Below are 57,671 nucleotides of genomic sequence, written 5' to 3'. Positions count from 1 at the left end.
AGGAATTACCGATTACGGAGTTGAACCGTTTGGAGCGTTGGCATACAAATCTCATGAGGATTTGGCTGCGGAACTTCAATTCGTGCTTAATAAATATCGCAGTGTAGATTTAGAGGCATTTAAAAAACATGTTCCGGAGCTTTTGAGAAAAGAAGTGCTAAGCGATGATGCTGAATTTAAAGAGATTGTCGATTTAAAAGAATTATACAGACACATGAATTCTAAGGGAATTAAGATGGGCATTGCTACGGCAGATTCCATGCAGTCTGCTGAACATATGATTAATAAGCTTAACCTTGATGGTTGCTTTGATTTTGTCGGTGCATATGATGGCATAATGAAAAGAAAACCGCACAAGGATATGTGTGAGAGATTTTGCAAGATGTATGGCTTAGAACCAAGTGAAGTTGCGATAGTAGGTGATTCCTACAATGATATGTTATTCGCTAAAAATTCTGGTGCAATCGGAGTAGGGGTTCTTTCGGGAGTAAGTTGCAAGATCAATTTAAAGGATACGGCAAACATAATACTTCCATCAATAGAATGCCTGTTTGATGATGAAGTTTTAAACTCGCTGGATGAAAAAAACTATGAAGTCAGAGAATTATGGACGGCATAAGCCTATGAATTACAATTGTAATTCCCTGGCTTATTTTTTTTGCAAAAATAGTCATAAATTCGTTCGTATCGGCAATAATATAATATATAACAAAAGGGGAGTGTATTATGAACGAATTTGAAAAGATAAAAAAAATGTATGATGATGGTTTCAGATGCATAAGATATGATGACACAAAGGACGGAGAAATGTGCATTTATTTTAAAAATTTTGATAATGAAGATTCACAGGCTTTAAAAATTAAAGGATTCGATGAAAAAATGCAAATAAAGAATTTTATAAATCAAAATACTATGAGATAAAAGGGAATACAAAATTTATGTTCCCTATAACTATAATTATAACTTTTTTATTATATCCATGCTGTGAAAGATCATTAAGAATGCTCAAAGCTTCTTAATTAATCCTTGTAAACATCTTGCCTCTAATATATAATATAGTAAAATAACGGGAGGCGGAAATGAGCACAGCAGATAAAATATTTATAAATACTTGTAAGGACATACTTACTAACGGTGTGTGGGACAAGGACTACGATGTAAGACCCAGGTGGAAAGATGGAACACCTGCGCATACAATAAAAAAGTTTGGTGTTGTAAACAGATATAACCTGCAGGAATCTTTTCCGATTCTGACACTAAGAAAAACTAATTTTACAGCAGCCATAGATGAACTGCTTTGGATATGGCAAAAAAAATCAAATAATATAAATGATTTAAACAGTCATATTTGGGATTCGTGGGCAGATGAAACAGGTTCCATAGGCAAAGCTTACGGCTATCAGCTTGGCATCAAGCACAAATATAGTGAGGGAGAATTTGATCAGGTAGACAGAGTTATATATGATTTAAAAAATAATCCTGCCAGCAGGAGGATAATGACAAATATATATAATTTTCAGGACCTTCATGAGATGAATCTTTATCCTTGCGCATACAGCATGACATTTAATGTTTCAGGAAACAAGCTGAATGCAATATTAAATCAGCGTTCACAGGATGTTCTTGCGGCAAATAACTGGAATGTTGTTCAATATTCAATTCTTGTACATATGATGGCTCAAATAAGTGGTTTGGTTGCAGGGGAACTGGTCCATGTAATATCCGATGCTCATATTTATGACAGACACATCCCTATTATTGAGGAACTTATTGAGAAAGAAGAGCATGATTCACCGGAGCTGGTAATAGATAAATCTATAAACAGTTTTTATGATTTTACGGTTGACAGCTTTAAATTAAACGATTATAAATATAATCCGTTTAAGATAAAAGTTCCTATTGCAGTTTAAGGAGAAGTTATGAAGTTAATAGTTGCAGTTGCAAAAAATTGGGCAATAGGTTTTAATGGAGACTTGTTGTTTAATTTGCCTGATGATATGGCGTTTTTTAAAAAAACTACAGTAGACAAGGTTGTTGTTATGGGGAGAAATACTCTCCTGTCTTTTCCAGGAGCTAAGCCTCTTAAGAACAGGACAAATATTGTATTAACAACAAACAGGGAATTTGAAGCAGAAGGTTGTATAATATGCCACTCTTTAGATGAACTGTTTACAGAGCTTAAAAAGTATAACAGTGATGATATATTTGTTGTAGGCGGTGGAAAAATATATAATGAATTATATCCTTATTGCAGTGAGGCTTTGATAACTAAAGTTGATGCAATAGCCAACGCTGACACATTCCTTCATAATTTTGATGAGGATGAGAACTGGTACTTGTCATATGCATCAGAAGTTCATGAAGATAACGGGTTGAAATTTATGTTCAATACATATAAAAATAAAACAATTGAAAATTACGAATTTAAGTAATGAAAAATTAGACACATGCATGGTGTCTAATTTTTTATTAAAATTCTTTTATAGAAGAATATGGTATAATATCAGCTGATGCTTTTTCATCATTTATGAAATGTGCAACCAAAGTATTTAAAGAAACGTTGTACATAATAAAAAGCATATTGCTAATGGGTAAAATTTACAGTACAATGATAATAATTACTATTTATATTTTACGAAGGAAGTTATGAACATGAAAAAAATAAGATTATTATCCTTAGTGGCAGTTTTATTATTTACAGGATGTGTAAACAAGGAAAATTCATCTACAGCTATTATTGGTGGAGCTGATGGGCCTACAGCTATTTTTATTACAGAAAAATCAAATGGTTATTTAACAATTATTGTAACACTTATTATAGTATTGGTTATAGCTGCTATTATTTATTTTATAAAAAAGAAAAAATAAGATTATTTGGTTAATCTTATTGTGCGATGAACGTGATTTGTAGGAGGTTTTTCAACACTAACTGGACTACAAATCAGAATTTGGACAGGAGGGAGTACAATTGATTATATTGATTACAGGGGCTTCTCACACAGGTAAAACTTTGTTGGCACAGAAGCTTCTTAAAAAGTACCAATATCCATATCTATCTGTTGACCTTTTGAAAATGGGATTAATACGAAGTGGAAATACAAATCTAACTCCCGAAGATGACAGTGAACTGGAGGTCTATTTATGGCCGATTGTTCGGGAAATGATTAAGACTGCCATTGAAAATAAGCAAAATCTTGTGGTTGAAGGCTGTTATATTCCATTTAGTTGGAAAGAGGATTTTAGTGAGGTGTATCTGAATGAAATTCACTATCACTGTCTTGTGATGAGCGAAAACTATATTAAGCAACACTTTTCAGATATAAAAAAATATGCTAACGAAATAGAGAAACGTGTTGATGATACATGGTGTACCATGAATTCTGTACTTGAGGACAATGCGCATTATCTTGAGATGTGTAAAAAATATAACTGTAATTACATTTTGATTGATGAATGTTACGCGGTGAAAATCGACGAATAAATTACCGTTTATGGGTAGATTATGAGCATAACACCAAGTTAAAATATTATTACTAAAAAGGACACTGATTGTATAATACAGTGTCCTTTTATACATTTAGCTTAAAACCGCTTCATATAAGGGTTTATAGGGTATACACCTTATTTAGAGATAGGGCTATTTCCTTTCAATGCCGCCTGTGCTGCTGCCAGTCTTGCAACAGGAACTCTGAATGGTGAGCATGATACATAATCTAAACCGGTATTATGGAAAAACTCTATTGATGCAGGGTCACCGCCGTGCTCTCCGCATACACCTAGGTGCAGGTGGGATTGTGCTTCTTTTCCCAGTTCCACTGCCATTTCAACCATTTTGCCGACACCAGCCTGGTCTATACTCTGGAATGGATCTTGTTCAAGTATGCCAGCGTCTTTGTAATCTTCGAGGAATTTTCCTGCATCATCTCTTGAATAACCAAATGTCATCTGTGTCAGGTCATTTGTACCAAACGAGAAGAAGTCAGCACATTGCGCGATTTCATCTGCAGTTACACATGCCCTCGGAATTTCAATCATTGTTCCTATCAGGTAACTTAAATAGGAATTCATTTCTTTTTTAGTTTCTTCTGCAACTTCTATTATAAGCTTTCTCAGAATTTCAAGCTCTTCTTTTTTCCCTACCAACGGAACCATGATTTCGGGAACTATACTTATGTTTTCTTCTTCAGAAACTTCAATGGCAGCTTCTATTATAGCTCTTGTCTGCATTTTTGCCATTTCAGGGTATGAGATTGCTAGTCTGCATCCTCTGTGCCCCAACATTGGATTGAATTCTTGCAGGCTGTGAATTGTTTCCTTTAATTTTGAAACAGAAACATCCATGTCTTTTGCAAGTTCAACAATATCTTCTTCATCGGTAGGAATAAATTCGTGCAAAGGAGGATCCAATAATCTTATAGTTACAGGTCTGATGCCCATAACTTTAAATATACCTTTGAAGTCATTTTTCTGCATAGGAAGTATTTCCGCCAGAGCTTTTTCTCTTTGGCTGACAGTCTCTGAAATAATCATTTTTCGAACAGAGAATATACGACTTTCTTCGAAAAACATATGCTCTGTTCTGCAAAGGCCAATTCCTTCCGCACCAAATTTAACAGCTGTTTCTGAATCCTTTGGTGTGTCTGAATTTGTTCGGATTCCAAGCTTTCTAAATTCATCAGCCCACTTCATGAGAGCCTCAAAATTTCCAGATATGTTGGCTTCAACAGTCTTTACCTTACCTTTGTATATATTTCCTGTACTTCCGTCAAGAGAAATGAAATCTCCTTCTTGGTAGGTTTCGCCTTTAATTGTCATGATTTTCTTAGCTTCGTCTACATGAGCAGCTTCACAGCCGGCAACACAGCATTTTCCCATTCCTCTTGCAACAACAGCAGCATGGGAAGTCATGCCTCCTCTTGATGTCAATATACCTTTTGCTTTGTTCATGCCTTCTATATCTTCAGGTGATGTTTCTTTTCTGACAAGTATTGCATCTTCACCTTTATTTGCGGCAGCTACTGCATCATCAGCATTGAAGTATATTTTTCCTGTTGCAGCTCCTGGTGATGCAGGAAGCCCTTTTGCAACAGAAGTTAAGCTTTTTAATTCTTCAGGATCAAATTTAGGGTGAAGAAGCTGATCAAGGGATTTTGGATCCACTCGCATAACTGCATCTTTCTTAGTTATGAGGTTTTCTCCGACCATTTCAACTGCAGCTCTCAGAGCAGCATCCGCAGTTCTTTTCCCATTTCTTGTCTGAAGGAAGTAGAGCTTACCTTGTTCTATTGTAAATTCAATGTCCTGCATATCCTTGTAGTGATGTTCGAGGGTTTCTGCAGCATCCATAAATTGCTTAAATATATCAGGCATAACTTCGTTTAATTTATCAATAGACAGAGGAGTTCTTATACCTGCCACAACATCTTCTCCTTGGGCATTGATTAAGAATTCTCCAAACACCTTTTTTTCACCGGTCGAAGGGTTTCTTGTAAATGCAACCCCGGTTCCTGAAGTATCGCCCATATTTCCAAACACCATTGACTGCACATTTACTGCGGTTCCTATATTATGAGGTATATCATAAAGATTTCTGTATGTAATTGCTCTTGGGTTATTCCATGATCTAAACACTGCTTCAATAGCCATAAGAAGCTGTGTTTCGGGTTCTTGAGGAAATTCGGTGCTTTTTTCTTTTATATATACTTTTTTAAACTCTTCTACAATAGTTTTTAAATTTTCGGCAGTAAGTTCTGTATCATACTTGTAGTTGTTCTTTTCTTTGGTTCCATCAAGAATGTTATCAAATTTATGCTTCGATATACCCAATACAACATCACCGAACATTTGTATAAATCTTCTGTAGCTATCGTATGCAAAACGCATATTTCCTGTTTTTTCTGCTAATCCTTCCACCGTTTTATCATTAAGTCCAAGATTCAATATTGTATCCATCATACCAGGCATTGAAATTTTTGCACCGGAACGTACCGATACTAAAAGAGGATTTTCTGCATTTCCAAAACTTTTTTCTGTTTGTTCTTCTAAAGTCTTTAGATTAGATTTGATTTGGCTGACCATATCATCGGTAAGTTTTTTTCCCTGTACATAAAATTCGGTACAGGCTTCTGTTGTAACGGTCAATCCCGGAGGAACCGGCAGACCGATGTTTGTCATTTCACACAGGTTAGCTCCTTTTCCTCCTAATAAGTCTTTTTGTGAAGCACTTCCTTCTTTAAATAAATAAACCCATTTTTTGCTCATGTTTCCCTCCTGAAATTAAAATTCCTGATTTAACCTTTATTATACTTAATACTGCTTTTTTCTTTAAAGTTGCTACCGAATATTATGATATACTAAAAAGAAAAAAATATAATTTATGATATAACATTTTCACTGAAAAGTACAGTGTATTTTCAGCGAAAACAACAAATAATAAAATTTTGACATATTTAATATAACCATATATAATTATTAAATATTAAGAGGTGGAGCGAGGGATGTATATGAAGTATTTAGATAAGATAAATTCGCCGGATGATTTACGCCGGCTTAATATTAATGAATTGAAAATACTCAGCGATGAATTGAGAGAATATATAATAGAAAGCGTATCAAAAACAGGAGGCCATCTTGCATCAAATCTGGGTGTTATTGAATTGACAATTGCTCTTCACTATGCATTAAATACTCCTGATGATAAAATAATATGGGATGTGGGACACCAATCCTATGTACATAAAATACTTACAGGGCGAAAAGCCCAGATGAATACCCTCAGGCAGCTAAATGGCATGAGCGGATTCCCTAAACGTAGTGAAAGCGTATATGATGCATTTGACACAGGGCACAGTAGTACTTCAGTTTCTGCAGCTATAGGGATGGCTAGAGCAAGAGATTTAAAAAATGAGAATTATGAAGTAGTGGCGGTAATAGGAGACGGTGCTCTAACCGGAGGAATGGCTTTTGAAGCATTAAATGACGCTGGAAGAAGCAATACAAAACTTATGATCATATTAAATGATAATGAAATGTCTATTTCACAAAATGTCGGCGGGCTATCACGGTACCTGCAAAGATTAAGAACAGACGAAAGATACCTTTCAACAAAAAAAGATGTTGAAAAGTTGCTGAACGGGTTACCGCTTTGCGGAAAAAAACTTAAACAGTTTCTGAAAAGAGCTAAGGATGGAATTAAGAAGGTGGTTGTTCCGGGGATGCTGTTTGAAGAGTTGGGACTTACCTATATGGGTCCTATCGACGGACACAATATAGATGAGCTTCTTAAATCATTTAAGATTGCTAAAAATATTGAAGGACCTTTAATAATGCATGTTATAACCAAAAAGGGAAAAGGATATAAGTACGCAGAATTGAGGCCAAATGAATTCCACGGTGTTTCTCCGTTTGATGTAGTATCAGGAGATAAATTAAAAAAATCTGGTGTGCCGTCATATTCTAATGTTTTTGGAAACAAGCTTTGCGAAATAGCGCATAAAAATGACAAGGTAGTAGCAATAACAGCTGCTATGACTGACGGTACAGGTTTAACTGGATTTGCAAAAAAATATCCAGATCGCATTTTTGATGCTGGAATTGCTGAACAGCATGCGGTGACAATGGGAGCAGGCCTTTCAGTAAACGGAATAATACCTGTTGTTGCTCTTTATTCTTCGTTTTTGCAGCGAGCATATGATCAAGTGATTCACGATGTTGCATTGCAAAATCTTCATGTTGTTTTTGCTGTTGATAGAGCAGGCTTGGTTGGAAACGACGGAGAAACTCACCAAGGTGTATTTGATGAAGCATTTCTTTGTCAGATTCCTAATATGACGGTTATGGCTCCTGCAGATTACAGAGAGTTTGAAAATATGATTGACTTTGCGGTTAATGAATTTGACGGCCCTATTGTATTGAGGTACCCTCGAGGAAGTTCTAAGAAAAATATTAGTAACAGTGAAACTAAAATTGAAAAGGGTAAGGGAGTTATTGCAGCTTATGGAGAAAATGTTACAATTATTGCTTGTGGCAGAATGGTAGAAACGGCAATTGAAGCAAGAGAGATTTTAAAAGAAAACGAAATAGATGCTGAAGTGCTTAACTTGAGGTTTACAAAACCATTGGATCGCGAGCTGATTATTAACTCTGTAAATAAAACGGAACACGCTGTAATAATAAGTGAAGCTTCACTTTATGGAGCAGCCCTTTTAATCAAAGATATAATACCGAATACTGTAGATGTAAACATAATTGCACTGCCTGACAATTTTATAAAACATGGGTCAGTTGAAGAACTGTTGGCAGAAAATAAGCTTGACCCTCAAAGCATCGCAGATTTTGTTTCGGCACATTTGTCAAGGACTGTCGGAATAAAAAGATAACACTGCAAAAATTTAAAAATATTAAAAAAAGCTTATTTTCATTATCAAAAATAGTCAAAAAATATTATTAGCTATTGATATTTTAAGTTGTATACTTTAATATTATTATATAAACTTGAATAATTGTATGCACATTAAGAAGATTACTATATATAAAAATATTCAAATATCAAAAGAAGAATAAAGGGGATTTGATGATGAATAAAATAGAAATAATTGTTGGTGATAAAAAATATAATGTCAAAACCGATGAAAGTCCCGAATACGTAAAGCAGATAGAAACCGTTATAAATGATCAAATAAATCAGATAGCAAATTCAAATAGAAGATTTAATGAAATGGATAAACTGATATTATCCTCATTTGTTATAGTTGATAAATATATGAAACTTACAACTGAAGCTGAGTCTTACAAAAATGGGATAATTGAAGAAATAGCCATTTTGAAAGAGCAAAGAGAAACTGCTGTCAGAGAAAAAGAAGAAGCAGCAGAAAAATCATCTGAGGCAGTTATTGAAAAGGAAAGATACAAAGAAAAACTGCTGGCAAGAGACAATGATAGGGAGTATTTAAATTCTCAGATATCCAGACTTCAGGATAAAATTAGCGAGCAGGAACAGCAACTTTTAAAAAGTGAGGTTCTAATAAATGAATTAAAAAGCAAAAATGAAGAACTGGAAGAAAATTGCGAAGAGCTTAAGAATGAGCGTGAAAATTTCACAAAAGAGTTGAGCTTTATGAATAATACCAAGAGCAGCTTAAACGGAAGAATATCAAAGTTGCAACTTAAGCTTAACGAGAGAGAACAGGTAGTTTCTCAGCTTGAGAAAACCATCAGAGAATTAAAAAGCTCTAATGAGGATAAAACTCAAAAAATATACAATATTAACGACGAACACCAAAAATTAAGTTTAACTATTGATTCAAAACAAAAAGAAGTGGAGTCGTTAAATAATAAAATAGCTATGCTGCAAAATAAACTCAGTGAAAAAGATGACATAATAAGCGGTAAGGATAAAGTGATTGCAGAGTATAAAGCAAGTGCAGATCTTTTAAAGAATAATTATGACAGCATTAATGATGAAAAGGAAAAATATCTAGAAGAACTGTTGATGATAAATAATGATAAGGAAAATTTAATCAGCAATAATAATGAACTTCAGGAAAAATTAAACAGAAAAGAAACTGAAAATTTTCAGAATCAACTAGAAATTGAAAAGCTTAAAAAAGACAACAAGGAACTTATGGAGCTGCTTGAAGAGGAAACATCTGTTCAGTAGAGCTTTTCGCTAATTTAAAATAAAAAGAACGCTTCAGCGTTCTTTTTTGAAACAGGAGAAAAAATGAAACAAAAAGCAGAGCTTTTGGCACCGGCTGGGAGCATAGAATCCTTCTATGCTGCAGTAAACAGCGGAGCGGATTCAGTGTACCTAGGAGGTAAACTGTTTAACGCAAGATATAATTCGCAAAATTTTGATAATGATGAAATGCAACATATAATTTCATATGCACATAACAAGAACGTCAAGGTATATGTAACGCTGAATATAGTTTTAAAGGATACAGAAATTGGGGATGCGTTAAATTATGCTATGTTTTTGTATGAAAATGATGTAGATGCAGTAATTGTGCAGGATATTGGTCTATTATACCTCATAAGACGGTTCATTCCGGATATTCATGTCAATATCAGTACGCAGGCTGCTGTGTATGACGAATTTGGTATTAAGTTTTTTGAATATTACGATGTCAGCAAGGTTATTTTAGCAAGAGAAATGTCAATGGAACAGCTCAAAGAAGCTGCGTTGGATACTGATAGCGATTTAGAGGTGTTTATACACGGTGCACTTTGCATGTGTTATTCTGGACAATGCTACATGTCGAGCTTTCTTGGAGGAAGAAGCGGGAACAGAGGAAAGTGTGCGCAGCCATGCAGACTGAGCTATAAGTTTTATGATAAGCAAAGAAGTGAAATGATTGAGGATTTTGGAGAAATTCCTTTATTAAGCTTAAAAGATTTTATGGCCGGAGATAGTTTACCTGAGCTTATAGAATCAGGCATAAAAACATTTAAGATAGAAGGAAGAATGAAAGGACCTGAATATACTTCGGCAGTCGTTGAATATTACAGACAAATAATAGACGGTTATTATGAAGGTAGAAATATTGATATAAGCAAAAACAAACAAAGAGCAATTGCAACATTCAGCAGGGGATATACAAATTCATATCTCAAGCCTTCAGGTGATGATGTAATGTTTGCTAAAACAAGCTCCGGCGTAAAGGGAGATAACATTGATGAGATTCAGGAGGAGACGAGAGATAAGGCTCAGGAATTTTCATCATATAGAAGAACAAAGATTAATTTTGAAATATCTCTGAAAATAGGCAGCAAGGCGATATTAAAAGTTAGTGACGGCAAAAATGAGGCTATTTCAGAAAGCAACGAATTGTGCGAAACAAGTCTTAAAAATGCTGCAATTGAAGAAATTATAAGAGATCAGCTAGGTAAGCTGGGCAACTCTATTTACGAGCTTAACAGTGTGGCAATCGATGCTGATGAGAATGTATTTGTACGAAAGAGCACATTAAATCAGCTTAGAAGAGATGCTATTGAATTATTATATAGCAAAGGATCTATATACCATAACAGGATTGAATTGGAGCGCATACCATTAAACATACTATTTGATTATAAACATAAAAACAACGAAGTATTAACAAAACTGAGCCTGAAAATAAATAGTAACGAAGAGATGAAGCTTGTTGATAAAAACAAGGTATACAGAGTATATATCCCTTATGATTTAGATGTGAAGGCAGCGGAAAAAATAGATGTTAAAGAGAAATATTTATACTTACCAAATATTATAAGTAAGGATCAGTATGATATTCTTAGAAAGAATATACCGTTGTATGAAAGTATTTTTGACGGAGTATGCGTTAATAATGCGGGAAGTTTTTATTTTTTCAGTGAAAACAGCAACTTGAAAATACACTGTGGTCAGTTCTTTAATATTATTAATACATTTTCTGTAAAATTATTGGAGGAAAGGGAAGCTGAAGGTTATACATTTTCTGTGGAAGCAAACATTAAAGATATGGAAAGTGTTATAAGAAATAATACTATGAAATCAGAAGTTGCAGCTCATGAATATGTTCAACTTATGGTTATGAAAAATTGCCCTATGTCATTGATGAAGAACTGTAAAAACATGCATGACTGCAATGGTTGTTCCTATAGGAACAGATATGCTTTAAATGACAGGAAAAACGCATTTTTTAATATCGAAAGAAGCCACGGCCTGACATATATATATAATTCTGTTCAGCTATCTATACTAGGAAAGACTAAAGACTTTTTAAATGCAGGCGTTGAGTACTTCATGGTTGATACAAAGTGGCTTGATAAGCCTGAAGAAGTTATTGATGCGCTGTACTGTGAAATAAATAATGTGGATGGTATAAAAATATTAAAAGCAAACAACTTTACTCGCGGGCATTACCTAAAAAATATACTGTAGAAAGTTGTAAGCAATTTGGAACTTTATGAACATTACGAAAGGAATGTACAATGAAGGAAAAAACAAAATCGGTTTTGGAATTTAATAAAATAATTGAGAAGCTCACAGAGTTTGCGGAAACTGTAAATGGAAAAAAATATGTAAAAAAATTGGACGCTTCATCTGATATAGATAGCGTGAAATTTATGCAGAAGCAAACGGCAGAAGCACTTTCAATTATAATAGAAAAAGGGAATCCTCCCATGGGAGGAATTACTGATATAAAAGAATATGTAAAAAGAGGATCGGTTGGCGGAATAATTTCTCTGAGGGGTTTATTGAACTGTGCAGATACCCTTAGAGCAGGCAGATTAATAAAAAATTATGTTATCTTAAATAACAAAGATGACTCATATTATGAAACGCTTGAAAAACTATGTTCTGACATATACGTAAATAAGGAAACAGAGGAACGTATCTATAACGTAATAATAAGCGAAGAAGAAATAGCAGATGATGCCAGCCCTGAACTGAAACGAATAAGAAGAGAAATACAAGTTAAGCAGAATTCCATAAAAAATAAAATAAATCAAATCGTGGGATCATCTGCTATGCAGAAATATCTTCAAGAAACAATTGTTACAATGAGGAATGACAGATATGTAATTCCTGTCAGAAAAGAATATAGAGCTATGGTTAAAGGTATCGTACACGACCAGTCATCAACAGGCTCTACTATTTTTATAGAGCCAATGGCTATTGTAGAAATGACAAATGATATTACTGATTTAAAGGTTAATGAAAAAAAGGAAGTTGAAAGAATTTTACTTGAATTAAGCGGGATGATAGGAGATATTTCATCTGAAATGGTTTCAAACCAAGATATATTAACAGAGTTAGACTTTATATTTGCAAAGGGTAAGTTTGCCATAAGCATAAATGGAATAGAGCCTAAAATTAACGACAGAGGATATATTCGTATTAAAAAGGGAAGACATCCGTTGATTGATCCAAAGGTTGTTGTTCCCATAGATGCTTATTTGGGAGATGAATTCACCACACTTATAATTACAGGACCAAATACAGGTGGAAAAACCGTTTCACTTAAAACACTGGGGCTTTTTACTTTGATGGGAATGGCAGGGCTTCATCTTCCTGCAGAGTACGGCACGGAAATATCTGTTTTTAGCTCGGTGTTTGCAGATATAGGTGACGAGCAAAGCATTGAACAAAGCTTGAGTACATTTTCATCTCATATGACCAACATAGTTAAAATATTGCGCAAAGTGGATGAAAAATCATTCGTTTTGTTTGACGAGTTGGGAGCAGGAACTGACCCAACTGAGGGTGCTGCGCTAGCTACGTCTATTTTGGATACCCTCCTTGACAGAAAAATAGTGACTGCTGCTACGACACACTATAGTGAACTTAAGCTATATGCACTTACAAAAAAAGGTGTTATTAATGCAAGCGTGGAATTTAACGTTGAAACTCTAAGCCCTACATACAAGCTACTAATAGGCGTTCCTGGAAAATCCAATGCATTTGAAATATCTAAGAAGCTGGGATTAGGTAAGGAAATAATAGATAAGGCAAGGGAAACTATAGAAACTGATAAGGTTGAATTTGAAGACGCACTGAGGCAAATTGAGGAAAGACGCATATATATTGAAGAAAAAAAACATGAAATTGACAGGCTGAACGAAGAGAGCCAGAAAAAACATTCAAGCTTCATTTCTAAAGAGAGGAAATCTCTTGAGAAGAGCGAAAAAATGATAAACGATGCAAATTATGAAGCAAGAAGAATTGTTGAAAATGCTAAGAAAGAAGCATCAGAAATTATTAAAGAGCTCAGGAAAATGAATGTGGATATGGATAAGGACAAGGTACGGCGCATTAACGATCTGAGGCAGAGCCTGAATGAAAAGACAAAGGAACTAAATGAAAATCAATATACGGAACAAATTTTCAATGATGATAATTATGACGAAAATTCGGAACTATCAAATGGAGATGCTGTCCTGGTGAAAAATCTTAATCAGAAGGGACACATTATTTCAGATGTTGACAGTTCTCAAAATGTAATGGTTCAAGTTGGAATTATGAAAATGAAGGTTAAGAAAGCTGATTTAGTTAAAATTAAATCTGATGAAGAGGAGAAGCAGAAAACAAGAACATCAAGAATGATTAAGTTGAAAACATCTTCTATTAACCCCGTTGTTGACTTGAGGGGACTTAATCTTGAGGAAGCACTTCTCGAACTGGATAAATACTTGGATGATGCTTTCATGTCAAATTTAAACGAGGTTCAGGTTATTCACGGCAAAGGAATGGGAATATTGCGAGAAGGAGTAACACAATTTTTGAAAAAACACAAGCATGTTAAGTCATCCAGGCTGGGCACATTCAACGAGGGCGGAGACGGCGTAACAATTGTAACATTTAAATAGTAAATTAAACTCCTCATTTTGATGATTATTATTAAAATGAGGAGTTTAATGAGTGCCTGAAAGCAAAAATACGGAATTGTTGTATAAATTACATTTGTTACATTAGAAAAGAATTTAAAAATCAGGGTTTTAACAGTTTGTTGATTAATTTTAGCCTAATGTATAAGAAAGCTTGAAAGCGCAATGGATATTAACTTATCTTCAACCGAGTCAGACCGTGATGTCATAACTAAGGGGATTGTCGTACCAATTATCACTGAACCAACTCGCTTGTTAGCAAAATAAGTTATTGCTTTATGCAATACATTTCCCATTCGAATATCAGAAACTAAGAGTATATCTGCATTTCCTGCAACTTCACCTTTGATTCCTTTATGCATTGCTGATTCTAAAGAAATTGCATTATCAAGAGCAAAGGGACCGTCTACAATACAACCATTTATTTGGCCACGTTCATTCATCTTGCTTAGTATTGCTGCATCCATAGTTTCAGGCATTGCCGGATTGACAGTTTCTAAAGCCGTTAAAACTGCAACCTTTGGGCATTTTAATCCCATTTTCTTTGCCAAGTAGACTGCATTTTGAAGTATTTCTTTTTTAGCATTGAGGTCCGGTGAAATATTCATTGCACAATCGGTTATAAAATTCAGCCCGGTTCCATGAATATTATCTGTTACAGTTATTTGAGACACTAATTTATCTGAACGAAGTCCCTTTTCTTTGTCTAAAACAGCTTTCATAAAAGTTGATGTTGGCAACAATCCTTTCATAGGCATATCAGCCATACCTTTTTTAACTAATTCCACAGTCTTTGCAGCACATAGAGTATCATTATCGGCATCAATTATTTCTACATGTTTGAGATCGTATTTGCCTTCTTCGATCATATTTGTAATTGTTTCTTTATTTCCAATAAAAATGAAATTTGCTAAATTTTTTCTTATTGCAATATCAGTAACTTGCAGTATATCTTTGTCAGTTGCTTGTGCAACTGCTATAGTTTTTTTTGGACGATTGGAAACTACGTATAGTGCATCATCTAATGATTTAATCATATAAAATCTCCTCCAGTATCTTTTTGTTTTTATTCATAATGTTGAATTGACCATTTACCCTGAATTGCTAACATAGCACCTTCGGCAAGAGATTCAATTTCATTTTCTCCCGGGAATAAGTGTATGGGTGCAATAAAGCCACACCATTTAGAAATTTCATCTATTATATACTCTGAGTAAGCTAATCCTCCTGTAAAGGCAATGGCATCTACTTCACCTTTAAGTGTAATTGCAGCAGCCCCGATACTTTTTGCTATTTGATAAATCATAGCATCATATACTTCTTTTGTGCTTTCATCTCCATTAGCTATCAATTTTTCGATATCTCTACATTCCGTAGTTCCTAATAATTGATATAGTCCGCCTTTACCATTAACCATTTTGTACAACTGCTCATAAGTATATTTGCCTGAATACGCATATTTTAGGACCTCGCCGGCAGGCAATGTTCCTGCTCTTTCAGGAGCCATAGGGCCATCACCATCCAAGCCATTATTGACATCTTCAACCTTGCCCTTATGATGAGCAGCTATGGACATGCCTCCTCCCATATGCACTATAATTGCATTCAAGTCATTGTAGCTTTTATTAAGTTCATTTGCTACTTTTCTACCTACAGATTTTTGGTTCAAAGCTTGGTAGAAACTTTTGCGATAAACATCCTTCCATCCTGTATATCGAGATTGAGGTATGAATTCGTCAATACAAGGTGCATCGACGGTTAATGCGGATATATTTAATTTGTTAGCTAAATCTAAAGCAATTGCACAACCTACACCACAGGGATGGTTTCCATAAAGCCTGCTTTTTGCATCATTTACCATGGACTCGTTAATCTTGTAAGTGCCGCTGTTCATTGCTTTTACCGGTGCTCCTCTGGATACTATGTAGTCAAAGTCTGACAGATTGTAATTACACTTAAATACAAAGTCAGTGATAACCTTTTTCCTAAAATCATATTGGTCCCAAATATCGTTTATTGCACGAAATACAGCATCCTTATCATGACGTAAAGTATCTTGGTGAAGGCATTCCATATTTTTATAAATTGCAACTTTTGTTGATGTGCTGCCAAGATTCATAATCAATAACAAATTATTCATAGATATGTTTTAGCTCCCTTCAAAATCAATTTTAATCCATCTTCAAATAATTTATTATAGTATAAAAAACAAAACTGTGTTAATTAGCACAGTTTTATAAAAATAAATGTGTCATTATATAGATACGGTTTTTACTCATTCCAAGTTAGAAAGGAGTTCTTCTAAAAGTGATAGATTAGGACAACAGATTGTTCTTTTGTTTTTATATATTAATTTTTGATTTTTTAAATTATTTATGGCTTTGGTTATAGCTTCTCTCCTAGCACTAATCATGTCCCCTATTTCTTGATCGGTAATTGTTAAATCTAAGATATGGCCATTAGCGCATGAACCATTAAACTTGGAGGATTTTACTTTGCATATAGCATCACGAGAACATTTTGTGCCAACTGTTAAGAACAATGTTATTAATAATGACATTAACCTTTCTTCAATTTTCATGAAAGAAAGATATTTTACCTGATATGAAAGTAGCCGAATTTTTCTGCCCATAGAATTAAATATGTTGAAGGCAAGATTTGGGTCATCCTTCATCATCTTTGTAAATTGTTCTTTGTTTAAAACAACCAGGGTAGAATCTTTAAGAGCTTCAGCATAAGTAAAACTTGGGTCTTCATCAAAGAAAGCTGTTTCGCCAAAGAATGAACCGGGCTCATGAACGGCAAGGGTTTTTTCGGAGCCACTGGAATTTGAAATACTTACTCTGACTCTACCTTCGGTTAGAAAATATAGGCAATCTCTTATATCTTCTTGCTGAAAAATTAAGTTACCTTTGCGGAAATGGCGAATATTTTTAGAATACTTGATTATTTTTTCTTGAATATTTTTGTCTTCGATAACCCAAAGAGACTTATTGAGCATTGAAACACCTCCAATTTATATACAAGTTAATATTAATTATAGAAGATAGAGTATAAATTGTAAACATTACTTGTTAAAACGGAGTTTATCAAATTAGGTTTGAATGCGAAGATAGAATATTTACACTTTAAAAAAGTGGCTTATAAACCATTTTATAAATAAACAATAATTTATAGTATTACAAAGTTTATATTTAAGATTATTAAAAAAGTAAAGGAGAGTGATTTATAATGAAAGAAATTCGAATTCATGGAAGAGGAGGACAAGGGGCTGTTACTACATCTGAGATAATTGTATATGCTGCAGTTCAAGATGGTAAATTTGGCGCCTGTTTTCCTTATTTTGGGTTTGAAAAAAAAGGTGGCCCAGTTAGCGCCTTTGTAAGAATTGATGAAAAGAAAATAAGAGAAAAAAACCAAGTTTACAATCCAGACTGCATAATGGTAATTGACCCATCGCTGCTAAATAGTGTAGATGTTTTTGTTGGAGCAAAGGAAAACGCTATACTTATTATTAACTCTAAAACAATTGAAGAAATTAAAATCCCTAAAAATATAACTAAAGTGGCTTACATAGACGCAAATTCTGCTTCAATGAAGATATTTGGAAGATTATTGCCAAACACTATTGTGTTAGGTGCATTTGTCAAAGCAACAAACTGGGTAAGCTTTGATAAGGTTAGTGAGAAGACTCAGGAGATTTGGGGCTCTAAGAACCTTGATGCGTTGAAGTGCGGATATAATAATGTTGTTATAAAGGAAGTGAATGGAGGTATTATTCATGATTAAAACTGACTTTATATGTGCTGTAGGAAAGGAATTGAATATTATCAATACCGGCAGCTGGAAAGTTTATCCACCAGTTATACAGCACGATAAATGTAAAAAATGCGGAATGTGTTTATTGTATTGTCCAACCAATTCTGTTAAGTTAATTGATGGAAGTTATCATATTGATTTAGAATTTTGTAAAGGATGTGGTGTGTGTATTCATGAATGTCCTGCAAAAGCTATTGAATATATTAAGGAGGAGCAGGAGTAGAAATGAAAAATATTAAAGTTTTAGATGGAAACCATGCAGCAGCTATAGGTGCAATTCTTTCAAAACCGGATGTGGTAGCTGCATATCCGATAACACCTCAAACTCCATTAGTTCAACATTTTAGTCAATATGTTGCAGATGGTGTAATGGATTCTACAATCGTAGAGCCGGAATCAGAACATTCTGCTATGAGTGTATTAACCGGAGCTTCCCTTGCCGGAGCAAGGACATTCACAGCTACATCTTCACAGGGACTGGCGTTAATGTATGAACCATATTTTAGGGCATCTACAATGAGATTGCCAATAGTAATGAATATTGTAAACAGAGAAATGATATCACCTCAATCAGTTTGGGGAGGACCTCAAGATTCACTTACGGTTAGGGATGCCGGGTGGATACAGATTTATGTTGAAGATAACCAAGAAATTTTAGACATGACTATCCAGGCATTTAAGATTGCGGAAAATAATGACGTTTTATTACCAATAAATATATGCTATGACGGGTTTTATTTGTCACATATGACTGAAGGTGTAGAAGTTCCATTACAGGAAGAAGTTAATGCATTTTTACCTCCATACAAACCAACTCATGTGAAGCTTGATCCGGAAACTCCAATGGCTGTTGACCCGTTAACACCAGGAAACTATCTGCAATATTACAGAGAACTTCATATGGCGGCTATGGATAATGCAAAAAGAGTTATTAAGGAAGTTAATGATGAATTTGCTAAAAAATTTGGCAGGGATTATTTTGGGCTTGTAGAGCCATATAGAATGGAAGATGCCGAATATGTCCTGGTAACATTAGGCTCTTTGACCGGATCTGCAAGAATAGCTGTTGATTTGGCAAGGGAGAAAGGTGTTAAATGCGGACTTATAAAAATAAGATCACTAAGACCATTCCCGGTTGATGAGGTAAATGAATTCCTTAAAAATGCTAAAGCAATTGGAGTAATAGATCGTAACGTAAGCTTTGGCTGGCACACAGGTATTGTTTATCAAGAAATAAAATCCGCTATAAGCAGCTTAGATCCTATTCCGACAGTACCATTCATAGGTGGTTTAGGCGGAGAAGACTTGACAACTAATCTAATGGTTGAAGCTTTGGATAGTGTTATCAAAGCAGGAGAAAATAAACAACTTGAAAATAGAGCCCACTGGCTAATTAACAGAAAGGGGAGATAAATATGTCTATAGCAGAAAAAATGGCGTCATATGAAGATATGGTGGGTCCTGGCATTACTGCCTGTTTAGGATGCAATGTTGAGCTTTCCATGAGAACAGCATTACAAATATTAGGACCTAATACAATAGTAGCAGTTCCTCCAGGATGCATGGGAGGAGTACAGAGTGTAGGTTGGGCAGATAAGACCGGTATGAAAATTCCTGTGTTCTTTCCACTACTTGACAATACTGCCTCTATGCTTACAGGAATAAAGAAATATTATGAACGCATAGGCAGAGATGTGAATGCAGTTGCATTTGCAGGGGACGGTGCATCTTTAGATGCCGGCTTCCAAGCATTATCAGGAGCTGCGGAAAGAGGAGACAATATAATATACATTTGTTATGATAATGAAGGTTATATGAATACCGGATTCCAAAGAAGCAGTTCGACATCTTTAGGATCATGGACATCGACTACTCCGGTAGGAACAAAAAGTCACGGCAAAACATCTCATAAGAAAGATATGCCTTTGATAATGGCGGCACACGGAATTCCTTATATGGCAACAGCGTCACCGGCATATATGCCTGACTTAATTAAGAAAATTGAAAAAGCAAAAAATGTGAAGAATGGACTAGCTTATATTCACATATACAATAGTTGTGCAACAGGTTGGGGATATGAATCCGAAAAAAGTATCGATATTGTTAGAAAAGGAGTTCAGTCAAGATTTATGCCAATTTACGAATTTGAAAACGGTAAATATAAGTTGAATATTGACGTTAAGAACCCCATTTCGTTAAAAGATTATTTGTATTCAATGAAAAAATACAAGCACGTTAGTGAGGAGCAAATAGCCCAACTACAGGAATACGTTGATGAGAAATGGGATAATCTCAAAAAACTTTGTGATACGTCTGAATAAAGATTGAATGGGTGATGAAAATATGAAAACAATTAATCGAGTAATTGATATTTGCATATCAGTTCTATCAGGAATTGCAGCATTAGCTTTGGCTTTCCTGCTGATTGGTATATGTTATTCGACTTTTTCAAGAGTGGTTTTTAATAAGCCACTTTCGAACTTAGTTGAGTATTCAACATACAGTTTATTATACGTTACATTCTTAGGGTCACCTCAGATATTGAAAAATAAAGGGCATATAAATCTCGACATATTAATAAATGCCTTACCGACAAAAGTAAACAATATCTTGTCAATGGTTGTTAATTTTGTTGGTGCTATTATATCTGCATGTATTTTTTGCTTTGGATATTTAGTAGTATCAGATAACTATAATTTCAAAATTAAGGTAATGGATTCTATGGGGACACCACAGTGGTTACTCACAATTGTTATCCCGTTAGGTATGTTCTTTATCACTATTCAATTCATTAGAAATTTCGTTAGTGATTATGAAGAGTTCAAGAAATACAAAAAAGTAGTTTAAAAAGAGGTGATTTATTTGGAGTGGTATTTAGTATTAGTTCTAATTTTCTTTGTTCTTGTAGCCGTAATGCTGACTGGGTTACCTATTGCATTTAGTTTTATTCTTGTATCTTCTGCTATTATGTTTAAGATGCAGGGTGCATTCGGAATTCGTCAGCTTGTATTAGGAATGTATGATCAAGTAGCTCAGTTTTCACTGACCCCAATACCGTTTTTTATGATAATGGGTGAAGTTTTTTATCAATCCGGATTAGTGTCAAGAACTCTGGATTCGCTGGCCAAGTTCGTTAAAAAGGTTCCGGGAAGATTAAGTATCATTACTTTACTTGGAGGCGGCGTATTTGCTGCACTATCCGGTTCAGTTGTTGCGAACACGGCAATGTTTGGCTCCCTGATGCTTCCTGAAATGATGAACAGGGGATATTCAAAGAAATTAATAACTGGTTCAATAATGGCTTCCGGAGCTCTGGCCATGGTAATTCCACCAAGTGCATTAGCAGTTTTGCTAGGAAGCATTTCAGGAATTTCAGTAGGTAAGATATTAATAGGTGCAATACTTCCTGGAGTATTATTGATGGCTATGTATATTGGATATGTTATGGTGGTATGCATTATTAATCCTGAAATGGCACCGGCATACAATGTAGAAGATTCTACTTTAAAGGAAATGCTATTAGGAGCGTTGAAGGATATTGTACCCTTAATCTTTATATTCCTTGTTGTAATGGGAATTATATTTACTGGAATAGGTACGCCAACAGAAGCAGCAGCAATTGGTGCTTTAAGTTCTTACATTTTAACAATTATGTATAGAAAATTTTCTTGGAAATTAGTGTACAAAACTCTGGTTGATTCCTTAAAAGTAACTGCAATGGTATTGATTATAATTGCAGGTTCAGCAGGGTTTAGTCAAATATTAGCTATGACAGGTGCAAGTAGAGAAGCTGTTGTAGCTATAATGGGAATGTCAACGTCTCCATTTATAATTATTTCTACAATGCTTTTGATTATTGTTGCCCTAGGTTTCTTTATGGAACAAACAGCAATCATGATGATAACGTTACCTATTATGATGCCAGTAATTATAAGTTTAGGAGTAAATACAATTTGGTTTGCAGTTCTTTACCTAATATGTTTACAGATAGGTCAACTTACTCCACCAGTTGGACTAGCACTGTTTACTATGAAGGGAGTATCACCTCCAGAAGTAACAATGCGCGATATATATGACGGAGCCATACCGTTTGTTACAATGGACGTATTGGCGTTGCTCTTAATGGCGGTAATACCACCAATTGTTACTTGGTTGCCAAGTCTATATTAAGTAAATTAATTGAAAAATAAGGAGGAAAGAAAATGTTTAAGAAAGGCTTGCTATTTTTATTGATTATCACGTTGCTAATTGGGATAATTGGATGCGGAAAAAACGATAAACCTGCACAATCTTTAGGTGAACAAGTTTCTCCTGAGGGAAATGCTGATGAAAAGATAACACTTGCAGTTACATCCGCATGGGCTGAAGGTAATACACTTTTATTCAACATGGATGATTTTGCACAAAAAGTGTCAGAAAAAACAAATGGTACAGTTGAAGTTGTATGGGGCGGAGGCCCGGAGACAATACCAAGCTATCAACTCGTTGAAGCTCTAAAAAATGGGATAATAGATATAGCGTGGACAGCTCATACTTATAATGTTTCTCATGTTCCTGTCATGGAAGCAATGAAATTAACTGATGCAGAAAAACTGAGAGAAACAGGAGGATTTGATTTTGTTAAAGACTTATATAAAGATAAACTTAATGCTCATTATATAGCTGCAACTACAAACGGATTAACATATAATTTGTATACAAAAAATGAAATTACTAAACTTGAAGATTTCCAAGGTTTGACTATTAGGGCAACTCCTGCATACCAAGCCTTCGTAGACGGATTAGGCGCCGGTGTTGTAAATACTGCTCCTGGAGAGGCATATCAAGCATTGGAGCGTAATGTTATCCAAGGTTATGGATGGCCGAGCGTAGGTGTAAAAGATTTTGGATGGCAGGAAGTGTCTAAATATATAATCCAACCAGCTTTCTACAATGTAGATGTATGTATTATGATGAGTGACAAAGCTTGGAATAAACTAAGCAAAAACCAGCAAAATGCAATAGTAGAAGCAGGCAAAGAAATTGAAGCCGCTTCGAATGAATACTACGTAAAAGCAATTGCTGATGAAAATGATATATTAACAGCAGAGGGTATGGTGGAGCTTACTTTACCATCAGATGTTGCAGATGCTTATTATAAGTTAGCTTATGAAAAGGGATGGGAAAGTGCTCTTAGAGTAGATCCTGAAAATGGTATGAAATTAAAGGAACTTTCCGAATAATGTGATTTAGAATCAAATATAAAATCAAACCACCAGTTGTGTAGTGAACTGGTGGTTTGCATATCATTTTTTATTTTGTCATAAAAAGCTATATCTTAACATCTGATTTACAAACTATTTTTGAAGATTGAGTTTATAACTACTTATTGCTATATAAGTAAAGCACGGCCTTTGTTGCGGAAATATCCTTTTCAATTATACTGAAGCTTTTCAGTTGTTTCTTAAGCTCATTTATATACGATTGTCTTATTACTATGCTGTTGTGAAACACGCCGCCTTTTATTCCTATAGTAATATGCCCTTTAAATCCCTTTTTCTTATAAGCTGTGGAGGTAAGTTCTGCAAGGTTTTTTCCTGCTGTATTCAGCAACGTTTCAGCATGATTATCTCCGTTTTCTCCACAGTGTGCAATTATTGGGAACAGTGCAGCTATGGTGTCCTTTTCATTATTATAAATGAAATTCATTATTTCGGATCGGGAGGAGCCGCCTATTTCTCTAAGGGCTTGCACGCTTAAATTATCTAATTCAATATTTTTGTCAATGTTATAAATTATCTCCTTGAACAGTTCTATTACTATATGATATCCGCTTCCTTCATCACCCAAAATATGCCCCCAGCCTCCAACCATTTCGCCATGTCCATTTTTTTGAACGTAGCATGAAGAGCCGGTACCCGCAATTGCCAATATTCCGTCATTCTCTTGGAAATATGCTTTACAAGCCATTTCTCCATCATTAAAAACCAAAGTTTCAATTTTACATGTATCTTCCACATGTTTTTTTATTAATTCGACATAATTCCCAGTTTCTACTGATGCCATCCCAATTGAAATAAGCATGCATTCTTTTCCAAGTTCGGCTGCACATTTATTTATGAGAGATATAATATTATTCATCGTACTTTCTAGATTTATAGCAGGATTTCCTGCCCCTCCTGCTATTTCTGACAGTATGTTTCCGCTTAAATCATATGCCGTAAGCTCAGATTTACTGCCACCTGCATCTATACCTATTAAGTATTTCATTATATCACCGCCTGTTCTTAATCTTCGACCGTTTAAATTAATAACAGTTATAAGAAAATAGTGTATTATCATTTTAATAATACACTATAACTAAGAAAAAATAAATGAATAAGTGAAAAGAATATAAAGAGCAAGTTTTAAGGTCGATCAATATTTAAAGTTCTACTATTTTAGTTGATATAGTTTCATTGAAAGAATAATCGTGTTCTACAAAAATCATTGTCGGCTCGAAATTTTCTATAAGCTCTTGTATTTGAATCCTAGAATATACATCGATAAAGTTCAGCGGTTCATCCCAAACATATATATGAGCACTTTCTGACAGACTCTTGGCAATTAATACCTTCTTTTTCTGACCTTCGCTTAACTCCTCTAAATTTTTGGAGAAATCATCCGAATACATATCAAATTTTGACATTAACATTCTGAAGACACTTTCATTTATATTTTCGTCATTTATGAAATTTTGAAAGCTACCTTTCAAAAAAGACGTGTCTTGCGGAACATATGATATAATCAAGTTGCTACCTATATTGACGGTTCCGCCATAGCAATCATTCTTACCAAGCAATACTTTTAATATGCTTGATTTTCCTGAACCGTTCTTGCCCCTTAAAGCAATTCTATCACCTTGACTTACTGAAAATCCTACATTCTCAATTACTTTTCTGCCGTTAAAACTTATACTTAGATTATCAATATATATAAGAGTGTCCTTATGATAAGACTTGGGAATTACTTTAAGGGAATCAAATTGTTCAATATTATTGAGAAGCTTTTTCTTTTCATCAAGAGATTTAAGCTTTCGCCGTTCAATGGACTTTGCCCTTTTCATCATTTTTGCTGCTTTGTGTCCTATGGCTCCTCTGTCATAGGCGTGTTCTCCTATTTTAGATGCTTCTACCTTATCACTCCATCCGGATGTTCTCCTGAATGACTCCTCGAGATTAAAAATTTCACGTTTAAGCTTTTCATTTTTATTTATTTCATAAGCATCCTGCCTATTTTTATTTTCCTGCCAACTAGAAAAATTTCCTTTCTGAATTTCGATGCTGCATTTGTTTATTGACAGTATGTGATCAACCGAGGAGTCAAGGAAATGTCTGTCGTGCGAAACCAATATAAATCCTCTTTTCTGACTCAGATATTCGGAAACGCAATTTCTTCCTTCTAAATCCAGATGATTTGTAGGTTCATCAATAAGTAGAAAATTGTTTTTCTTCAGAAACAGTGCGGCAATCAGGACTTTTGTTTTTTCACCGCTGCTGAGGGTATCGAATTTACGTGAGAGGATTTCCGCATCAACATAAAGCTTCCTTATTTCCTTTTCAATTAATTCATTGATAATGTATCCGTCGTTATGGGCATATAAATCCAACAGTTCTCCGTATCTTTTAATTGAACTGTCAGATTTTTCGCGAATACATCGGTCCATTTCTTTTTCCCAGTAAGTGAAAGGAGCTACTATATTTCTTACGGTTTCAAGAGTATTTTGTTCAACGTCAGCTTCAAAAGGAAAGTAATCAAACTTTACAGAAGCCTCTATATTACCGCTGTACTTATACATACCCATAAGCAATTTTAGCAACGTAGTTTTTCCCCTGCCGTTTCTTCCTATGAATCCGAGTTTCCAGTCAGTATCAATTTCAAAAGTTGTATTTTCAAATATATTTTTATAGTTTGTTTCATATCTGAATGTCAAATTGTTTACTTGTATTAAAGACATAAAAAAATCCCTCCTTAAGAGAGAAAATTAACACCAAACAAAAAATAAACAACGAAAAATATGCATTGTATAAAAAAGTGTGGAAATTAATTTACTCTCAATATAATGTGTCAATAATTAACCATTTCAGGTTTATTTATTATTTACATAATCAAAAGCAAATTATCTAATCATTCCACCTATTACCTTTCTTTTATCAGATTTGCCTATATTATAATATGAATAATTTTATTTGTCAAATCTGAAAAATTATGTTTGTTTTCAATTTTATTAAATTACTTTTGCATTTTAATACTATAAACATTATAATAAAATATAAATTACATAAAATAGAAGATAAACCAGGTATTAATCATCGGGAGGTTGTATGGAAAGAGAAATAGTAAGATTAGATATGGACAGAGATTTTGAAGCATTTGAAGAGTTATCGGTGATATCCTTTGGAGAAAATACAAACAGTAAAAAAGAGATGTATGAATGGCTTTTTGAAAAAAATCCTTATAATAAGTCGGGAAACATGATGTATTTGCTAAAAGAAGGAGATAAGGTAATTGGCTGCGACGGGCTTCTTCCGAACGAGCTGTACGTAAACGGAAAAGTTCTTTTAACAGCCCACTCAGTTAAATCAATGACCCATCCTGACTACAAAAGGCAGGGAATATTCAGGAAAATGACGCAGAATTCATGTGAAAGAGGACTTCAAGATGGAGTAGATGTTGTTATAGGCCTTGCTAATGATCAGTCATATCCGGCTTATCAGAGATTCGGCTGGCCTACATTGTTTGAAAAGGAAGTGTATGTAAAACCTATATTAATAACAAATATATTAAAAAGAAGAATAAAGATCGGACCTCTTGCAGCGATAGGCAATTCGATTTATTCTACATTTATGAAGAGCAGACTGACAAGAGTAATGGATAAAGATATTAAATTTGAAATTCTTGACAAAGTTCCTCAAAGCATCCAGCAATGTTGGGATAGATATAAATCAAAATATAATGTATGCCTGGTAAGAGATTATAAGTACCTGAACTATAGATATAATGAAAGACCCGACGTAGATTATGTAACTATACTTGCAAAATATAATGGGGAAATAGTAGGATTTGCTATTTTACACAATTCATTTGCCAATGGTTCTAAGATGACATCTGCGGTGGAGTTCTTTACAGACCCAACAAGCGAGAGATTCATAAAGGCCTTGGCTAACGGAGTCTCAAAATACTGCTATGACAATGGAATTGAATATGTTGTGGTAGGAACGGGACTTTATGGTGAATATAAAAAAGTTTTGCTGGGACATGGGTTTATGCTTACAAGGAAGCCTCCAAAAAATAATATGATGATTGCCAATATACTGTCAGATAAAGTAACTTTAGATGAAATAACCGCCCACGACAAATGGCATATAACTCAGGGAGACGGGGAGACAGAGCTGGATTTGTAAATTGACATATAAATTTTACCGTGTTATTATATAACAATAAAATTCTATACATACAGATACTTTACAGCTTTTTAGCGTAACAAATGATTGCAGTATTAAATAAATTATTACATAATAGGTAGAACCTATGGAGGATAGATATGGATTTTAAAGTTAGAGCAGCTGAATTGTTTACATCTATAGAAAATGAACTGTCTGTGGACGAAGCTCTTGCAATGATTGAGATACCGCCAAGCCAGGATATGGGAGACTATGCTGTGCCATGTTTTAAATTTGCAAAGAAATACAGAAAATCTCCTGCAATTATTGCTTCTGAAATCGCAGGCAAAATAAATTCAACAGAAGAGTTTGAAAAAATTGAAAGCGCTGGTCCCTACGTTAATTTTTTCGTAGATAAAAAACATTTTGCCGAAAAAATATTAAAGCTTGTGTATGAGGAAAAAGAAAATTACGGAAGTACAAACGTAGGAGAAGGGAAAAATGTCATTGTTGAATTTTCTTCTCCAAATATAGCCAAACCGTTTCACATCGGCCATATAAGGACTACAATAATAGGAAACTCTATTTATAAGGTTTATAAATATTTAGGATACAATACAATTACAATTAACCATTTAGGAGACTATGGCACTCAATTCGGAATGCTGATATCAGCATATAAAAAATGGGGAACTCCTGAAGTGGTAGAAGCAATTGAGAATGACCCGATAAAAGAGCTTTTAAAGCTTTATGTAAGATACAATCAGGAAATAGAGGCACATCCTGAATATAGAGATGAAGCAAGGTATTGGTTTAAAGAGCTGGAGAACGGAAACGAGGAGGCGAAAAAACTCTGGACATGGTTCAGAGAGGTTAGCCTTAAGGAGTTCAACAGAGTTTATAACATGCTGAATATCAAGTTTGATTCATATGCAGGTGAAAGTTTCTATTCGGATAAGATGCAGGCAGTATTGGATGAGCTTGAAGAAAAAGGGCTTTTAAAAGATTCAGAAGGAGCTAAAATAGTAGAGCTTCAGCAATATGGATTGACTGATGCAGTAATACAAAAAAGTGATGGATCAACCCTTTATGTTACAAGGGATATTGCAGCTGCAATGTACAGAAAGAAGACTTACGATTTTTATAAAAATATATATGTAGTTGGAGCACCTCAAAAGCTGCACTTCGAACAATGGAAAAAAATTATTGAAATAATGGGATACGACTGGCCAGAAGATTGTGTGCATGTAATGTTCGGCACAGTAAGCCTAGAGGATGGTGCGCTTGCAACTCGTAAGGGACGCGTGGTTTTCCTGGAAGATGTATTAAATAAGGCAATTGAAAAAACAATGGACATAATAAATGAAAGAAATTCAGATCTGGAAAACAAGGAAGAGGTTGCAAAGCAGGTTGGAATTGGAGCGGTAATATTCCAAGAGTTATTTAATAACAGAATAAAGGATTATACGTTCTCATGGGAAAAAACACTGAGCTTTGAGGGAGAAACAGGACCATATGTACAGTACACATATGCGAGAACATGCAGTGTTCTTCGCAAGAGTGAAACACAAATTAATGATGATGTGGATTACTCTATTTTAACCGACAAGGAAGCCTTCAATGTAATCAGAAAGCTTGAAGGATTTAAAGCTGCAGTACTAAGCTCTCACGATAAGTATGAGCCGTTCTTCATTACGAGGTACATTGTAGGCCTTGCTCAAGAGTTTAACCGCTTCTATCATGACAATCCTATAATAACTGATGATATTGAAGTGAAAAAAGCAAGGCTGTTATTGACTAAGTCTGTTAATACGGTGCTTAAAAAAGGTATGGAACTTTTAGGCATGGAAACACCTGAGAGAATGTAATATAGTGAGCAATATTCAAGAACAACCTAAGTGTTGTTCTTTTTTTAAACTGATTTCTTATAAATCGCCCTTGTATTGTCATAATGCTCCACATTTCAACAATACATGTCATCTTTTTTCGTTGACCTAAGTAAAAAGTAAAAATATAATTAGTTAACAAACATGAAAGGGTGATAAAATGAAGCGCGAAAAGTATTTTGCGGTACTTCTTGTTATATGCATACTATCATATTTTATGATGGTGAATTTAAGCATGATTGCTGTTGCTGAGGATATGTCAGATCATCAATTTGACATAGTTAGAAGACATGCTATGATATATGATTTAAAAAATTCATTCTTGATGCAAAAAGAATTAATCGAATATATTTGCAGCTTAACAAACTTTGAGTATGATGACTCTGAATTTCTTGTTAATGAGTGTAAAAATAAAAATATAGATCCTTTTATAGTGCTTGGGGTTATTAAAAGAGAAAGCGACTTTAATCCAGTTGCACAGGGTGCGGCAGGGGAAAGAGGACTTGGACAACTTATGGAAAATACAGCTAAACCGGTTGCAGAGAATTTGGGATATGTTTACGATCCTGACAAGCTGTTTGAAACAAGATATAATTTAAAACTTACAATTACACAGATTGCATATCTGGTTGAATTATATAATAATGATATGCATAAGGCATTGACTGCTTATAACAGAGGACAAATAGGACTAATTGAATATATGGAAAATAACAATAATGAAAACTCTGCTGTCAGTGATTATTCGAACATGGTTTTAAAATTCGCATATGAATACGAAAAAAATTATGTGCAGGAATCTACAGAAAAGAAATCATAGAAATAAAAAGGTACTTTATTATTTTTAGTTAAGAATGTATAATAGAACCACGGATTACGTGGATTCTATTTTTTTTAAGGAGCAAGAATGCTGTCAAAAATATATGGTTTGCTTAAATTTTGCTACGAAGATAATTCAGGTGACAAACTTCCAGATATTAAATTACAGTTATTTATATTAGGAGTAAAGTCGCTTATGCCATTTGAAGACAATATTGGCTGTATGTTTGATAAAGAAAGATATGAAAAAGAAATTGAACTATTCTCATGCTATAAAAACGGGAATGATGATAATTTAGAGTACTATTATAAACATAAAAAGCCTTCAGAATGCGATGATTTACTGTTGGAATATAAAATTATGCCCATAATTATAGCCAACACACAATGGGATGTATTATTAAATGAAGCACTTAGGGCGACGCTTTTTTATTCTTCAAGCAAAAAAGCTATATTAAATACAATTATTCTCTCATCTGCAATTTTCGAATATTTAAGCAAAGATGATTATATAGAAAATATGACTGAACTGTGCAGGGAGAGATTGATCAATTTTTCTTTTAAAGATTTTTTAAAGTATAATAATATGAAAGTAAATAAAATCAGTTTGATAGAATTTGAAAAAGAAAGAATTAAAATGCTTTCAGAAAACAAGTTAATGGCGGATGAACTGATGGATAAATTTAAATCTCTTCAATATCTATTCAATGTAGAAGAAAAAATAAAAACTGAAACAAGTGAAGAAACCGTATTATCGAGTTTTTCTTCATATTTATATAAACTGAGAAAGGGAATAATAAATCCTGAAAAGCTTAAAGTATCACATTGCAACATACCTGATGTTAAAGAATTATTGAAATATTCGTCCTTCACTCATCCGTTTTTGGGAAAGTGCTTGGTCATAAAAAGAGGGAAAAATGAAGTAATACTGAGAAATAAGTCAGGGCTTATGAAGGTGAACATATGAAAATTTTGCTTATAACTCTTGATTCAAAATTTATACATGCTAATCTTGCAGTTAGATACTTGAAGAAATTTTGTCAGAACGATAAAATTGAAATGGAAATAAAAGAGTTTACTATTAACCAAAAGCAAGAATACATACTGGATGAGTTGTTTTCTGCAAATGCGGATTTAATATGTTTTTCAACATATGTATGGAATATAGAATACATAAAAGAATTGGCATACATAATAAAAGAAGCAAAAACAGGCGTTGAAATTTTGTGCGGAGGGCCAGAAGTTTCATTTGAAATTAATAAATTTATGGATAATGAGCCGCATGTGGATTATGTTATTTTTGGAGAAGGTGAGTTAACATTCAGAGAGTTTTTGCTTGAATATAAAAAAGAAAATTCCTGTTTTAGAAATATAGATGGGCTTGCTTATAGAGAAAATGGAAATGTAGTAATAAACAAACAAAGAGATCCAATTATGAATTTGGATATAATTAATTATCCATATGAAGAAAGAGAAAGTTTTAAAGATAAAATTATATATTATGAATCATCTAGAGGGTGCCCCTTTAGATGTAGCTTTTGCATGTCTTCAATAGATAAAAGAATAAGAAATTTTTCTCTTGCAAGAGTAAAAAAAGATTTAAAGATACTTTTAGATACAAAGGCAAGGCAAATAAAATTTGTAGACAGGACGTTTAATGCCGACTATAAAAGAGCAATGGAAATTATGGAATTTATCATTGAAAACAATAATAATAACATGACAATTCATTTTGAAATAACGGCAGATATCATCAATGACGAATTTTTACATTACATTAATACTGTACCAGTCAATATGTTTCAGTTTGAAATAGGTGTTCAGTCTTTGAATAGTGAGACACTTGCTGAAATAAACAGGCATATGGATGTAGAAAAGCTGAGACGAGTGATTAACAGCATAAGAAATGGTGAAAACATACATGTTCATCTCGATTTAATAGCAGGGCTTCCGTATGAAAACTATGAAACATTTAAGAAGTCATTTGACGGAATACATAGAATGAGGGCTGAAAAAATACAGCTAGGATTTTTAAAAGTGTTAAAAGGAACAAAGATATATTCAGATGTTGAAAAACATGGGATAAGATACAGAAGAACATCTCCGTATGAAGTCATATGCACGAAGTATATTTCTGCTATAGATCTCTTGAAACTAAAAAACATTGAGGAACTAGTTGATAAATATTACAATGAAAAGTATTTTGAAAAATCGCTTAATTATATACTGAAAAATAATTTTGCTAAATCAGCATTTGAATTTTATGAAAATTTTAGCCTTTACTGGAAACATCAGAGTTTATATAAAATGGCGCACAGCAGAAAAAAGCTTTATAAAATATTGTATGAATATATGGACTATAATAGATACTTGACGGATGAATTCACAGAATGCTTAAAATATGATTATGTGCTTAATAATCATTATGAAGATATACCAGACTATCTAAATAGAAATTCGGAAGACAAATACAAAATTATAAAAAAGCAGCTGGCATATGACAATAAATTTAAAGAAAAGTATTTTGGAGAAGAGGCAAAGGAAAAAATAGCAAATGAATTTAGATTAGTAGATATAGGTAATAAGGCCACATTATTTGTATATAAAGAAAAGGATAATATTTTTAACAGATGCGATACGTATATAATAAATGAACTATTGGAGGAAATGAACTATGAACAAAAAAGATAAATTTTTTCAAGAGTTTTATGAAAAAATAAGAAATGATATTTCTTTTATTACTATAAAAAAAGGCGCATCAATAACATTTAAAAATAATATATATAGCCCAGACAAAGAACTGCCTGTTCCTGTAAGGGTACAAAATCTTTTGGCAGATATTAAGAAACAGGATGAAGTAGACGGCATTACACTAAGTAACATCATAGACGGTATTATATATATTGCCGGCTCAGATATTAATTTTGAGCTTATGGATGAGTACATTAAAATGCTGGAAAAATTTAATTTTGATTTGAAACCATATATTATTTATTGTATAAATAAATTTGATGAAGAAGAATCTGAAAGAGGAGTTGTCTATGGCAAAGCATTGGTGAATTTAGAAGAAAATGAAAAAAGTTGTTTTGTCTATGCATCTGCCCTAGAAAAAATGGGCTTGAAATATAACGAAGAAAATAAAGCGAAGAAAGGCCAAATTTTTTTAGAAGAAGCAAATAAATACTTTGAAAAATGCCTCGACTATGATGAAAAATTTACACTATCACTTTATAAACTCGGGTTTTACTATAAAAGAAGTCAGCAATATGTTAAAGCAGAACTTATTTGGAATAAGCACCAGGAAACCGAGGATGACCCTTTGAGAATAGATGAAATAAGAAATGAATTAATACAGCTAAAGCCGTATGTTGATTATGAAAAAGGGTATAATCTTGTATTAAAAGAAAAACCGGAAGAGGGATTGGAGCTTCTGCTTCCTTTAGTCAAACAACTTGGAACATGGTGGAATCTGTTGTTTTTTATAGGCCTTGCATATAGAGCGCTGGGACAATACGATATAGCTGAGACATACTTTGAAAATGTGCTTAAATTAGAGCATGAACAGAAGGATGCATTGAATGAGCTTGGATTGTGCAAGCTTTGCAGGAAAAAATATGTGGAAGCAGCCGAGATTTTTACAGATTTATTAAATATTGATCCTGGAAATTGTGAAGTGTTTTGCAATAGAGCGGTTGCATTAATGTATAATAATCAATTGGACAGAGCTAAGGAAGACATTCAAACAGCATTGAAAATTAACCCTTATGATTCAGTTGCATTAAGTATCAAGGAAGAATTGTACAGAAAGTAAGTATAAGATAATAATCAGACGCACCTGTAAATGCTAATATAAAATTGCATTTCAGGTGTACTTTTTATGAAAAATGTAATAATAAAAAGTAGTATAAAAGAAAAATAAGGGATTGACATGAATAAGTTGTTGAGCTAAAATATAAAAGTGCTTCAGCCGTTTGAAACAAAATGAAAAGACAGGTTAAAACAGATAAAAATTTTATTGACAATGAAACAGTATTGTGATAAACTAACAAAGCTGTCGAAGCATGAAGAAATTAAGAAAAATGTTGGGAAAAAAACTCTTGACAAAATCAAATTGAACTGATAAGCTATTAAAGCTGTCTCAAGAAAAACGAGTTGTGTATACATATGAAATTAAAATATGATAGTACATATTCGATAAAAAAGCAGATGGCAAACTGAACTTAACAATAAGACGCAGTAAGAAATTACCAGTTGACAGCATCGACAAGATGTGATAAGATATTCAAGCTGTCGCAAAAAAACAGCGAAGAACCTAGACAATAAAACAGCATAAGAAACCTTTGAGAGTTCAAAGAAAAAAGAACTAAAGAACCAAAGTAAAGAAAGACAAAGATAAGCTAAGCGCTATCTTGAGCAAGAATATAAAACGAGAGTTTGATCCTGGCTCAGGACGAACGCTGGCGGCGTGCCTAACACATGCAAGTCGAACGAGATTTACTTTTTCACTGAGAGCTCGAACATCTACAACAAGCACAAAAGTGCACAATATAATAAGATGTAGAAAAACAGTGAGTTGCACATTTGTGCTTCACGCTAAACCCAAGTGACAACACACTTGAAATTCGAGAGCTAAGTGAAAAGGTAAATCTAGTGGCGGACGGGTGAGTAACGCGTGAACAATCTGCCCTGTACAAAGGAATAGCCTCGGGAAACCGGGATTAAAACCATATAACACTTGATGACCGCATGGTCGATGAGTCAAATCGTTAGAGGTATAGGATGAGTTCGCGTCTGATTAGCTAGTTGGTGGGGTAAAGGCCTACCAAGGCGACGATCAGTAGCCGGCCTGAGAGGGTGAACGGCCACACTGGAACTGAGACACGGTCCAGACTCCTACGGGAGGCAGCAGTGGGGAATATTGCACAATGGGGGAAACCCTGATGCAGCGACGCCGCGTGAGTGAAGAAGGTTTTCGGATCGTAAAACTCTGTCCTTGGTGAAGAAAAAAATGACAGTAGCCAAGGAGGAAGCCCCGGCTAACTACGTGCCAGCAGCCGCGGTAATACGTAGGGGGCGAGCGTTGTCCGGATTTACTGGGCGTAAAGGGTGAGTAGGCGGTAGTATGTGTCAGATGTAAAAGGCTAAGGCTTAACCATAGTTAGCATTTGAAACTGTATTACTTGAGTGCAGGAGAGGTAAGCGGAATTCCTAGTGTAGCGGTGAAATGCGTAGATATTAGGAGGAACACCAGTGGCGAAGGCGGCTTACTGGACTGTAACTGACGCTGAGTCACGAAAGCGTGGGTAGCAAACAGGATTAGATACCCTGGTAGTCCACGCTGTAAACGATGAGTGCTAGGTGTTGGCCAGCGATGGTCAGTGCCGAAGTAAACACAATAAGCACTCCGCCTGGGGAGTACGGTCGCAAGACTGAAACTCAAAGGAATTGACGGGGACCCGCACAAGCAGCGGAGCATGTGGTTTAATTCGAAGCAACGCGAAGAACCTTACCAAGGCTTGACATCCCCTTGACCAGTGCAGAGATGTACTCTCTTCTTCGGAAGCAAGGGAGACAGGTGGTGCATGGTTGTCGTCAGCTCGTGTCGTGAGATGTTGGGTTAAGTCCCGCAACGAGCGCAACCCTTATCCTTAGTTGCCAGCAGGTAAAGCTGGGCACTCTAAAGAGACTGCCGATGATAAATCGGAGGAAGGTGGGGATGACGTCAAATCATCATGCCCCTTATGTCTTGGGCTACACACGTGCTACAATGGTCGGTACAAAGGGAAGCGAAAGAGCAATCCGGAGCAAATCCCAATAAACCGATCCCAGTTCGGATTGTAGGCTGCAACTCGCCTACATGAAGTCGGAGTTGCTAGTAATCGCGAATCAGAATGTCGCGGTGAATGCGTTCCCGGGTCTTGTACACACCGCCCGTCACACCATGGAAGTTGGTAATACCCGAAGTCGCTGAGCTAACCGCAAGGAGGCAGGCGCCGAAGGTAGGATCAATGACTGGGGTGAAGTCGTAACAAGGTAGCCGTATCGGAAGGTGCGGCTGGATCACCTCCTTTCTAAGGAGAACTAAAGGACTTATGCTGTTTTATTGCTTATTTAAAAACAATAAAAATTATGTATTTTAAATAAGACTGTTGAGCTAACAGTATAAAGTGGCTCTTTTTAAAACCAAATAATGTGGGGGTATAGCTCAGCTGGGAGAGCACCTGCCTTGCAAGCAGGGGGTCAGGAGTTCGAATCTCCTTATCTCCACCACTTTAACGACAAAGTTAAAGCGATACAGAACTTTGAAAATTGCATAGGAAAATGAAAAGAGAAGACATTAGTTAAATTCAAATTTTAAATAATAAATACAATTTAACCAAAAAAAAATGTTATGAAGACATAACAATGACAAACAGGTCAAGATAGAAAGGGCTAAGGGCGAATGCCTTGGCACTGGGAGCCGAAGAAGGACGTGGCAAACTACGAAATGCTGCGGGGAGGCGTAAGCAGCCGATAATCCGCAGATATCCGAATGAGGAAACTCACATAAGGTAAACCTTATGTATCATACAGTGAATAAATAGCTGTATGAGGGGAACGAGGGGAACTGAAACATCTAAGTACCCTTAGGAAGAGAAAATAAAAAATGATTCCGTAAGTAGCGGCGAGCGAAAGCGGAAGAGCCCAAACCAAGTAGAAATACTTGGGGTTGAGGACATATCAAAGAGACAGAAAACTGTAGCCGAAGAGAGCTGGAAAGCTCCTCCAAAGAATGTGATAGACACGTAAGCAAAACAGTTTGAAGCGAGGATATGATCCAGAGTACCACGGGACACGAGGAATCTTGTGGGAAGCAGGGAGGACCACCTCCCAAGGCTAAATACTACCCAGTGACCGATAGAGAATAGTACCGTGAGGGAAAGGTGAAAAGAACCCCGGGAGGGGAGTGAAAAAGAACCTGAAACCCTGAGCCTAAAAACAGTGGAAGCACAAAAGTGTGACCGCGTACTTTTTGTAGAACGGGCCAACGAGTTACAATATGCAGCAAGGTTAATAACCAAAGGTTAGGAGCCGAAGAGAAATCGAGTCTGAAAAGGGCGAAAGTTGTATGTTGTAGACCCGAAACCGGGTGACCTATCCATGTGCAGGTTGAAGCTAGAGTAAAATCTGGTGGAGGACCGAACCCATTAGCGTTTAAAAGCTACGGGATGACGTGTGGATAGCGGTGAAATTCCAATCGAACCCGGAGATAGCTGGTTCTCCTCGAAATAGCTTTAGGGCTAGCCTCAAGTAAGTATAGTGGGGGTAGAGCACTGAATGGTCTAGGGGCGTTATACGTTACCAAAACCTATCAAACTCCGAATACCATATATATGTTGCTAGGGAGTCAGACTATGTGAGATAAGTTTCATAGTCAAAAGGGAAACAGCCCAGATCACCAACTAAGGTCCCAAAATATAGATTAAGTGGAAAAGGATGTAAAACTACACAGACAACCAGGATGTTGGCTTAGAAGCAGCCATTCATTAAAAGAGTGCGTAATAGCTCACTGGTCGAGTGGTTTTGCGCCGAAGATGTCCGGGGCTAAAATCTATTACCGAAGTTGTGGGATGTCGTAAAGCTCTTCATCTGTTCAATGAAACGATAACTGAGGACATCTCAGTTCAAAATCCTTCATTAATTAAAATAGATAAAAAGGAAGGATTTTTGAAAAGCTCTAACGGGGCTAAAATCAAAATTGAGCGAATGAAGAGATTTACGACATCGGTAGAGGAGCATTGTGTACGGATAGAAGCACTACCGAAAGGAGTCGTGGACTGTACAGAAGAGAGAATGTTGGCATGAGTAGCGAAAGGTGAGTGAGAATCTCACCCATCGAAAGCCTAAGGATTCCTGAGGAAGGCTCGTCCACTCAGGGTAAGTCGGGACCTAAGCCGAGGCCAAAAGGCGTAGGCGATGGACAACTGGTTGAAATTCCAGTACCACCTTTAAGCGTTTGAGAAATGGGGTGACACAGGAGGGTAAGCTGGCGCACAGCTGGAAAAGTGCGTCTAAGTAAGTAGGGAGACGATACAGGCAAATCCGTAACGTCAATCCTGAGATACGAATGGGAGCGAAAATAAGTAGTGAAGCAGCTGAGCCCACACTGTCAAGAAAAGCCTCTATCGAGCAAGAAGGTGCCCGTACCGTAAACCGACACAGGTAGGCAAGGAGAGAATCCAAAGATGAGCGGAAGAACTATTGTTAAGGAACTAGGCAAAATGACCCCGTAACTTCGGGAGAAGGGGTGCCCTTCAGAGTGAAGACAGAACTGTTGGAGCTTAGAAGGGCCACAGAAAACAGGCCCAAGCGACTGTTTACCAAAAACACAGGTATCTGCTAAATCGAAAGATGAAGTATAGGTGCTGACACCTGCCCGGTGCTGGAAGGTTAAGGGGAGAAGTCATCGAAAGAGAAGCTTTGAACTTAAGCCCCAGTAAACGGCGGCCGTAACTATAACGGTCCTAAGGTAGCGAAATTCCTTGTCGGGTAAGTTCCGACCCGCACGAAAGGTGTAACGATTTGGGCACTGTCTCAACAATAGATCCGGTGAAATTGTAGTACTCGTGAAGATGCGAGTTACCCGCGGCAGGACGGAAAGACCCCATGGAGCTTTACTGCAGGCTGACATTGGAATTCGGTAGCAATTGTACAGAATAGGTGGGAGGCAGAGAAATCGGTACGCCAGTATCGGTGGAGCCAACGTTGGGATACCACTCTATTGTTACTGAATTTCTAACATGATACCGTGAACCGGTATATGGACACTGTCAGTTGGGCAGTTTGACTGGGGCGGTCGCCTCCGAAAGAGTAACGGAGGCGCTCAAAGGTTCCCTCAGCACGGTCGGAAATCGTGCGAAGAGTGTAAAGGCAGAAGGGAGCTTGACTGCGAGAGAGACATCTCGAGCAGGAACGAAAGTTGGACTTAGTGATCCGGTGGCACCGAGTGGAAAGGCCATCGCTTAACGGATAAAAGCTACCCTGGGGATAACAGGCTTATCTCCCCAAGAGTCCACATCGACGGGGAGGTTTGGCACCTCGATGTCGGCTCGTCTCATCCTGGGGCTGAAGCAGGTCCCAAGGGTTGGGCTGTTCGCCCATTAAAGAGGCACGCGAGCTGGGTTCAGAACGTCGTGAGACAGTTCGGTCCCTATCCGCCGTGGGCGCAGGAAATTTGAAGGGAGCTGTTCCTAGTACGAGAGGACCGGAATGGACAGACCGCCGGTGCATCAGTTGTCACGCCAGTGGCATAGCTGAGTAGCTGAGTCTGGATTAGATAAGCGCTGAAAGCATCTAAGCGCGAAACTAGCCCTAAGATAAGATTTCCCATCACGCAAGTGAGTAAGACCCCCGATATGTTAACGGGTTGATAGGTTGCATGTGTAAGTGCAGCAATGCATTCAGCTGAGCAATACTAATAGGTCGAGGTCTTGACCTCAAAGATGCCCTAACCCAATTTTTTCGACTAAAAGGAGAAAAAAATTGAAGGTAGGTCATTCGCAACGAATTCCCAATTTATGCGACGCAAGGAGCAAGTAAATTGGTAAATGAGACTGCGCAAAAATGTCTAATCTAAAAATTCCTATGCGATTTTGAAAGTTCTGAAAGAACTTTTATATATCTGGTGACAATAGCGAAGAGGACACACCCGTACCCATCTCGAACACGGAAGTTAAGCTCTTCAGCGCTGATGATACTTGGCGGGCAACTGCCTGGGAAAGTAAGACGTCGCCGGGTTATTCCGAGGTAGCTCAATGGTGGAGCAACCGGCTGTTAACCGGTAGGTCGTGGGTTCGAGCCCCACCCTCGGAGCCAACAAAGATACAAAGCCGAAGTGGCGGAATTGGCAGACGCACAGGACTTAAAATCCTGCGAACCTCAAATTCGTACCGGTTCGAGTCCGGTCTTCGGCATCAATGAATTTTCGCGGGATAGAGCAGTTGGAAGCTCGTCGGGCTCATAACCCGGAGGCCGTTGGTTCGAATCCAGCTCCCGCTACCAAAAGTAATTAAGCTCAAGACTAAGCGTTTCTGAGCATTCAAATAACACTTTAAAGTACACTTGTGTTATTGAAATATGGCGGCGTAGCTCAGTTGGCTAGAGCATGCGGTTCATACCCGCAGTGTCAGCGGTTCAAATCCGTTCGCCGCTATCAAGATGCCCTAACCCATTTTTTCAATTAATATTGGGAAAAAGATGATGGTAGGTCATTGGCAGCAAGTTCAAAATTTTTGAACGAGAATGTACAATAAGGCCCTATGGTCAAGCGGTTAAGACACCGCCCTTTCACGGCGATAACCCGGGTTCGAGTCCCGGTAGGGTCATGATGCCCTAACCCCATTTTTCAGAGTTTCTTTCTGAAAAATGGATGGTAGGTCATATGTAACGAATTCCCAATTTTTGTGACGTAAGGAGCAGAAAAATTGGTGAATGAGACTGCAAAATATGGAAGCTTAGCTCAGTTGGGAGAGCATCTGCCTTACAAGCAGGGGGTCATAGGTTCGAGCCCTATAGTTTCCACTTAAGTCCTAACTTCATTAATCAGATTTTTCTGAAAAGTGTTGGTAGGTCAAATGCAGTGATTAACTGCAAAAGCGGCCTGGTAGTTCAGTTGGTTAGAATGCCAGCCTGTCACGCTGGAGGTCGAGGGTTCGAGCCCCTTCCAGGTCGCCATTAAAAAAAAGAAGTATAGTCGAAGAAGTAATTTATTGGCGTAAAACAATTATATATGCTGGTGTAGCTCAATTGGTAGAGCAACTGACTTGTAATCAGTAGGTTAGGGGTTCAAGTCCTCCCACCAGCTCCATAATATTTAAAAGAAAATTTTGAGGATTTAACACAATAAAAATACTGAGCACCCATAGCTCAGTAGGATAGAGCAACGGACTTCTAATCCGTGTGCCGGGGGTTCGAATCCTCCTGGGTGCACCATTTAAATTTTAATATGACTCATTAGCTCAGCTGGTAGAGCACCTGACTCTTAATCAGGGTGTCCAGGGTTCGAGTCCCTGATGGGTCACTCAGCAAAATTAATACGATCCATTAGCTCAGCAGGCAGAGCACTTGACTTTTAATCAAGGTGTCCGGCGTTCGAATCGCCGATGGATCATTATTGGAGAGGTATCGAAGTGGTCATAACGAGGCGGTCTTGAAAACCGTTTGGGTGTAAGCCCGCGTGGGTTCGAATCCCACCCTCTCCGCCATTAACGGGGCGTAGCGCAGTTTGGTAGCGCATCTGGTTTGGGACCAGAGGGCCGCGGGTTCAAATCCTGCCGCCCCGATACTTAAAGCGGGCTTATAGCTCAGGTGGTTAGAGCGCACGCCTGATAAGCGTGAGGTCGATGGTTCGAGTCCATCTAAGCCCACCATACCAAAACAATTTGTTTTGGGCCTTTAGCTCAGTTGGTTAGAGCGCCCGGCTCATAACCGGTAGGTCCAAGGTTCGAGTCCTTGAAGGCCCATTGTGCCCAGATAGCTCAGTCGGTAGAGCAGGAGACTGAAAATCTCCGTGTCCGTGGTTCGATTCCGCGTTTGGGCACCATTTTTTAATAATTTATATAAAAACAAAAATTTATAAGATATTTTAAAATGTAATTGACATTCAGAAATGATTATGGTAAACTAACAAAGCTATTCAGAAATGAAGCAAAAAAAATAGTTGACAACATTGACAAGATGTGATAAGCTATTCAAGCTGTCGCAAAAAACAGCGAAGAACCTAGACAATAAAACAGCATAAGAAACCTTTGAGAGTTCAAAGAAAAAAAGAACTAAAGAACCAAAGTAAAGAAAGACAAAGATAAGCTAAGCGCTATCTTGAGCAAGAATATAAAACGAGAGTTTGATCCTGGCTCAGGACGAACGCTGGCGGCGTGCCTAACACATGCAAGTCGAACGAAGTATGTTTTTCGGAATATACTTAGTGGCGGACGGGTGAGTAACGCGTGAACAATCTGCCCTGTACAAAGGAATAGCCTCGGGAAACCGGGATTAAAACCATATAACACTTGATGACCGCATGGTTGATGAGTCAAATCGTTAGAGGTATAGGATGAGTTCGCGTCTGATTAGCTAGTTGGTGGGGTAAAGGCCTACCAAGGCGACGATCAGTAGCCGGCCTGAGAGGGTGAACGGCCACACTGGAACTGAGACACGGTCCAGACTCCTACGGGAGGCAGCAGTGGGGAATATTGCACAATGGGGGAAACCCTGATGCAGCGACGCCGCGTGAGTGAAGAAGGTTTTCGGATCGTAAAACTCTGTCCTTGGTGAAGAAAAAAATGACAGTAGCCAAGGAGGAAGCCCCGGCTAACTACGTGCCAGCAGCCGCGGTAATACGTAGGGGGCGAGCGTTGTCCGGATTTACTGGGCGTAAAGGGTGAGTAGGCGGTAGTATGTGTCAGATGTAAAAGGCTAAGGCTTAACCATAGTTAGCATTTGAAACTGTATTACTTGAGTGCAGGAGAGGTAAGCGGAATTCCTAGTGTAGCGGTGAAATGCGTAGATATTAGGAGGAACACCAGTGGCGAAGGCGGCTTACTGGACTGTAACTGACGCTGAGTCACGAAAGCGTGGGTAGCAAACAGGATTAGATACCCTGGTAGTCCACGCTGTAAACGATGAGTGCTAGGTGTTGGCCAGCGATGGTCAGTGCCGAAGTAAACACAATAAGCACTCCGCCTGGGGAGTACGGTCGCAAGACTGAAACTCAAAGGAATTGACGGGGACCCGCACAAGCAGCGGAGCATGTGGTTTAATTCGAAGCAACGCGAAGAACCTTACCAAGGCTTGACATCCCCTTGACCAGTGCAGAGATGTACTCTCTTCTTCGGAAGCAAGGGAGACAGGTGGTGCATGGTTGTCGTCAGCTCGTGTCGTGAGATGTTGGGTTAAGTCCCGCAACGAGCGCAACCCTTATCCTTAGTTGCCAGCAGGTAAAGCTGGGCACTCTAAAGAGACTGCCGATGATAAATCGGAGGAAGGTGGGGATGACGTCAAATCATCATGCCCCTTATGTCTTGGGCTACACACGTGCTACAATGGTCGGTACAAAGGGAAGCGAAAGAGCAATCCGGAGCAAATCCCAATAAACCGATCCCAGTTCGGATTGTAGGCTGCAACTCGCCTACATGAAGTCGGAGTTGCTAGTAATCGCGAATCAGAATGTCGCGGTGAATGCGTTCCCGGGTCTTGTACACACCGCCCGTCACACCATGGAAGTTGGTAATACCCGAAGTCGCTGAGCTAACCGCAAGGAGGCAGGCGCCGAAGGTAGGATCAATGACTGGGGTGAAGTCGTAACAAGGTAGCCGTATCGGAAGGTGCGGCTGGATCACCTCCTTTCTAAGGAGAACTAAAGGACTTATGCTGTTTTATTGCTTGCTTTAAACAAAAGTAAAGCAAGACTGAAGGATACAGTATAAAACCACAGAACTTTGAAAATTGCATAGGAAAAAAAGAGAAGATGCCTTACCCAATTTTTTCGACCGTAGGAAGAAAAAAATTGATGGTAAGACATTCGCAATGAATTCCCAATTTATGCGACCATAAGGAGCAAAAAAATTGGAGAATGAAACTGCGAGACATTGAGAAAAGTTAAATTCAAATTTTAAAAAACAAATACAATTTAACCAAAAAAAATGTTATGAAGACATAACAATGACAAACAGGTCAAGATAGAAAGGGCTAAGGGCGAATGCCTTGGCACTGGGAGCCGAAGAAGGACGTGGCAAACTACGAAATGCTGCGGGGAGGCGTAAGCAGCCGATAATCCGCAGATATCCGAATGAGGAAACTCACATAAGGTAAACCTTATGTATCATACAGTGAATAAATAGCTGTATGAGGGGAACGAGGGGAACTGAAACATCTAAGTACCCTTAGGAAGAGAAAATAAAAAATGATTCCGTAAGTAGCGGCGAGCGAAAGCGGAAGAGCCCAAACCAAGTAGAAATACTTGGGGTTGAGGACATATCAAAGAGACAGAAAACTGTAGCCGAAGAGAGCTGGAAAGCTCCTCCAAAGAATGTGATAGACACGTAAGCAAAACAGTTTGAAGCGAGGATATGATCCAGAGTACCACGGGACACGAGGAATCTTGTGGGAAGCAGGGAGGACCACCTCCCAAGGCTAAATACTACCCAGTGACCGATAGAGAATAGTACCGTGAGGGAAAGGTGAAAAGAACCCCGGGAGGGGAGTGAAAAAGAACCTGAAACCCTGAGCCTAAAAACAGTGGAAGCACAAAAGTGTGACCGCGTACTTTTTGTAGAACGGGCCAACGAGTTACAATATGCAGCAAGGTTAATAACCAAAGGTTAGGAGCCGAAGAGAAATCGAGTCTGAAAAGGGCGAAAGTTGTATGTTGTAGACCCGAAACCGGGTGACCTATCCATGTGCAGGTTGAAGCTAGAGTAAAATCTGGTGGAGGACCGAACCCATTAGCGTTTAAAAGCTACGGGATGACGTGTGGATAGCGGTGAAATTCCAATCGAACCCGGAGATAGCTGGTTCTCCTCGAAATAGCTTTAGGACTAGCCTCAAGTAAGTATAGTGGGGGTAGAGCACTGAATGGTCTAGGGGCGTTATACGTTACCAAAACCTATCAAACTCCGAATACCATATATATGTTGCTAGGGAGTCAGACTATGTGAGATAAGTTTCATAGTCAAAAGGGAAACAGCCCAGATCACCAACTAAGGTCCCAAAATATAGATTAAGTGGAAAAGGATGTAAAACTACACAGACAACCAGGATGTTGGCTTAGAAGCAGCCATTCATTAAAAGAGTGCGTAATAGCTCACTGGTCGAGTGGTTTTGCGCCGAAGATGTCCGGGGCTAAAATCTATTACCGAAGTTGTGGGATGTCGTAAAGCTCTTCATCTGTTCAATGAAACGATAACTGAGGACATCTCAGTTCAAAATCCTTCATTAATTAAAATAGATAAAAAGGAAGGATTTTGAAAAGCTCTAACGGGGCTAAAATCAAAATTGAGCGAATGAAGAGATTTACGACATCGGTAGAGGAGCATTGTGTACGGATAGAAGCACTACCGAAAGGAGTCGTGGACTGTACAGAAGAGAGAATGTTGGCATGAGTAGCGAAAGGTGAGTGAGAATCTCACCCATCGAAAGCCTAAGGATTCCTGAGGAAGGCTCGTCCACTCAGGGTAAGTCGGGACCTAAGCCGAGGCCAAAAGGCGTAGGCGATGGACAACTGGTTGAAATTCCAGTACCACCTTTAAGCGTTTGAGAAATGGGGTGACACAGGAGGGTAAGCTGGCGCACAGCTGGAAAAGTGCGTCTAAGTAAGTAGGGAGACGATACAGGCAAATCCGTAACGTCAATCCTGAGATACGAATGGGAGCGAAAATAAGTAGTGAAGCAGCTGAGCCCACACTGTCAAGAAAAGCCTCTATCGAGCAAGAAGGTGCCCGTACCGTAAACCGACACAGGTAGGCAAGGAGAGAATCCAAAGATGAGCGGAAGAACTATTGTTAAGGAACTAGGCAAAATGACCCCGTAACTTCGGGAGAAGGGGTGCCCTTCAGAGTGAAGACAGAACTGTTGGAGCTTAGAAGGGCCACAGAAAACAGGCCCAAGCGACTGTTTACCAAAAACACAGGTATCTGCTAAATCGAAAGATGAAGTATAGGTGCTGACACCTGCCCGGTGCTGGAAGGTTAAGGGGAGAAGTCATCGAAAGAGAAGCTTTGAACTTAAGCCCCAGTAAACGGCGGCCGTAACTATAACGGTCCTAAGGTAGCGAAATTCCTTGTCGGGTAAGTTCCGACCCGCACGAAAGGTGTAACGATTTGGGCACTGTCTCAACAATAGATCCGGTGAAATTGTAGTACTCGTGAAGATGCGAGTTACCCGCGGCAGGACGGAAAGACCCCATGGAGCTTTACTGCAGGCTGACATTGGAATTCGGTAGCAATTGTACAGAATAGGTGGGAGGCAGAGAAATCGGTACGCCAGTATCGGTGGAGCCAACGTTGGGATACCACTCTATTGTTACTGAATTTCTAACATGATACCGTGAACCGGTATATGGACACTGTCAGTTGGGCAGTTTGACTGGGGCGGTCGCCTCCGAAAGAGTAACGGAGGCGCTCAAAGGTTCCCTCAGCACGGTCGGAAATCGTGCGAAGAGTGTAAAGGCAGAAGGGAGCTTGACTGCGAGAGAGACATCTCGAGCAGGAACGAAAGTTGGACTTAGTGATCCGGTGGCACCGAGTGGAAAGGCCATCGCTTAACGGATAAAAGCTACCCTGGGGATAACAGGCTTATCTCCCCAAGAGTCCACATCGACGGGGAGGTTTGGCACCTCGATGTCGGCTCGTCTCATCCTGGGGCTGAAGCAGGTCCCAAGGGTTGGGCTGTTCGCCCATTAAAGAGGCACGCGAGCTGGGTTCAGAACGTCGTGAGACAGTTCGGTCCCTATCCGCCGTGGGCGCAGGAAATTTGAAGGGAGCTGTTCCTAGTACGAGAGGACCGGAATGGACAGACCGCCGGTGCATCAGTTGTCACGCCAGTGGCATAGCTGAGTAGCTGAGTCTGGATTAGATAAGCGCTGAAAGCATCTAAGCGCGAAACTAGCCCTAAGATAAGATTTCCCATCACGCAAGTGAGTAAGACCCCGATATGTTAACGGGTTGATAGGTTGCATGTGTAAGTGCAGCAATGCATTCAGCTGAGCAATACTAATAGGTCGAGGTCTTGACCTCAAAGATGCCCTAACCCAATTTTTTCGACTAAAAGGAGAAAAAAATTGAAGGTAGGTCATTCGCAACGAATTCCCAATTTATGCGACGCAAGGAGCAAGTAAATTGGTAAATGAGACTGCGCAAAAATGTCTAATCTAAAAATTCCTATGCGATTTTGAAAGTTCTGAAAGAACTTTTATATATCTGGTGACAATAGCGAAGAGGACACACCCGTACCCATCTCGAACACGGAAGTTAAGCTCTTCAGCGCTGATGATACTTGGCGGGCAACTGCCTGGGAAAGTAAGACGTCGCCGGGTTATTCCGAGGTAGCTCAATGGTGGAGCAACCGGCTGTTAACCGGTAGGTCGTGGGTTCGAGCCCCACCCTCGGAGCCAACAAAGATACAAAGCCGAAGTGGCGGAATTGGCAGACGCACAGGACTTAAAATCCTGCGAACCTCAAATTCGTACCGGTTCGAGTCCGGTCTTCGGCATCAATGAATTTTCGCGGGATAGAGCAGTTGGAAGCTCGTCGGGCTCATAACCCGGAGGCCGTTGGTTCGAATCCAGCTCCCGCTACCAAAAGTAATTAAGCTCAAGACTAAGCGTTTCTGAGCATTCAAATAACACTTTAAAGTACACTTGTGTTATTGAAATATGGCGGCGTAGCTCAGTTGGCTAGAGCATGCGGTTCATACCCGCAGTGTCAGCGGTTCAAATCCGTTCGCCGCTATCAAGATGCCCTAACCCATTTTTTCAATTAATATTGGGAAAAAGATGATGGTAGGTCATTGGCAGCAAGTTCAAAATTTTTGAACGAGAATGTACAATAAGGCCCTATGGTCAAGCGGTTAAGACACCGCCCTTTCACGGCGATAACCCGGGTTCGAGTCCCGGTAGGGTCATGATGCCCTAACCCCATTTTTCAGAGTTTCTTTCTGAAAAATGGATGGTAGGTCATATGTAACGAATTCCCAATTTTTGTGACGTAAGGAGCAGAAAAATTGGTGAATGAGACTGCAAAATATGGAAGCTTAGCTCAGTTGGGAGAGCATCTGCCTTACAAGCAGGGGGTCATAGGTTCGAGCCCTATAGTTTCCACTTAAGTCCTAACTTCATTAATCAGATTTTTCTGAAAAGTGTTGGTAGGTCAAATGCAGTGATTAACTGCAAAAGCGGCCTGGTAGTTCAGTTGGTTAGAATGCCAGCCTGTCACGCTGGAGGTCGAGGGTTCGAGCCCCTTCCAGGTCGCCATTAAAAAAAAGAAGTATAGTCGAAGAAGTAATTTATTGGCGTAAAACAATTATATATGCTGGTGTAGCTCAATTGGTAGAGCAACTGACTTGTAATCAGTAGGTTAGGGGTTCAAGTCCTCCCACCAGCTTTGTAACATTAAAAAAATAAGGAAGAGTTCCCGAGTGGCTAAAGGGGACGGACTGTAAATCCGTTGGCACCGCCTTCATTGGTTCGAATCCAATCTCTTCCACCATTGCGGAAGTGGCTCAGTGGTAGAGCATCGCCTTGCCAAGGCGAGGGTCGCGAGTTCGAATCTCGTCTTCCGCTCCAACATAAATTTATTTTGCGGGTGTAGCTCAATGGTAGAGCCCCAGCCTTCCAAGCTGGTCGCGAGGGTCCGATTCCCTTCACCCGCTCCAATATAACCTATTCAAATTCTTAAGAAATTTTTTAAAAATTTGGTAGTTTTTAGAAATTACTGAGCACCCATAGCTCAGTAGGATAGAGCAACGGACTTCTAATCCGTGTGCCGGGGGTTCGAATCCTCCTGGGTGCATTTTAGTGGGGTATCGCCAAGCGGTAAGGCACCAGACTCTGACTCTGGCATTCGTGGGTTCAAATCCTACTACCCCAGCCAAAGAATAAAGAATTGGGATGTCGCCAAGCGGTAAGGCACTAGACTTTGACTCTAGTATGCGTAGGTTCGAATCCTGCCATCCCAGCCATTTAATTTATTATGATCCATTAGCTCAGCAGGCAGAGCACTTGACTTTTAATCAAGGTGTCCGGCGTTCGAATCGCCGATGGATCACCATTGGAGAGGTATCGAAGTGGTCATAACGAGGCGGTCTTGAAAACCGTTTGGGTGTAAGCCCGCGTGGGTTCGAATCCCACCCTCTCCGCCAAATTAAACTATGCATAATGGAGAAGTACTCAAGTGGCCGAAGAGGCTCCCCTGCTAAGGGAGTAGATCTGACAAGGATGCGAGGGTTCAAATCCCTCCTTCTCCGTAAGTTACATAGTAGGAGTGTAGTTCAGTCGGTAGAACATTGGTCTCCAAAACCAAGTGTCGTGGGTTCGAGTCCTGCCACTCCTGTTTAAAATAGTTTTTATGCAACGGGGCGTAGCGCAGTTTGGTAGCGCATCTGGTTTGGGACCAGAGGGCCGCGGGTTCAAATCCTGCCGCCCCGATACTTAAAATGGGCTTATAGCTCAGGTGGTTAGAGCGCACGCCTGATAAGCGTGAGGTCGATGGTTCGAGTCCATCTAAGCCCACTGTACCAAAACATATTGTTTTGGGCCTTTAGCTCAGTTGGTTAGAGCGCCCGGCTCATAACCGGTAGGTCCAAGGTTCGAGTCCTTGAAGGCCCACTCATAAAACATTTAATTTGTTTATAATGAATTTGCCCAGATAGCTCAGTCGGTAGAGCAGGAGACTGAAAATCTCCGTGTCCGTGGTTCGATTCCGCGTTTGGGCACCAAATAAAAAGGCTTACAATAAGAAGTAAGCCTTTTTTGTTATTTAATAATATTATTTAAAAATAGAGTCTAAAACAGTTTTTATTAGATTTGATATGTTTGTGTAAAAGATTTTATCGTTAAATTTTATAGGAAGAAGGTTTCTTTTTATGCCTTCAATTGCTGTGTATTTTGGTACCTTATAATTTACATTATCAATAAAGAAAAACTCCATAATCTTGTCATCTTTAAAAAAATCTAATGGGATATGTAATTCCATTGTTTGAGAGGCTAAATCGGTCTTTAAGCTAAAGTTAATGTTTGTGTTTACATAATTAGTTTTTAACGCGCTTATTATGTTGCATTTACAAATTAAAGTATTCTTTTTTATTTTTGTGGACTCGCTGTTTATACTAACCATAAGGTTGTCATAATGAAGAATATTATCATACATATCAAGTATGCAGCTGAATAGTGTAGGAAGATTAAAAACATCCTCATAATTATGCTGTAATATCAATTCCGCAAATTCCTTTCTCGGTTCTATTCTGTACGCTTTGTATAATGTTATGATATCCTCTCCGCCTAGAGTGTCATTTCTATTAATATTAAAATATTTCTCAGCAGTTTTTAATTTCAAATTTTGAACTTCAATTTTATTTTTAATGTTTTTCATCCAATAGTATAAATCAACTTTAGTAAAGGTACTCAAATCAATATTAAGATTGTATTTTTGCATCTTTCGCATTAAAAATGGAATGTCAAAACTGTTTCCATTGTAGGTGATTATATACTCCTTTTTACTAATCAATTCGTAAAAGTATTTTAATGCTTCAGGTTCATCAATTGAATATTCACAGAATATCTGGGTAATTTTATAGCCATTGTTTTCATAAAGAAGAACAGTTATTGAAATTATATCAGAATATTCTCTGGACAGACCGGTTGTTTCTATATCAATAAAGAAGGATTTTTTTAATAAGTTATGTATATTTTCTTTAATGTTAATTAAATTTACTTCTCCGCTGTTAATGATCATTAATTCTCCTATCCTGCTTGTACAAAATTAGTTTTGATTTACGTCCCAAAATTTGGTAAAATATGTTGAGGTGTAATTATGCATGTATTAATTTATATTTTTGCTTTTTATGCAATTGGAATATTATCGTATGAGTGTGGATGTTTTGAATACTATTTAGCAGTTTCTGCGTTCATACTTGTTTATAATGCGTTTACCACTAAAAGATTCTTATACAGTCTTTCAATTGCAGCATTTGTTTTTTTATCATTTATTAATAGTTATTATAATTCAATTTTTGTATTAAAACAATACATTAATGAAGAGATAGACTTGGTTGTAGAAATTAGCCATAAAAATAAGCAGAGCTCTGAGTCTGAATATGTTAGCTATAATGCGCGAGTTTTAAGCATAAATAATTACAAATTAAGAGAAGAAGAAAATACGATAATTTATGTAAAAGAAGAGAACGAGGTTAAAGAAAACAGTGTTGCTCAATTTACCGGTAGAATAGCAGATAATAGGTTCAGTAAAAATAGAATGATGTTTAACTATGAAAATTATCTGAAATCGAAAAAAATAGGAGCAGTTGTTTTTTTGAAAGGAGATGTCAAAACTCTAAAAGAGAATGTTTCGTGGTTTAGAAGTCTATCAGTTGATTTTAAAAATTATACAGAAAACACATTCTATGATAAACTGGATAAAGAAAATGCAGACATAATTTTATCTATAATACTTGGAGATTCAGACTACTTGGATGAAAGTACGTATGACGGGATAAAGGGAATGGGACTAGCTCATATATTTGCTGTTTCAGGAACTCATATAGCACTTATGTATGTATTTTTGATTACATTATTTAGGCTTTTTTTAAATTATAGATTAAGCTGGGGATTAACATGGGTGTTGATTTGGGTATATGGTTTCCTTATAGGGTTTCCTGTTACAGTATTGAGAGCACTTGTAATGTTTACTGTGTTGTTCGGTGCCGAGATGTTTTACAGAAAATATAATTCTCTTAACTCTATAGGACTGGCTGCTCTTATTTTGACCTTATATAATCCTTTTTGGATTACGGATGCTGGATTTTTACTATCATTTACGGCTGCTTTGAGCCTGATTTTTTACAATCGCTATATTCTAAAATATGTATTATACAAAAATATAATAATAAAATCTATTTCTCTTTATTTATTTTTACAGCTATTTACATTACCTGTTGTAGCATATTACTTTAACTATCTGCCACTAATGGGTATATTTTATAATCTTATCCTTATACAAATTTTTTTGGTCATAATTATTTATGGCTTTATCTTATTGCTTACAAGCGGGTTTCTATTGGAATTTTTAGTGATTCCTTTTAAAATATTTGATTACATACTTTATTGTCTCAAATATATCATAAGCTTAGCAAATAATGTTGCATATAACGGAGTTATCATTCCAACAATGTCTGGATGTGAAATTATATTTTTTTACATTGTTCTTGCTGCAATGCTTTATTTTCTTTCATGCAATAGTTTTCGAATAAAAAAGTGTGTTATCACTATCTTATTAAGTTTTTGCATATTTGATTTTATAATCATTCCTTCTATGGATAGTAAGGTGTATTTTAATGTTGTAGACGCAAACCAAGGACTCTTCACAACAGTTAAATATAAAAATATAAATTTGATTTTTGATTGTGGAAGCAATAAAAACGGCTTTGGGGAGTATACAGCGGTTCCTTATCTTACAAAGCATGGAATAAGAACAATAGAAGGGGTTTTTATAAGCCATTGGGATGAAGACCATTATTCAGGGTTAAAAGAAATAATAAATAACAATATAAAAATCAAAAAAATTTTTTCTTCTTTTGATAGCGATGAATATAAAGTTAACATATTGAAAAAAGGAAACTTTTCTAATATAGATGAACGATTAAAAATAGAAACCTTATGGCCGGATAAAAATTATATAGCAAAAAGCACCAACAATGGATCGATGGTAATACTTATGAGTTTTGATAATATAAAAATATTTATGGCGGGAGATATTGAAATGGAAGCAGAAGATATGCTTCTAGGCATGGAGCATGCTGATATTCTTATAGTTCCGCATCATGGAAGCAAGACTTCGTCCACAGATAGTTTTGTAAATATGTTGAAGCCGGATTTAGCTGTAATAAGCTACGGTAATAATAATTACGGTATGCCATCGGAGGAGGTTATATCCAGATATGAAAGAAATAAGAGCACAATATTAACTACATATAATGAAGGAGAAATAAATTTTATTTTAAATGACGGCGAAATATATTATAATACATATACAGGACAGAAATCAGATAATTTTTATAAACTATATTTTACGGGATTAATACCGAATTTAATTAATTTTTGCCTGTTGCTTTATTGTATACTATACAAGGGAGAAAGGTATGAGCTATAAAATAATAATTGATTTGATTAAGAAAGATAAAGTTCCGGAATTTTTAATTTTATATGGGAATGAGGAATATTACATAGATAATGCAGTAAAACTCATTAAAAATAAATATGTCAGCGACGAATATGAAAGCATGAATTATGCAGAGTTTGAAAAAGTTGAAAATAACTTTAGTAATTTTTATGAGTTTATAACAACTTTTTCGTTTATGTCAAATAAAAAGGTGTGCACTGTAAAAGATTCAACATTTTTAACTTCATCTGGGAGCTTGAACAAAACTGAAGATAATAAGCTAATTGATTTGTTAGGCAAAAATGATAGCTGCGTTACTTTATTTTTGATTAAGGGAGGAAAACCGGATTCTAGAAAGAAGATCGTTAAAAATTTAAAAGCCGGAAATGCAGTTTTTGAAATTACTAGGCTGAATGAGGGAGAATTAACCAGATATATTGTTGAAAAATTCAAAGAGCTTAATTTGAGCATAAGTCTTAATGATGCTGCTTACATTGCAAATAACTCAGGGTATTTGGAGTATGAAAGCACAGTCAGTCTTTATCATGTAAATAATGAAATAGAAAAACTTGCAGCTTACAAGGCAAATTCAAAGAGTATATCTTTTGAGGATATTGACCTGCTATTAATTAAATCTGTTGAAAGTAATATTTTTAAGCTTGTGGATAATATTTGCGAAGGCAATAAAAAAAAGGCATTTGAAATACTTGATGAGATGCTTACCAATAACACTCCTGAGCAGTTTGTTATTCACATGATAGCCAGACAGTACAGATTGCTTTATCAATACACTGTTTTACTTAAAAAGGGCTACAGCTTTAATGAGATCATGAGTACCATGAAGATTAAAAAATTTATTGCCACAAAGCTTTCGAAGCAAGTCAGAAGCACGAGTGGTGAAAAAATAAGATATTACATGGAAAAGATTCTTGAGACGGACAGGAAAATTAAGACTGGAGAAATTGATGGCAGAATAGGACTTGAGCTTATTACTAACGGAATTATTAAGTAAATTGTGAAATAAAAAAACCGGATAACCCGGTTTTTCTTTATTTCCTGAGATTCATCAACTAACATCACATCCAGAATATGAGGTTAGTTGATGAATCTTAAGGATTTTAGTTTCAAAGGTAATAAAACCTATGAGCTAAAATTAAGCAACTTTATTTAATCTTTTAGATAGTCTGCTTACTTTTCTTGCTGCTGCTTTTTTATGAATAGTATTTTTTGCAGCTGCTTGATATAATTTCTTTTCACATAATCTCAATAATTCTTTAGCTTTTTCGTAGTCACCTGCGTTTAAAGCTACTTCGAATTTCTTAATACATGTTTTGATTTCAGACTTTCTGCTTTTGTTAACTTCAGTTTTCTTATTTATAACTAAGATTCTTTTCTTTGCAGATTTAATATTTGCCAAAATCTTCACCTCCTTCAAGTAGTCTTATTCAAATGCTATAACATTTTAGCATATTATTTGCATATTGACAATATTTTAGACAGCAAATCAATTATACAGGCTATTTTAATAAAAATCAAGTATAAAGAATAAAAAAATGAAAAAATTCAATAATAAATCTAATATGCAATAAATTACATGAAATTTAAATATTCTCCGATTTTGGAGAAATACTTAAACCATGAACAAAAGGAGGTAATTATGTATTACAGAACAGATTTAGCTTATGAAGCCAATGAATCACTGGCAAAAAAAGTTGAGGGAATTACTTTGAATACTCATGATTATGAACATGGCGAAGTTGTAGAGCTTGAAATCAAAGATAAAGCGGCAGAAAAATCTGTTGGGAAAAAAATGGGCAAATATATTACTTATGAAACCAAAAGCCTTAAGAGCCTTAACAGTGAATCAAAGATTGAAGTAATAAATATATTGTCTCAGGCAATTAAGGATGTGTCTGATTTAAAGCGAGAAAGAGTTTTGGTTGTGGGTCTGGGAAACCGAAATATTACCGCTGATGCGCTTGGGCCAAGAACCTTAGATAAAATAAAGGTTACAAGACAATTTTTTAAGGCATATAACAAAGATTATGATGAGGATTACAGCGAAGTGTCCATATTGGAACCGGGTGTGCTTGGTACCACAGGCATAGAGACCATTAATACCATTGTGGGTGTGGTTGAAAAAATAAAGCCTACGCTGCTTATTATTATTGATGCGCTTGCATCCAGAAAGATGAGGAGGCTATGTTCAGTTGTTCAAATTACGGATGCTGGCATTGAGCCAGGCTCAGGAATAGGAAATATGCAGGGATCGCTGAACAAAGAGACTCTTGGAGGGGTTAAGGTTGTAGCAGTGGGGATACCGACGGTGGTAGATACAGCTACAATTGTTAATGATACCATAGAGCTGATGGAAAATTCATTAAAGGATAAAACTGATGATGTAGGTCAAATAATGGGGATATTAAGCGACCTGGAATATAACGAAAAACAGGTATTTATAAAGGAGATTTTAAATCCAATGTACGGAGAATCAATAGTTACACCTAGCGGAGTGGATGAACTTATTGAAAGTTTATCTGAACTGCTGGCTGAATCTATAAATAAAGCAGTTCATCCGGGATATGAATTAATTTCGTAACCTATTTGTAAAAAATAACAGTGTTATTCAGGAAACAATACACATATACATTAATATATTAGAAATTTACTAATGTATTACTATTGTGAAAATATGTGGAGTTGGATCATGAAGAGACGAAGAAGAAATAAGGGTAAAACTAAAATTTATATGAGTATGTCAATCTTTTGTTTGACGATACTTTTTATCGGTTACAGTTATGTCTACAATTTATCTGAAGAAAGAAAGTCAGGGAAGGATGTTACGACAATCTCCATTCATTACAATGAAAATGTGGAAAATCAGGATGATATGAATTTTATAGACAAATTAATGTCCTACTTTAATATTTTTCTTGAGAAAACTTTTAATGAAAGTGAAGAACAAAGCAGATTGATTGATAGTGATGTTCTCAAATCTGAAGAAGTTTTAAATTCTTCAGACCATAATCAAGAACAAAATGATATTGCTGAAAATGAGTTAAAAATATACGATGAGGAAGACACTGAGCCGCAGTTAGCTGAAAAAGAAATACTGTTAGCTGCAAACAGGCAAGAAGATTTTTTTAGAGTAATTGAATCACCAACATATAGAAGCAGCTCTCCCCGAGATATATTCATAGACGCTGCTTCTATTAATGAAAATCTGAATGTGGTTGTTTTTCACACTCATGGAACTGAAGCATTTCTTCCGCATAAGGAAGGAAACTACAGAACCCAGGATGAAAGATACAATGTAATGGGTGTAGGAACAAAAATTACAGCAAATTTGCAGGGCTATGGGATAAATGCAGTTCACCTTAAAGATTATAATGACTATCCTGATTATAATTCATCATATTACAATTCAAAAAATGCAGTCAGCAAGGTGCTTTCAGACAATAAGAAAAATTTAATTATAGATATACATAGAGATGGTGCTGAGGAGAACTCTCTGTATGAACAAACATTATCACAGGTAAAGACAACGGAAATTAACGGTGAGAATGCAGCAACATGCACTCTTGTTATAGGAAATTACAATGAAAATTATGACAGGCTCAAAGAAAATGCTCAGCTTTTGTTTGATAAAGCCGAAGAGATGTATCCTGGTCTATTCAGGAAAATTATTATAAGAGATAAGGCGTATTTTAATCAATATCTCTCTGATTATGCATTGCTTGTAGAAGTAGGATGTACATTAAACCATATCGACGAGGTGAATTACAGCGCAGAGCTTTTGAGCGATGTTTTAATAGAGTATATTGAAGAAATTAGCAAATAATATCTTTAATAAATAAGCAAATTTTGATATAATACCCTATATCCATATAAATAGGGAGGAACATATTTTTGGACAGAAAAAAATACATAAGAAACTTTTCGATAATTGCCCATATAGATCATGGCAAATCAACGTTAGCAGATAGATTAATAGAAAATACAGGACTTATATCTCACAGAGAGATGCAGCAGCAAGTTTTAGATAATATGGATCTGGAACGTGAGAGAGGAATAACAATTAAGCTTCAAACAATAAGCCTTTTGTACAAAGCGAAGGACGGGCATGACTATACGCTAAATTTGATAGATACTCCAGGGCATGTTGACTTTAACTATGAAGTGTCAAGGAGTTTGGCAGCGTGTGATGGTGCTGTTCTTGTAGTTGATGCATCCCAAGGAATTGAAGCTCAGACATTGGCAAATGTATACCTTGCGCTGGATCAGGACTTGGAAATTGTTCCAGTAATCAATAAAATTGATCTTCCCAGTGCAAGACCTGATGAGATTAAGAAGGAAATAGAAGATGTAATCGGGCTTGACTGTGAAAATACACCGCTTATATCAGCAAAGGATAATATAAACATAGACCATGTTCTTGAAGCAGTAGTAAAGCAAATTCCGCCTCCAGCTGGTGATGAAAATGATCCGCTGAA

36 protein-coding genes, 39 tRNA genes and 6 rRNA genes (2 of these 81 cut by a window edge) are annotated in these 57,671 nt (G+C 36.9%); 73 read left to right on the top strand and 8 right to left on the bottom strand.

What is annotated here, in order from left to right:
* From RBQ61_RS13355 to RBQ61_RS13330, 6 genes are all read left to right on the top strand, one after another.
* Positions 1 to 619, top strand: the 3' portion of a protein-coding gene (locus RBQ61_RS13355) for an HAD family hydrolase (protein WP_308137766.1). Its footprint begins 146 nt before the window's first position; only the last 619 of its 765 coding nucleotides appear in the window; the start codon falls outside the window, past its left edge; its stop codon occupies positions 617 to 619.
* 107 nt (positions 620 to 726) lie between these two features.
* The gene (locus tag RBQ61_RS13350; RefSeq protein WP_308137765.1) at positions 727 to 921 is read left to right on the top strand and encodes a hypothetical protein; all 195 of its coding nucleotides are present in this window, start codon (positions 727 to 729) and stop codon (positions 919 to 921) included.
* 158 nt (positions 922 to 1,079) lie between these two features.
* A complete protein-coding gene (gene thyA / locus RBQ61_RS13345; RefSeq protein WP_308137764.1) occupies positions 1,080 to 1,910 on the top strand; it encodes a thymidylate synthase in 831 nt (276 codons plus the stop codon).
* 9 nt (positions 1,911 to 1,919) lie between these two features.
* Positions 1,920 to 2,432: a dihydrofolate reductase gene (locus RBQ61_RS13340; protein ID WP_308137763.1), complete on the top strand. Its 513-nt coding sequence runs from the start codon at positions 1,920 to 1,922 to the stop codon at positions 2,430 to 2,432.
* Positions 2,433 to 2,652: 220 nt separating this feature from the next.
* Complete coding sequence (locus RBQ61_RS13335; protein ID WP_308137762.1) at positions 2,653 to 2,868, top strand: sodium ion-translocating decarboxylase subunit beta; 216 nt, start codon at positions 2,653 to 2,655, stop codon at positions 2,866 to 2,868.
* A 100-nt stretch (positions 2,869 to 2,968) separates the two neighbouring features.
* On the top strand, positions 2,969 to 3,481 hold the full coding sequence (locus RBQ61_RS13330) for an adenylate kinase (protein ID WP_308137761.1): 513 nt from the start codon (positions 2,969 to 2,971) through the stop codon (positions 3,479 to 3,481).
* A gap of 140 nt (positions 3,482 to 3,621) precedes the next feature.
* Here the strand turns inward: RBQ61_RS13330 and ppdK are convergent, their stop codons facing one another.
* On the bottom strand, positions 3,622 to 6,261 hold the full coding sequence (gene ppdK, locus RBQ61_RS13325) for a pyruvate, phosphate dikinase (RefSeq protein WP_308137760.1): 2,640 nt from the start codon (positions 6,259 to 6,261) through the stop codon (positions 3,622 to 3,624).
* Between the two features lie 242 nt (positions 6,262 to 6,503).
* On the opposite strand from ppdK, the gene dxs reads away from it, so the two are divergent.
* The 4 genes from dxs to RBQ61_RS13305 all read left to right on the top strand — a co-directional run bounded on the left by dxs (position 6,504) and on the right by RBQ61_RS13305 (position 14,331).
* On the top strand, positions 6,504 to 8,378 hold the full coding sequence (gene dxs, locus RBQ61_RS13320; protein WP_308137759.1) for a 1-deoxy-D-xylulose-5-phosphate synthase: 1,875 nt from the start codon (positions 6,504 to 6,506) through the stop codon (positions 8,376 to 8,378).
* A 194-nt stretch (positions 8,379 to 8,572) separates the two neighbouring features.
* Positions 8,573 to 9,658: a cell division protein ZapA gene (zapA, locus tag RBQ61_RS13315; protein ID WP_308137758.1), complete on the top strand. Its 1,086-nt coding sequence runs from the start codon at positions 8,573 to 8,575 to the stop codon at positions 9,656 to 9,658.
* A 63-nt stretch (positions 9,659 to 9,721) separates the two neighbouring features.
* Entirely contained in the window at positions 9,722 to 11,902 is a 2,181-nt protein-coding gene (locus RBQ61_RS13310; RefSeq protein WP_308137757.1) for a U32 family peptidase, read from the top strand.
* A 50-nt stretch (positions 11,903 to 11,952) separates the two neighbouring features.
* Positions 11,953 to 14,331, top strand: coding sequence for an endonuclease MutS2 (locus RBQ61_RS13305; RefSeq protein ID WP_308137756.1), 2,379 nt, complete (start codon positions 11,953 to 11,955; stop codon positions 14,329 to 14,331).
* A gap of 155 nt (positions 14,332 to 14,486) precedes the next feature.
* Here RBQ61_RS13305 and RBQ61_RS13300 read toward each other — a convergent pair whose 3' ends face one another.
* The 3 genes from RBQ61_RS13300 to RBQ61_RS13290 form a co-directional block, all read right to left on the bottom strand.
* Entirely contained in the window at positions 14,487 to 15,386 is a 900-nt protein-coding gene (locus RBQ61_RS13300) for a bifunctional enoyl-CoA hydratase/phosphate acetyltransferase (protein ID WP_308137755.1), read from the bottom strand.
* Positions 15,387 to 15,415: 29 nt separating this feature from the next.
* Complete coding sequence (gene buk / locus RBQ61_RS13295; protein WP_308137754.1) at positions 15,416 to 16,489, bottom strand: butyrate kinase; 1,074 nt, start codon at positions 16,487 to 16,489, stop codon at positions 15,416 to 15,418.
* Between the two features lie 135 nt (positions 16,490 to 16,624).
* Entirely contained in the window at positions 16,625 to 17,350 is a 726-nt protein-coding gene (locus RBQ61_RS13290) for a Crp/Fnr family transcriptional regulator (protein WP_308137753.1), read from the bottom strand.
* Positions 17,351 to 17,580: 230 nt separating this feature from the next.
* Here RBQ61_RS13290 and RBQ61_RS13285 point away from each other — a divergent pair, with 230 nt between their 5' ends.
* From RBQ61_RS13285 to dctP, 7 genes are read left to right on the top strand one after another with little or no spacing between them, the layout of a single operon-like run.
* On the top strand, positions 17,581 to 18,138 hold the full coding sequence (locus RBQ61_RS13285) for a 2-oxoacid:acceptor oxidoreductase family protein (RefSeq protein WP_308137752.1): 558 nt from the start codon (positions 17,581 to 17,583) through the stop codon (positions 18,136 to 18,138).
* The gene (locus tag RBQ61_RS13280; RefSeq protein ID WP_308137751.1) at positions 18,131 to 18,391 is read left to right on the top strand and encodes a 4Fe-4S binding protein; all 261 of its coding nucleotides are present in this window, start codon (positions 18,131 to 18,133) and stop codon (positions 18,389 to 18,391) included. The genes RBQ61_RS13285 and RBQ61_RS13280 overlap by 8 nt, the downstream gene beginning before the upstream one ends.
* Before the next feature lie 2 nt (positions 18,392 to 18,393).
* Positions 18,394 to 19,581 (top strand): phenylglyoxylate dehydrogenase, encoded by a 1,188-nt coding sequence (locus tag RBQ61_RS13275; protein WP_308137750.1) that lies wholly within the window; start codon positions 18,394 to 18,396, stop codon positions 19,579 to 19,581.
* A gap of 2 nt (positions 19,582 to 19,583) precedes the next feature.
* Positions 19,584 to 20,489, top strand: coding sequence for a thiamine pyrophosphate-dependent enzyme (locus RBQ61_RS13270; protein WP_308137749.1), 906 nt, complete (start codon positions 19,584 to 19,586; stop codon positions 20,487 to 20,489).
* Between the two features lie 22 nt (positions 20,490 to 20,511).
* Positions 20,512 to 21,015, top strand: coding sequence for a TRAP transporter small permease (locus RBQ61_RS13265; RefSeq protein ID WP_308137748.1), 504 nt, complete (start codon positions 20,512 to 20,514; stop codon positions 21,013 to 21,015).
* Between the two features lie 15 nt (positions 21,016 to 21,030).
* Positions 21,031 to 22,338: a TRAP transporter large permease subunit gene (locus tag RBQ61_RS13260; protein WP_308137747.1), complete on the top strand. Its 1,308-nt coding sequence runs from the start codon at positions 21,031 to 21,033 to the stop codon at positions 22,336 to 22,338.
* Positions 22,339 to 22,370: 32 nt separating this feature from the next.
* Positions 22,371 to 23,390 (top strand): TRAP transporter substrate-binding protein DctP, encoded by a 1,020-nt coding sequence (dctP, locus tag RBQ61_RS13255; protein ID WP_308137746.1) that lies wholly within the window; start codon positions 22,371 to 22,373, stop codon positions 23,388 to 23,390.
* A gap of 139 nt (positions 23,391 to 23,529) precedes the next feature.
* On the opposite strand, the gene RBQ61_RS13250 is transcribed toward dctP, so the two are convergent.
* Both RBQ61_RS13250 and abc-f read right to left on the bottom strand, forming a co-directional pair.
* On the bottom strand, positions 23,530 to 24,417 hold the full coding sequence (locus tag RBQ61_RS13250) for a BadF/BadG/BcrA/BcrD ATPase family protein (protein ID WP_308137745.1): 888 nt from the start codon (positions 24,415 to 24,417) through the stop codon (positions 23,530 to 23,532).
* A 154-nt stretch (positions 24,418 to 24,571) separates the two neighbouring features.
* Complete coding sequence (gene abc-f / locus RBQ61_RS13245; protein ID WP_308137744.1) at positions 24,572 to 26,143, bottom strand: ribosomal protection-like ABC-F family protein; 1,572 nt, start codon at positions 26,141 to 26,143, stop codon at positions 24,572 to 24,574.
* Between the two features lie 367 nt (positions 26,144 to 26,510).
* Here abc-f and RBQ61_RS13240 point away from each other — a divergent pair, with 367 nt between their 5' ends.
* The 51 genes from RBQ61_RS13240 (at position 26,511) to RBQ61_RS12990 (ending at position 49,741) form a co-directional block, all read left to right on the top strand.
* Positions 26,511 to 27,590, top strand: coding sequence for a GNAT family N-acetyltransferase (locus tag RBQ61_RS13240; RefSeq protein WP_308137743.1), 1,080 nt, complete (start codon positions 26,511 to 26,513; stop codon positions 27,588 to 27,590).
* A 140-nt stretch (positions 27,591 to 27,730) separates the two neighbouring features.
* The gene (gene argS / locus RBQ61_RS13235; RefSeq protein ID WP_308137742.1) at positions 27,731 to 29,437 is read left to right on the top strand and encodes an arginine--tRNA ligase; all 1,707 of its coding nucleotides are present in this window, start codon (positions 27,731 to 27,733) and stop codon (positions 29,435 to 29,437) included.
* Positions 29,438 to 29,615: 178 nt separating this feature from the next.
* Positions 29,616 to 30,275 carry a transglycosylase SLT domain-containing protein gene (locus tag RBQ61_RS13230; RefSeq protein WP_308137741.1) on the top strand — a complete coding sequence of 220 codons (660 nt, stop codon included), beginning with the start codon at positions 29,616 to 29,618 and terminating at the stop codon, positions 30,273 to 30,275.
* An 87-nt stretch (positions 30,276 to 30,362) separates the two neighbouring features.
* Positions 30,363 to 31,241 (top strand): hypothetical protein, encoded by an 879-nt coding sequence (locus RBQ61_RS13225; RefSeq protein WP_308137740.1) that lies wholly within the window; start codon positions 30,363 to 30,365, stop codon positions 31,239 to 31,241.
* Positions 31,238 to 32,965: a B12-binding domain-containing radical SAM protein gene (locus RBQ61_RS13220; RefSeq protein ID WP_308137739.1), complete on the top strand. Its 1,728-nt coding sequence runs from the start codon at positions 31,238 to 31,240 to the stop codon at positions 32,963 to 32,965. The genes RBQ61_RS13225 and RBQ61_RS13220 overlap by 4 nt, the downstream gene beginning before the upstream one ends.
* Positions 32,949 to 34,085 carry a tetratricopeptide repeat protein gene (locus tag RBQ61_RS13215; protein ID WP_308137738.1) on the top strand — a complete coding sequence of 379 codons (1,137 nt, stop codon included), beginning with the start codon at positions 32,949 to 32,951 and terminating at the stop codon, positions 34,083 to 34,085. Before RBQ61_RS13220 ends, RBQ61_RS13215 begins: the two co-directional genes overlap by 17 nt.
* A 611-nt stretch (positions 34,086 to 34,696) precedes the next feature.
* Positions 34,697 to 36,345: ribosomal RNA gene (locus RBQ61_RS13210) — 16S ribosomal RNA — on the top strand.
* 123 nt (positions 36,346 to 36,468) lie between these two features.
* Positions 36,469 to 36,544: transfer RNA gene (locus RBQ61_RS13205), tRNA-Ala, on the top strand.
* Between the two features lie 145 nt (positions 36,545 to 36,689).
* Positions 36,690 to 39,752, top strand: a 23S ribosomal RNA gene (locus tag RBQ61_RS13200).
* A gap of 182 nt (positions 39,753 to 39,934) precedes the next feature.
* Positions 39,935 to 40,051: ribosomal RNA gene (gene rrf / locus RBQ61_RS13195) — 5S ribosomal RNA — on the top strand.
* The 16S, 23S and 5S rRNA genes sit together here with 17 tRNA genes alongside, the layout of an rRNA operon.
* A gap of 3 nt (positions 40,052 to 40,054) precedes the next feature.
* Positions 40,055 to 40,129, top strand: a tRNA-Asn gene (locus tag RBQ61_RS13190).
* 13 nt (positions 40,130 to 40,142) lie between these two features.
* Positions 40,143 to 40,227: transfer RNA gene (locus tag RBQ61_RS13185), tRNA-Leu, on the top strand.
* 12 nt (positions 40,228 to 40,239) lie between these two features.
* A tRNA-Met gene (locus tag RBQ61_RS13180) sits at positions 40,240 to 40,315 on the top strand.
* Between the two features lie 77 nt (positions 40,316 to 40,392).
* A tRNA-Met gene (locus tag RBQ61_RS13175) sits at positions 40,393 to 40,466 on the top strand.
* A gap of 100 nt (positions 40,467 to 40,566) precedes the next feature.
* A tRNA-Glu gene (locus RBQ61_RS13170) sits at positions 40,567 to 40,638 on the top strand.
* A gap of 123 nt (positions 40,639 to 40,761) precedes the next feature.
* Positions 40,762 to 40,834: transfer RNA gene (locus tag RBQ61_RS13165), tRNA-Val, on the top strand.
* Between the two features lie 76 nt (positions 40,835 to 40,910).
* Positions 40,911 to 40,987: transfer RNA gene (locus RBQ61_RS13160), tRNA-Asp, on the top strand.
* A 57-nt stretch (positions 40,988 to 41,044) separates the two neighbouring features.
* A tRNA-Thr gene (locus RBQ61_RS13155) sits at positions 41,045 to 41,120 on the top strand.
* A gap of 48 nt (positions 41,121 to 41,168) precedes the next feature.
* Positions 41,169 to 41,245, top strand: a tRNA-Arg gene (locus RBQ61_RS13150).
* 15 nt (positions 41,246 to 41,260) lie between these two features.
* Positions 41,261 to 41,333: transfer RNA gene (locus RBQ61_RS13145), tRNA-Lys, on the top strand.
* 17 nt (positions 41,334 to 41,350) lie between these two features.
* Positions 41,351 to 41,423: transfer RNA gene (locus RBQ61_RS13140), tRNA-Lys, on the top strand.
* 5 nt (positions 41,424 to 41,428) lie between these two features.
* Positions 41,429 to 41,517 (top strand) — tRNA-Ser (locus RBQ61_RS13135).
* A gap of 4 nt (positions 41,518 to 41,521) precedes the next feature.
* Positions 41,522 to 41,595 (top strand) — tRNA-Pro (locus RBQ61_RS13130).
* 10 nt (positions 41,596 to 41,605) lie between these two features.
* Positions 41,606 to 41,682: transfer RNA gene (locus tag RBQ61_RS13125), tRNA-Ile, on the top strand.
* Between the two features lie 19 nt (positions 41,683 to 41,701).
* Positions 41,702 to 41,775 (top strand) — tRNA-Ile (locus tag RBQ61_RS13120).
* A gap of 4 nt (positions 41,776 to 41,779) precedes the next feature.
* Positions 41,780 to 41,855, top strand: a tRNA-Phe gene (locus tag RBQ61_RS13115).
* Between the two features lie 288 nt (positions 41,856 to 42,143).
* Positions 42,144 to 43,657, top strand: a 16S ribosomal RNA gene (locus tag RBQ61_RS13110).
* A gap of 325 nt (positions 43,658 to 43,982) precedes the next feature.
* Positions 43,983 to 47,043 (top strand): 23S ribosomal RNA (locus RBQ61_RS13105).
* A 182-nt stretch (positions 47,044 to 47,225) separates the two neighbouring features.
* Positions 47,226 to 47,342 (top strand): 5S ribosomal RNA (gene rrf, locus RBQ61_RS13100).
* 3 nt (positions 47,343 to 47,345) lie between these two features.
* Positions 47,346 to 47,420 (top strand) — tRNA-Asn (locus RBQ61_RS13095).
* 13 nt (positions 47,421 to 47,433) lie between these two features.
* A tRNA-Leu gene (locus RBQ61_RS13090) sits at positions 47,434 to 47,518 on the top strand.
* 12 nt (positions 47,519 to 47,530) lie between these two features.
* A tRNA-Met gene (locus RBQ61_RS13085) sits at positions 47,531 to 47,606 on the top strand.
* Between the two features lie 77 nt (positions 47,607 to 47,683).
* Positions 47,684 to 47,757: transfer RNA gene (locus RBQ61_RS13080), tRNA-Met, on the top strand.
* Between the two features lie 100 nt (positions 47,758 to 47,857).
* A tRNA-Glu gene (locus tag RBQ61_RS13075) sits at positions 47,858 to 47,929 on the top strand.
* Between the two features lie 123 nt (positions 47,930 to 48,052).
* Positions 48,053 to 48,125 (top strand) — tRNA-Val (locus tag RBQ61_RS13070).
* Positions 48,126 to 48,201: 76 nt separating this feature from the next.
* A tRNA-Asp gene (locus tag RBQ61_RS13065) sits at positions 48,202 to 48,278 on the top strand.
* A gap of 57 nt (positions 48,279 to 48,335) precedes the next feature.
* Positions 48,336 to 48,408: transfer RNA gene (locus tag RBQ61_RS13060), tRNA-Thr, on the top strand.
* Positions 48,409 to 48,428: 20 nt separating this feature from the next.
* Positions 48,429 to 48,513: transfer RNA gene (locus RBQ61_RS13055), tRNA-Tyr, on the top strand.
* Positions 48,514 to 48,515: 2 nt separating this feature from the next.
* Positions 48,516 to 48,590: transfer RNA gene (locus RBQ61_RS13050), tRNA-Gly, on the top strand.
* A gap of 15 nt (positions 48,591 to 48,605) precedes the next feature.
* A tRNA-Gly gene (locus RBQ61_RS13045) sits at positions 48,606 to 48,679 on the top strand.
* Between the two features lie 63 nt (positions 48,680 to 48,742).
* Positions 48,743 to 48,816: transfer RNA gene (locus RBQ61_RS13040), tRNA-Arg, on the top strand.
* A 6-nt stretch (positions 48,817 to 48,822) separates the two neighbouring features.
* Positions 48,823 to 48,897: transfer RNA gene (locus RBQ61_RS13035), tRNA-Gln, on the top strand.
* Positions 48,898 to 48,910: 13 nt separating this feature from the next.
* Positions 48,911 to 48,985: transfer RNA gene (locus tag RBQ61_RS13030), tRNA-Gln, on the top strand.
* A 13-nt stretch (positions 48,986 to 48,998) separates the two neighbouring features.
* Positions 48,999 to 49,074 (top strand) — tRNA-Lys (locus RBQ61_RS13025).
* Between the two features lie 2 nt (positions 49,075 to 49,076).
* Positions 49,077 to 49,165: transfer RNA gene (locus RBQ61_RS13020), tRNA-Ser, on the top strand.
* Between the two features lie 18 nt (positions 49,166 to 49,183).
* Positions 49,184 to 49,270, top strand: a tRNA-Ser gene (locus tag RBQ61_RS13015).
* A 13-nt stretch (positions 49,271 to 49,283) separates the two neighbouring features.
* Positions 49,284 to 49,356 (top strand) — tRNA-Trp (locus RBQ61_RS13010).
* Positions 49,357 to 49,377: 21 nt separating this feature from the next.
* Positions 49,378 to 49,451, top strand: a tRNA-Pro gene (locus RBQ61_RS13005).
* A 10-nt stretch (positions 49,452 to 49,461) separates the two neighbouring features.
* Positions 49,462 to 49,535, top strand: a tRNA-Ile gene (locus tag RBQ61_RS13000).
* Between the two features lie 22 nt (positions 49,536 to 49,557).
* Positions 49,558 to 49,631, top strand: a tRNA-Ile gene (locus tag RBQ61_RS12995).
* Between the two features lie 34 nt (positions 49,632 to 49,665).
* Positions 49,666 to 49,741, top strand: a tRNA-Phe gene (locus tag RBQ61_RS12990).
* Positions 49,742 to 49,791: 50 nt separating this feature from the next.
* Here the strand turns inward: RBQ61_RS12990 and RBQ61_RS12985 are convergent.
* Entirely contained in the window at positions 49,792 to 50,757 is a 966-nt protein-coding gene (locus tag RBQ61_RS12985) for a ribonuclease H-like domain-containing protein (RefSeq protein WP_308137737.1), read from the bottom strand.
* A 78-nt stretch (positions 50,758 to 50,835) separates the two neighbouring features.
* On the opposite strand from RBQ61_RS12985, the gene RBQ61_RS12980 reads away from it, so the two are divergent.
* Together RBQ61_RS12980 and holA are read left to right on the top strand one after the other, a co-directional pair.
* Complete coding sequence (locus RBQ61_RS12980) at positions 50,836 to 53,169, top strand: DNA internalization-related competence protein ComEC/Rec2 (RefSeq protein WP_308137736.1); 2,334 nt, start codon at positions 50,836 to 50,838, stop codon at positions 53,167 to 53,169.
* Positions 53,159 to 54,190, top strand: coding sequence for a DNA polymerase III subunit delta (gene holA, locus RBQ61_RS12975; protein WP_308137735.1), 1,032 nt, complete (start codon positions 53,159 to 53,161; stop codon positions 54,188 to 54,190). The genes RBQ61_RS12980 and holA overlap by 11 nt, the downstream gene beginning before the upstream one ends.
* A 141-nt stretch (positions 54,191 to 54,331) precedes the next feature.
* Here holA and rpsT read toward each other — a convergent pair whose 3' ends face one another.
* Positions 54,332 to 54,595 (bottom strand): 30S ribosomal protein S20, encoded by a 264-nt coding sequence (rpsT, locus tag RBQ61_RS12970; protein WP_308137734.1) that lies wholly within the window; start codon positions 54,593 to 54,595, stop codon positions 54,332 to 54,334.
* Between the two features lie 240 nt (positions 54,596 to 54,835).
* On the opposite strand from rpsT, the gene gpr reads away from it, so the two are divergent.
* From gpr to lepA, 3 genes are all read left to right on the top strand, one after another.
* Positions 54,836 to 55,777 carry a GPR endopeptidase gene (gpr, locus tag RBQ61_RS12965; RefSeq protein WP_308137733.1) on the top strand — a complete coding sequence of 314 codons (942 nt, stop codon included), beginning with the start codon at positions 54,836 to 54,838 and terminating at the stop codon, positions 55,775 to 55,777.
* A 108-nt stretch (positions 55,778 to 55,885) separates the two neighbouring features.
* Complete coding sequence (gene spoIIP / locus RBQ61_RS12960) at positions 55,886 to 57,019, top strand: stage II sporulation protein P (RefSeq protein WP_308137732.1); 1,134 nt, start codon at positions 55,886 to 55,888, stop codon at positions 57,017 to 57,019.
* Between the two features lie 68 nt (positions 57,020 to 57,087).
* Positions 57,088 to 57,671: the 5' portion of a translation elongation factor 4 gene (gene lepA / locus RBQ61_RS12955; protein ID WP_374049882.1), read on the top strand. The gene runs 1,222 nt beyond the window's last position; 584 of the gene's 1,806 nt are visible here — the first part of the coding sequence; it begins with the start codon at positions 57,088 to 57,090; its stop codon lies beyond the right edge, outside the window.

It is taken from the genome of Sedimentibacter sp. MB35-C1, from assembly GCF_030913635.1.
Taxonomy (GTDB): Bacteria; Bacillota; Clostridia; order Tissierellales; family Sedimentibacteraceae; genus Sedimentibacter.
Note: the sequence above shows the minus strand (reverse complement) of the source record. Positions and strands in the feature narration are given on the sequence as shown.

Excerpts from the sequence above, each read along its gene's own strand:
- RBQ61_RS13350 (WP_308137765.1), top strand. The coding sequence starts at position 727 with ATGAACGAATTTGAAAAGATAAAAAAAATGTATGATGATGGTTTCAGA.
- thyA (WP_308137764.1), top strand. The coding sequence starts at position 1,080 with ATGAGCACAGCAGATAAAATATTTATAAATACTTGTAAGGACATACTT.
- RBQ61_RS13340 (WP_308137763.1), top strand. The coding sequence starts at position 1,920 with ATGAAGTTAATAGTTGCAGTTGCAAAAAATTGGGCAATAGGTTTTAAT.
- RBQ61_RS13335 (WP_308137762.1), top strand. The coding sequence starts at position 2,653 with ATGAAAAAAATAAGATTATTATCCTTAGTGGCAGTTTTATTATTTACA.
- ppdK (WP_308137760.1), bottom strand. The coding sequence starts at position 6,261 with ATGAGCAAAAAATGGGTTTATTTATTTAAAGAAGGAAGTGCTTCACAA.
- dxs (WP_308137759.1), top strand. The coding sequence starts at position 6,504 with ATGAAGTATTTAGATAAGATAAATTCGCCGGATGATTTACGCCGGCTT.
- zapA (WP_308137758.1), top strand. The coding sequence starts at position 8,573 with ATGATGAATAAAATAGAAATAATTGTTGGTGATAAAAAATATAATGTC.
- RBQ61_RS13310 (WP_308137757.1), top strand. The coding sequence starts at position 9,722 with ATGAAACAAAAAGCAGAGCTTTTGGCACCGGCTGGGAGCATAGAATCC.
- RBQ61_RS13305 (WP_308137756.1), top strand. The coding sequence starts at position 11,953 with ATGAAGGAAAAAACAAAATCGGTTTTGGAATTTAATAAAATAATTGAG.
- RBQ61_RS13300 (WP_308137755.1), bottom strand. The coding sequence starts at position 15,386 with ATGATTAAATCATTAGATGATGCACTATACGTAGTTTCCAATCGTCCA.
- buk (WP_308137754.1), bottom strand. The coding sequence starts at position 16,489 with ATGAATAATTTGTTATTGATTATGAATCTTGGCAGCACATCAACAAAA.
- RBQ61_RS13290 (WP_308137753.1), bottom strand. The coding sequence starts at position 17,350 with ATGCTCAATAAGTCTCTTTGGGTTATCGAAGACAAAAATATTCAAGAA.
- RBQ61_RS13285 (WP_308137752.1), top strand. The coding sequence starts at position 17,581 with ATGAAAGAAATTCGAATTCATGGAAGAGGAGGACAAGGGGCTGTTACT.
- RBQ61_RS13280 (WP_308137751.1), top strand. The coding sequence starts at position 18,131 with ATGATTAAAACTGACTTTATATGTGCTGTAGGAAAGGAATTGAATATT.
- RBQ61_RS13275 (WP_308137750.1), top strand. The coding sequence starts at position 18,394 with ATGAAAAATATTAAAGTTTTAGATGGAAACCATGCAGCAGCTATAGGT.
- RBQ61_RS13270 (WP_308137749.1), top strand. The coding sequence starts at position 19,584 with ATGTCTATAGCAGAAAAAATGGCGTCATATGAAGATATGGTGGGTCCT.
- RBQ61_RS13265 (WP_308137748.1), top strand. The coding sequence starts at position 20,512 with ATGAAAACAATTAATCGAGTAATTGATATTTGCATATCAGTTCTATCA.
- dctP (WP_308137746.1), top strand. The coding sequence starts at position 22,371 with ATGTTTAAGAAAGGCTTGCTATTTTTATTGATTATCACGTTGCTAATT.
- RBQ61_RS13250 (WP_308137745.1), bottom strand. The coding sequence starts at position 24,417 with ATGAAATACTTAATAGGTATAGATGCAGGTGGCAGTAAATCTGAGCTT.
- abc-f (WP_308137744.1), bottom strand. The coding sequence starts at position 26,143 with ATGTCTTTAATACAAGTAAACAATTTGACATTCAGATATGAAACAAAC.
- RBQ61_RS13240 (WP_308137743.1), top strand. The coding sequence starts at position 26,511 with ATGGAAAGAGAAATAGTAAGATTAGATATGGACAGAGATTTTGAAGCA.
- argS (WP_308137742.1), top strand. The coding sequence starts at position 27,731 with ATGGATTTTAAAGTTAGAGCAGCTGAATTGTTTACATCTATAGAAAAT.
- RBQ61_RS13230 (WP_308137741.1), top strand. The coding sequence starts at position 29,616 with ATGAAGCGCGAAAAGTATTTTGCGGTACTTCTTGTTATATGCATACTA.
- RBQ61_RS13225 (WP_308137740.1), top strand. The coding sequence starts at position 30,363 with ATGCTGTCAAAAATATATGGTTTGCTTAAATTTTGCTACGAAGATAAT.
- RBQ61_RS13220 (WP_308137739.1), top strand. The coding sequence starts at position 31,238 with ATGAAAATTTTGCTTATAACTCTTGATTCAAAATTTATACATGCTAAT.
- RBQ61_RS13215 (WP_308137738.1), top strand. The coding sequence starts at position 32,949 with ATGAACAAAAAAGATAAATTTTTTCAAGAGTTTTATGAAAAAATAAGA.
- RBQ61_RS12985 (WP_308137737.1), bottom strand. The coding sequence starts at position 50,757 with ATGATCATTAACAGCGGAGAAGTAAATTTAATTAACATTAAAGAAAAT.
- RBQ61_RS12980 (WP_308137736.1), top strand. The coding sequence starts at position 50,836 with ATGCATGTATTAATTTATATTTTTGCTTTTTATGCAATTGGAATATTA.
- holA (WP_308137735.1), top strand. The coding sequence starts at position 53,159 with ATGAGCTATAAAATAATAATTGATTTGATTAAGAAAGATAAAGTTCCG.
- gpr (WP_308137733.1), top strand. The coding sequence starts at position 54,836 with ATGTATTACAGAACAGATTTAGCTTATGAAGCCAATGAATCACTGGCA.
- spoIIP (WP_308137732.1), top strand. The coding sequence starts at position 55,886 with ATGAAGAGACGAAGAAGAAATAAGGGTAAAACTAAAATTTATATGAGT.